General features: G+C 72.0%; 52 protein-coding genes, 2 tRNA genes, 1 pseudogene and 1 riboswitch (1 of these 56 cut by a window edge). Of the genes and pseudogenes, 29 read left to right on the forward strand and 26 right to left on the reverse strand.

Features of this window, described 5'->3' with window-relative positions:
• The 6 genes and pseudogenes from H4F90_RS15715 to H4F90_RS14910 form a co-directional block, all read right to left on the reverse strand.
• A pseudogene (locus tag H4F90_RS15715) lies at positions 1–569 on the reverse strand (transposase); the annotation flags it as partial.
• Between the two features lie 46 nt (positions 570–615).
• Positions 616–855 (reverse strand): hypothetical protein, encoded by a 240-nt coding sequence (locus H4F90_RS14890; protein ID WP_182666010.1) that lies wholly within the window; start codon positions 853–855, stop codon positions 616–618.
• Between the two features lie 354 nt (positions 856–1,209).
• The gene (locus H4F90_RS14895) at positions 1,210–1,398 is read right to left on the reverse strand and encodes a YgaP family membrane protein (protein ID WP_182666012.1); all 189 of its coding nucleotides are present in this window, start codon (positions 1,396–1,398) and stop codon (positions 1,210–1,212) included.
• A gap of 74 nt (positions 1,399–1,472) precedes the next feature.
• The gene (locus tag H4F90_RS14900; protein WP_182666015.1) at positions 1,473–2,147 is read right to left on the reverse strand and encodes a Crp/Fnr family transcriptional regulator; all 675 of its coding nucleotides are present in this window, start codon (positions 2,145–2,147) and stop codon (positions 1,473–1,475) included.
• A gap of 130 nt (positions 2,148–2,277) precedes the next feature.
• A complete protein-coding gene (locus tag H4F90_RS14905; RefSeq protein WP_182666017.1) occupies positions 2,278–2,802 on the reverse strand; it encodes a hypothetical protein in 525 nt (174 codons plus the stop codon).
• A complete protein-coding gene (locus H4F90_RS14910; RefSeq protein ID WP_182666019.1) occupies positions 2,799–3,626 on the reverse strand; it encodes a M15 family metallopeptidase in 828 nt (275 codons plus the stop codon). Before H4F90_RS14910 ends, H4F90_RS14905 begins: the two co-directional genes overlap by 4 nt.
• A 192-nt stretch (positions 3,627–3,818) precedes the next feature.
• Positions 3,819–3,916: riboswitch (cyclic di-GMP riboswitch) on the forward strand.
• 46 nt (positions 3,917–3,962) lie between these two features.
• Here H4F90_RS14910 and H4F90_RS14915 point away from each other — a divergent pair.
• Positions 3,963–5,537, forward strand: coding sequence for a S8 family peptidase (locus H4F90_RS14915; RefSeq protein ID WP_182666021.1), 1,575 nt, complete (start codon positions 3,963–3,965; stop codon positions 5,535–5,537).
• A 15-nt stretch (positions 5,538–5,552) separates the two neighbouring features.
• On the opposite strand, the gene H4F90_RS14920 is transcribed toward H4F90_RS14915, so the two are convergent.
• On the reverse strand, positions 5,553–6,152 hold the full coding sequence (locus tag H4F90_RS14920; RefSeq protein WP_182666023.1) for a LuxR C-terminal-related transcriptional regulator: 600 nt from the start codon (positions 6,150–6,152) through the stop codon (positions 5,553–5,555).
• A gap of 262 nt (positions 6,153–6,414) precedes the next feature.
• Here H4F90_RS14920 and H4F90_RS14925 point away from each other — a divergent pair, with 262 nt between their 5' ends.
• From H4F90_RS14925 to H4F90_RS14950, 6 genes are all read left to right on the forward strand, one after another.
• A complete protein-coding gene (locus tag H4F90_RS14925) occupies positions 6,415–8,673 on the forward strand; it encodes a CHASE domain-containing protein (protein WP_182666025.1) in 2,259 nt (752 codons plus the stop codon).
• 121 nt (positions 8,674–8,794) lie between these two features.
• Positions 8,795–9,787, forward strand: coding sequence for a glycosyltransferase family 2 protein (locus H4F90_RS14930; RefSeq protein WP_328700953.1), 993 nt, complete (start codon positions 8,795–8,797; stop codon positions 9,785–9,787).
• Positions 9,784–10,200 (forward strand): GtrA family protein, encoded by a 417-nt coding sequence (locus tag H4F90_RS14935; protein ID WP_182666027.1) that lies wholly within the window; start codon positions 9,784–9,786, stop codon positions 10,198–10,200. The genes H4F90_RS14930 and H4F90_RS14935 overlap by 4 nt, the downstream gene beginning before the upstream one ends.
• A complete protein-coding gene (locus tag H4F90_RS14940; RefSeq protein WP_182666028.1) occupies positions 10,197–11,009 on the forward strand; it encodes a ChbG/HpnK family deacetylase in 813 nt (270 codons plus the stop codon). Before H4F90_RS14935 ends, H4F90_RS14940 begins: the two co-directional genes overlap by 4 nt.
• Positions 11,010–11,044: 35 nt before the next feature.
• Entirely contained in the window at positions 11,045–12,673 is a 1,629-nt protein-coding gene (locus H4F90_RS14945) for a glycosyltransferase family protein (RefSeq protein ID WP_182666030.1), read from the forward strand.
• Between the two features lie 117 nt (positions 12,674–12,790).
• Positions 12,791–12,952: a hypothetical protein gene (locus H4F90_RS14950; protein WP_182666032.1), complete on the forward strand. Its 162-nt coding sequence runs from the start codon at positions 12,791–12,793 to the stop codon at positions 12,950–12,952.
• A 25-nt stretch (positions 12,953–12,977) separates the two neighbouring features.
• Here H4F90_RS14950 and H4F90_RS14955 read toward each other — a convergent pair whose 3' ends face one another.
• The 4 genes from H4F90_RS14955 to H4F90_RS14970 form a co-directional block, all read right to left on the reverse strand.
• Positions 12,978–14,015 carry a glycosyltransferase family 2 protein gene (locus H4F90_RS14955; protein WP_182666033.1) on the reverse strand — a complete coding sequence of 346 codons (1,038 nt, stop codon included), beginning with the start codon at positions 14,013–14,015 and terminating at the stop codon, positions 12,978–12,980.
• A complete protein-coding gene (locus H4F90_RS14960; RefSeq protein WP_182666035.1) occupies positions 14,012–15,469 on the reverse strand; it encodes an O-antigen ligase family protein in 1,458 nt (485 codons plus the stop codon). The genes H4F90_RS14955 and H4F90_RS14960 overlap by 4 nt, the downstream gene beginning before the upstream one ends.
• A gap of 75 nt (positions 15,470–15,544) precedes the next feature.
• Entirely contained in the window at positions 15,545–16,213 is a 669-nt protein-coding gene (locus tag H4F90_RS14965) for a P-loop NTPase family protein (RefSeq protein WP_182666038.1), read from the reverse strand.
• Positions 16,210–17,814, reverse strand: a complete 1,605-nt coding sequence (locus H4F90_RS14970) for a GumC family protein (RefSeq protein ID WP_182666040.1) — start codon at positions 17,812–17,814, stop codon at positions 16,210–16,212. Before H4F90_RS14970 ends, H4F90_RS14965 begins: the two co-directional genes overlap by 4 nt.
• 220 nt (positions 17,815–18,034) lie before the next feature.
• Here H4F90_RS14970 and H4F90_RS14975 point away from each other — a divergent pair, with 220 nt between their 5' ends.
• The 7 genes from H4F90_RS14975 to fcl are packed head-to-tail and all read left to right on the forward strand — an operon-like array spanning position 18,035 to position 25,768.
• Positions 18,035–19,180, forward strand: coding sequence for an acyltransferase family protein (locus tag H4F90_RS14975; RefSeq protein WP_182666042.1), 1,146 nt, complete (start codon positions 18,035–18,037; stop codon positions 19,178–19,180).
• A gap of 40 nt (positions 19,181–19,220) precedes the next feature.
• Entirely contained in the window at positions 19,221–20,459 is a 1,239-nt protein-coding gene (locus tag H4F90_RS14980) for a glycosyltransferase (RefSeq protein WP_182666045.1), read from the forward strand.
• 26 nt (positions 20,460–20,485) lie between these two features.
• Positions 20,486–21,457, forward strand: coding sequence for an NAD-dependent epimerase/dehydratase family protein (locus H4F90_RS14985; RefSeq protein WP_182666047.1), 972 nt, complete (start codon positions 20,486–20,488; stop codon positions 21,455–21,457).
• Positions 21,458–21,459: 2 nt separating this feature from the next.
• Positions 21,460–22,689, forward strand: coding sequence for a WcaI family glycosyltransferase (locus H4F90_RS14990; RefSeq protein ID WP_182666050.1), 1,230 nt, complete (start codon positions 21,460–21,462; stop codon positions 22,687–22,689).
• A gap of 29 nt (positions 22,690–22,718) precedes the next feature.
• Positions 22,719–23,660, forward strand: coding sequence for a methyltransferase domain-containing protein (locus H4F90_RS14995; protein ID WP_182666052.1), 942 nt, complete (start codon positions 22,719–22,721; stop codon positions 23,658–23,660).
• A 12-nt stretch (positions 23,661–23,672) separates the two neighbouring features.
• Positions 23,673–24,806 carry a GDP-mannose 4,6-dehydratase gene (gene gmd / locus H4F90_RS15000; protein WP_182666054.1) on the forward strand — a complete coding sequence of 378 codons (1,134 nt, stop codon included), beginning with the start codon at positions 23,673–23,675 and terminating at the stop codon, positions 24,804–24,806.
• A complete protein-coding gene (fcl, locus tag H4F90_RS15005; RefSeq protein ID WP_182666056.1) occupies positions 24,803–25,768 on the forward strand; it encodes a GDP-L-fucose synthase in 966 nt (321 codons plus the stop codon). The genes gmd and fcl overlap by 4 nt, the downstream gene beginning before the upstream one ends.
• Before the next feature lie 57 nt (positions 25,769–25,825).
• Here the strand turns inward: fcl and H4F90_RS15010 are convergent, their stop codons facing one another.
• The gene (locus tag H4F90_RS15010; protein WP_182666059.1) at positions 25,826–27,538 is read right to left on the reverse strand and encodes a tannase/feruloyl esterase family alpha/beta hydrolase; all 1,713 of its coding nucleotides are present in this window, start codon (positions 27,536–27,538) and stop codon (positions 25,826–25,828) included.
• A 472-nt stretch (positions 27,539–28,010) separates the two neighbouring features.
• Between H4F90_RS15010 and H4F90_RS15015 the strand changes: the two genes are divergently transcribed.
• The 4 genes from H4F90_RS15015 to H4F90_RS15030 all read left to right on the forward strand — a co-directional run bounded on the left by H4F90_RS15015 (position 28,011) and on the right by H4F90_RS15030 (position 32,925).
• Positions 28,011–29,105 carry a sugar transferase gene (locus H4F90_RS15015; RefSeq protein ID WP_182666061.1) on the forward strand — a complete coding sequence of 365 codons (1,095 nt, stop codon included), beginning with the start codon at positions 28,011–28,013 and terminating at the stop codon, positions 29,103–29,105.
• Positions 29,106–29,232: 127 nt separating this feature from the next.
• Positions 29,233–30,378 (forward strand): glycosyltransferase family 9 protein, encoded by a 1,146-nt coding sequence (locus H4F90_RS15020; RefSeq protein ID WP_182666063.1) that lies wholly within the window; start codon positions 29,233–29,235, stop codon positions 30,376–30,378.
• The gene (locus tag H4F90_RS15025; RefSeq protein WP_182666066.1) at positions 30,375–31,400 is read left to right on the forward strand and encodes a class I SAM-dependent methyltransferase; all 1,026 of its coding nucleotides are present in this window, start codon (positions 30,375–30,377) and stop codon (positions 31,398–31,400) included. The genes H4F90_RS15020 and H4F90_RS15025 overlap by 4 nt, the downstream gene beginning before the upstream one ends.
• A 22-nt stretch (positions 31,401–31,422) precedes the next feature.
• Entirely contained in the window at positions 31,423–32,925 is a 1,503-nt protein-coding gene (locus H4F90_RS15030; protein WP_182666068.1) for a hypothetical protein, read from the forward strand.
• A gap of 57 nt (positions 32,926–32,982) precedes the next feature.
• On the opposite strand, the gene H4F90_RS15035 is transcribed toward H4F90_RS15030, so the two are convergent.
• Genes H4F90_RS15035 through H4F90_RS15050 form a run of 4 tightly spaced genes read right to left on the reverse strand, consistent with a single transcriptional unit; the run spans position 32,983 to position 37,918 of the window.
• Positions 32,983–33,852: a polysaccharide biosynthesis/export family protein gene (locus H4F90_RS15035; RefSeq protein ID WP_182666070.1), complete on the reverse strand. Its 870-nt coding sequence runs from the start codon at positions 33,850–33,852 to the stop codon at positions 32,983–32,985.
• 44 nt (positions 33,853–33,896) lie between these two features.
• Complete coding sequence (locus H4F90_RS15040) at positions 33,897–34,862, reverse strand: NAD-dependent epimerase/dehydratase family protein (protein ID WP_182666072.1); 966 nt, start codon at positions 34,860–34,862, stop codon at positions 33,897–33,899.
• Positions 34,844–36,934: a glycoside hydrolase family protein gene (locus H4F90_RS15045; RefSeq protein ID WP_182666074.1), complete on the reverse strand. Its 2,091-nt coding sequence runs from the start codon at positions 36,932–36,934 to the stop codon at positions 34,844–34,846. The genes H4F90_RS15040 and H4F90_RS15045 overlap by 19 nt, the downstream gene beginning before the upstream one ends.
• 36 nt (positions 36,935–36,970) lie before the next feature.
• The gene (locus tag H4F90_RS15050; protein WP_182666075.1) at positions 36,971–37,918 is read right to left on the reverse strand and encodes an FkbM family methyltransferase; all 948 of its coding nucleotides are present in this window, start codon (positions 37,916–37,918) and stop codon (positions 36,971–36,973) included.
• 244 nt (positions 37,919–38,162) lie between these two features.
• On the opposite strand from H4F90_RS15050, the gene rfaE1 reads away from it, so the two are divergent.
• The gene (gene rfaE1, locus H4F90_RS15055; RefSeq protein ID WP_182666077.1) at positions 38,163–39,110 is read left to right on the forward strand and encodes a D-glycero-beta-D-manno-heptose-7-phosphate kinase; all 948 of its coding nucleotides are present in this window, start codon (positions 38,163–38,165) and stop codon (positions 39,108–39,110) included.
• 5 nt (positions 39,111–39,115) lie between these two features.
• Positions 39,116–40,123 (forward strand): ADP-glyceromanno-heptose 6-epimerase, encoded by a 1,008-nt coding sequence (rfaD, locus tag H4F90_RS15060; protein ID WP_182666079.1) that lies wholly within the window; start codon positions 39,116–39,118, stop codon positions 40,121–40,123.
• Here rfaD and gmhA read toward each other — a convergent pair.
• Positions 40,110–40,691, reverse strand: a complete 582-nt coding sequence (gene gmhA, locus H4F90_RS15065) for a D-sedoheptulose 7-phosphate isomerase (protein WP_182666081.1) — start codon at positions 40,689–40,691, stop codon at positions 40,110–40,112. The genes rfaD and gmhA overlap by 14 nt on opposite strands.
• A 120-nt stretch (positions 40,692–40,811) precedes the next feature.
• Between gmhA and H4F90_RS15070 the strand changes: the two genes are divergently transcribed.
• Positions 40,812–40,885 (forward strand) — tRNA-Gly (locus tag H4F90_RS15070).
• Positions 40,886–41,056: 171 nt separating this feature from the next.
• Here the strand turns inward: H4F90_RS15070 and H4F90_RS15075 are convergent.
• Positions 41,057–41,131: transfer RNA gene (locus H4F90_RS15075), tRNA-Arg, on the reverse strand.
• A gap of 168 nt (positions 41,132–41,299) precedes the next feature.
• On the opposite strand from H4F90_RS15075, the gene H4F90_RS15080 reads away from it, so the two are divergent.
• On the forward strand, positions 41,300–41,830 hold the full coding sequence (locus H4F90_RS15080; protein WP_182666083.1) for a c-type cytochrome: 531 nt from the start codon (positions 41,300–41,302) through the stop codon (positions 41,828–41,830).
• A gap of 95 nt (positions 41,831–41,925) precedes the next feature.
• Here the strand turns inward: H4F90_RS15080 and H4F90_RS15085 are convergent, their stop codons facing one another.
• Genes H4F90_RS15085 through H4F90_RS15095 form a run of 3 tightly spaced genes read right to left on the reverse strand, consistent with a single transcriptional unit; the run spans position 41,926 to position 43,950 of the window.
• Entirely contained in the window at positions 41,926–42,471 is a 546-nt protein-coding gene (locus H4F90_RS15085) for a DUF2946 family protein (RefSeq protein ID WP_182666086.1), read from the reverse strand.
• Between the two features lie 16 nt (positions 42,472–42,487).
• Positions 42,488–43,444: a YheT family hydrolase gene (locus H4F90_RS15090; RefSeq protein WP_182666088.1), complete on the reverse strand. Its 957-nt coding sequence runs from the start codon at positions 43,442–43,444 to the stop codon at positions 42,488–42,490.
• 50 nt (positions 43,445–43,494) lie between these two features.
• The gene (locus tag H4F90_RS15095) at positions 43,495–43,950 is read right to left on the reverse strand and encodes a YybH family protein (RefSeq protein WP_182666090.1); all 456 of its coding nucleotides are present in this window, start codon (positions 43,948–43,950) and stop codon (positions 43,495–43,497) included.
• A gap of 60 nt (positions 43,951–44,010) precedes the next feature.
• Between H4F90_RS15095 and H4F90_RS15100 the strand changes: the two genes are divergently transcribed.
• The 3 genes from H4F90_RS15100 to H4F90_RS15110 all read left to right on the forward strand — a co-directional run bounded on the left by H4F90_RS15100 (position 44,011) and on the right by H4F90_RS15110 (position 46,178).
• Positions 44,011–44,646, forward strand: coding sequence for a sigma-70 family RNA polymerase sigma factor (locus H4F90_RS15100; protein WP_182666092.1), 636 nt, complete (start codon positions 44,011–44,013; stop codon positions 44,644–44,646).
• A 7-nt stretch (positions 44,647–44,653) separates the two neighbouring features.
• The gene (locus H4F90_RS15105) at positions 44,654–45,436 is read left to right on the forward strand and encodes an anti-sigma factor (protein WP_182666094.1); all 783 of its coding nucleotides are present in this window, start codon (positions 44,654–44,656) and stop codon (positions 45,434–45,436) included.
• Between the two features lie 202 nt (positions 45,437–45,638).
• Positions 45,639–46,178 carry a DUF3455 domain-containing protein gene (locus H4F90_RS15110; RefSeq protein ID WP_182666096.1) on the forward strand — a complete coding sequence of 180 codons (540 nt, stop codon included), beginning with the start codon at positions 45,639–45,641 and terminating at the stop codon, positions 46,176–46,178.
• 123 nt (positions 46,179–46,301) lie between these two features.
• Here the strand turns inward: H4F90_RS15110 and sugE are convergent, their stop codons facing one another.
• Complete coding sequence (sugE, locus tag H4F90_RS15115; RefSeq protein ID WP_182666098.1) at positions 46,302–46,622, reverse strand: quaternary ammonium compound efflux SMR transporter SugE; 321 nt, start codon at positions 46,620–46,622, stop codon at positions 46,302–46,304.
• A gap of 88 nt (positions 46,623–46,710) precedes the next feature.
• Positions 46,711–46,944, reverse strand: coding sequence for a hypothetical protein (locus tag H4F90_RS15120; protein WP_182666100.1), 234 nt, complete (start codon positions 46,942–46,944; stop codon positions 46,711–46,713).
• A gap of 108 nt (positions 46,945–47,052) precedes the next feature.
• Here H4F90_RS15120 and H4F90_RS15125 point away from each other — a divergent pair, with 108 nt between their 5' ends.
• The gene (locus tag H4F90_RS15125) at positions 47,053–47,892 is read left to right on the forward strand and encodes a hydroxypyruvate isomerase family protein (RefSeq protein ID WP_182666102.1); all 840 of its coding nucleotides are present in this window, start codon (positions 47,053–47,055) and stop codon (positions 47,890–47,892) included.
• Positions 47,893–47,900: 8 nt separating this feature from the next.
• On the opposite strand, the gene H4F90_RS15130 is transcribed toward H4F90_RS15125, so the two are convergent.
• A complete protein-coding gene (locus tag H4F90_RS15130; RefSeq protein ID WP_182666104.1) occupies positions 47,901–48,857 on the reverse strand; it encodes a hypothetical protein in 957 nt (318 codons plus the stop codon).
• Positions 48,857–49,906, reverse strand: a complete 1,050-nt coding sequence (locus tag H4F90_RS15135) for an XdhC family protein (protein ID WP_182666106.1) — start codon at positions 49,904–49,906, stop codon at positions 48,857–48,859. Before H4F90_RS15135 ends, H4F90_RS15130 begins: the two co-directional genes overlap by 1 nt.
• Before the next feature lie 95 nt (positions 49,907–50,001).
• On the opposite strand from H4F90_RS15135, the gene H4F90_RS15140 reads away from it, so the two are divergent.
• Positions 50,002–50,385, forward strand: coding sequence for a cupin domain-containing protein (locus tag H4F90_RS15140; RefSeq protein ID WP_182666108.1), 384 nt, complete (start codon positions 50,002–50,004; stop codon positions 50,383–50,385).
• Between the two features lie 50 nt (positions 50,386–50,435).
• Here H4F90_RS15140 and pcaCD read toward each other — a convergent pair whose 3' ends face one another.
• On the reverse strand, positions 50,436–51,707 hold the full coding sequence (pcaCD, locus tag H4F90_RS15145) for a bifunctional 4-carboxymuconolactone decarboxylase/3-oxoadipate enol-lactonase PcaCD (RefSeq protein WP_182666110.1): 1,272 nt from the start codon (positions 51,705–51,707) through the stop codon (positions 50,436–50,438).
• A 76-nt stretch (positions 51,708–51,783) separates the two neighbouring features.
• Between pcaCD and H4F90_RS15150 the strand changes: the two genes are divergently transcribed.
• Together H4F90_RS15150 and H4F90_RS15155 are read left to right on the forward strand one after the other, a co-directional pair.
• Complete coding sequence (locus tag H4F90_RS15150) at positions 51,784–52,764, forward strand: septal ring lytic transglycosylase RlpA family protein (RefSeq protein ID WP_182666112.1); 981 nt, start codon at positions 51,784–51,786, stop codon at positions 52,762–52,764.
• A gap of 222 nt (positions 52,765–52,986) precedes the next feature.
• Positions 52,987–54,112, forward strand: the 5' portion of a protein-coding gene (locus H4F90_RS15155; protein ID WP_268911872.1) for a DUF1800 domain-containing protein. 476 nt of this gene lie beyond the right edge of the window; the window shows 1,126 of its 1,602 coding nt (coding positions 1–1,126); its start codon is at positions 52,987–52,989; its stop codon lies off the right edge, out of view.

Consider the following 54,112-nt stretch of genomic DNA (forward strand, 5'->3'; position numbering starts at 1 on the left):
GCGGCGCCGCACCTTGCGCTTGAGGTTCAGGCGCATCGCGCAGTACACCCGGTACACACGCTTGTGGTTCCAGCCGTGCCCGTCCTGACGCAGCCGGTCGAAGCACTTCCAGAACCCCCAGCGCGGGCGCTTCTCCAGCATGCCGTTGATCGCCTGGATGACCGGCGCATCCTTGGCCGCCTGGTCCGTCGTGGGCTTGTACAGCGCCGACCGCGGTAGACCCACGGCCTGGCAGGCGCGCACACGGGACAGATGGTGTTCGTCGACCATGACCTGCACCGCAGCTCGCCTGGCGATCGGCGTCACAATTTTCGCGACAGCACGTCCTTGATCGCTGCGTTCTCCAGCGCCAGATCGGCGTACATGCGCTTGAGTCGCGCGTTCTCCGCTTCGAGCTCCTTGACGCGCTTGAGCTCGTTGACGGACATGCCCGCGAACTTGCTCTTCCACTGGTAGTACGTCGCCGAGCTGATGCCGTGCTTGCGGCAGACCTCCGCCACGGCCAGCCCCGTCTCGCCCTCGCTCAGGATCGCCAGGATCTGGCTCTCTGTGAATCTCGACTTCCTCATCGCTCTTCCTCGAAGATGCGGAAGTCTCCACTTTCAGGTTGTCTACTCAGCGGGGGAGCTTACGGCGCCAGCGGGCGGTGACGGGGTTGTCCTCGGGCAGCTCGGCTGGGGCCAGGGCGACGAGGGCGGTCTCCAGCCGATCAACGGTCCAGCCTGGCTCGCCCCCCTCTTCCAGCAGCTGAAAGTGATGCTGGCGCAGCACGCGGCGCCAGAGGCGCTGCAGCGGGTCCCGTCCCCGAAGCACAGGTGGCGACCCCGCCCCGCACAGGCGGGCGGGCTGGACCATGGATTCGCGAGGAGGTCTCAAGGGCATCCCATACAGGGCGTGCGGATGCACGGACGCGACGACATCACGCCAGCGCGGGGCGGGTATCGGGGCAGGAGAAACGAGACCTGCGGCCAGTGGCCGACAGGCGAAATCGGTGGATTGGCCGCACCGACCTGGAACACGGGCTTTCGGCCCGCGTGCACCGAACTGAAGCCCCGGGGGCGGGTCGGCGTTACAGCGCGCCCGTCCCAGGCCTCATCGGCGAGCCCCGGGGCGTGATCCAGTATGCCGCGGGGCACCGCTTCGGTGCCCCGGGCGTGCCCGGCGGCGGGGGGCCGCTGCGGCCCGGGCCGGGGAAGGAAGGCGGGCGCCTCAGCGGCGCTTGCAGCTCGTCCAGCCCAGAGGCAGGTAGGCCGGGCACCAGCGGATCAGGCCGGTGGCCAGGGGCAGCACGCCGAGGTAGCCCCAGGCGCCGATCACGCCGCCCACGGCCAGGCCGATCAGCAGCAGGCCGACGAGGATGCGCAGCAGGCGGTCGATGCCGCCGACGTTGGAAGTCATGCAGGTTCTCCAGGGAAGGGCCCAGGGGGCCGGTGCCACGAGCATCGCCGCCGCGCCCGACGGCGTCGGTGACCTCAGTCCCCCAGCCCGCCGCCTGCCAGGGCGCGCAGCGCGGCCGGGTCGAGCACGGTGATGCGCTCGCGACCCAGGCTCAGCCAGCCCTGCTGCTCGAAGCGGCGAAGCAGGCGGCTGACGATTTCGCGCACCGTGCCGATCTCGTCCGCCAGGGCCTGGTGGGTCAGGCCCAGCACCGGGCCGCGGCCGAGCAGGGCGCCGGCCAGGCGCTGGTCCAGGCGCTGGAAGGCCACCGCCTCGACGAGCTGCATCAAGTCGGCCAGGCGGCCGGCCAGGGTGCCGATCAGGGTGCTGCGGAATCCGGGATGCGCCAGCCAGCGCTCCAGCCCGGCGCGCTGCAGCATCAGCAGCTCGCAGGGCTGGGTGCTGATGGCATGCGCGAACAGCGGCATCCCCTGCTGCAGGCAGGCCGTCGAGACCACGCAGAGGTCCCCGGGCCGCACGCGGTAAAGCTCGAGCGTGCGGCCCTGCGGCGAGCCCCGCGCCACGCGGATCTCACCGGCCAGCAGCAGCGGGAAACCGCCGCAGCGCCCGCCCTCCGCGAACAGCAGGGTGCCGGCCGGCACGGCCATGCGCTGGGCCTGCTCGGCCAGCACGGCGTCGCGCTCGACCGGATCGAGCTGGGCCAGGGCAGGATGCTGCCGCCAGGCTTCGGGGAGCAGGGGCGCGGGCATGGCCAATTATCACTGTGAGCTTATATTGAGGTTCGACCCGGCCCGGCGATCCGGCCGGCTTCCCGGCTGAGGGCCACGGCCAGGCTGCGCCGCCGGCTGCCGGCTGCTGGGCGCCGGCCCTCACGGGCCTTCAGTCGAGCTGCGCGTCCAGCACCCGCGCCTTGTGCCGGTAGTGGCGGGCCGAGGCCTTGCGGCCCGCCAGGCGATGCCCTTCGGCCTCGGCCCGCGCCGCGGCGGCGGCCTCGGCGAAGGCCTCGATCAGGGTGTTGCGCTCGACCGGCTCGACCCGCCGGCCCTGGTCGAAGCGGCCGGCCACCCAGCCTTCGTTCGGCCGCTCGATCACGCCCAGCACGGCCTGGCCTCCCGCCAGGCGGCCGAGGTAGAGGTGGACCGCACCGTCCGCCGCCTGCAGGCGCAGCACGCCCAGGCCTTCGGCCCGGCCGCCGGCACAGGGGCCCGACCAGCGCGGGCGTCCGCCATCGGGCAGCTCCTCGGGCAGCGTGAAGCGGCAGTGGGGCGGCCCGGCTTCGCGGGCCGGGCGGGGCGCGCCACCCTCGGCTGCGCCAGCTGCCGTCGCCGCCGCGATGAGCAGGGCCGCGAGGCCCCGCGCCGCCCGGCGGTCGCGCGTCTGCGGGGTCGCCGCTGCGCGGCTCACCGCAGGGTGGGCGCCCAGGCGCGCACCAGCGACTCGCTGGCCTCGAAGTGCATGCCGTCTTCCTTGCCGAAGCTCACGCCCCAGTACCAGCCGTGGCGGTTGAAGATCGGTGCGATCTGCGTCAGCCCGAACTGCACGCGGCCATCGCCGTAGACATCGAGCACGCCGTTGAGCGTCAGGTCGATGGCCGTGCCCCAGGCGTGGTTGGAGATGCTGCTGCTCGATCCGCGCACCAGCCGGCAGCACAGCATGCCGGCCGTGCCCAGGGCCTGGTGGACGGCGGGCTGCTCGGCCTGGATGTCGCGCATCACGGCCTTCAGGCTCAGCACGGCGGGCAGCAGGCCGGTGACGCGGAAGGGTCCGACGGTGTCGAGCACGATGTTGCGCCGCAGCTTGGGGTCGGTCGGCGGTTCGCACTGGCTGCTGTACTGGCCGCCGCGCGGGTCGCCCAACAGGCTCAGCATCAGCCCGTTGCGAACCGGCTTCAGCCCGGGGTTGACCGTGCTGGCCGCCGGGATCGGCACGGTGCGGGTGACCGAGCTCGCGCCGGTGGCCGGCGTGGGCGGCACGCTGGCCTGGCCGCTGTAGGTGCCCGACAGGTGGGCCCAGCTGCGGCCGCCCGGGTCGATGCGGCCGTCGGGGCTGCGCATGAAGCCGGACTGGAAGTCCTCGATGGCGGCGATCGTGTTCGGCCCGCAGCGCCCGTCGGCATCGCCGACACGGGCGAAGCCGCGGGCCAGCAGCAGGTGCTGCACGGCCAGCACATCGGCACGAAGGTTGGGGGCGCCGCGGCCCACGGGCTGGGACAGGAGGACGGTCGGCATGGTCGCGACTCCGCTGGAGGGGGTCGGGCCAATCTACGGCGGCCCGGGCCGCCTGCCAAGCCGTCTTGCGGGCGACTTGCCAGGCCCCGGGCGCAAGGCGGGGTGCACGCCGGCCAGGCTTCCGCGCATTCCTGCCGGATCCGCCCGCGGCCGTCGGCCGGCGGCCACCCGGCGGCCCCGCCGAGGGCCTAGAGTGGGGCCTGGCAAACCGGCGCGAAAGCCCGGGACGCAAAGCCTCCGGCCTGTCGTCCGTCCCCGAGGGGACGGGCCACGGTAGCGGGGTTGCCGGTCCGGGTCCGTCAAGCCCGGCCGGTCTCTTCCTTCAGGAGACCTGCGATGCAATCCATCCCCCGGGGCCGTACGCGGCCCCTTCTTCGCGTGGTCGCCGCGCTGCTGCTGGCCGCCGCGCCCGCCCTGCGCGCCGAGACGGCGGTGCTGATCCCGGAAGAAGTGGCGCGTGGCGAACTGCCGATGCCGCCGCGCGCTCCGGTCACGGCCGGGGCGGCGGCCTCCGGTCAGGCCCGCTACATCGTCACCCTGCGCCGCGGCAGCGCCGAGGCGCCGGCCGATTCGGAGCGCCTGGTGCGCGGCCAGGCCGGCCGCATTCGCCAGCACTTCGGCCGTGCCTTGCGGGGCTACAGCGCCGAGGTGCCGGTCGGCCGCTCGCAGGCCTTCATCGAAGCGCTGCGCCGCAACCCGGAGGTGCTGGCCGTCGAGCTCGACCAGCCCGTGCGGCTGCGCCAGACCATCCAGTCCGCCGCCCCCTGGGGCCTGGACCGTAGCGACCAGCGCACGCTGCCGCTGTCGGGCGCCTTCACCTACCTCCGCAGCGGCCAGGGCGTGCGGGCCTACATCGTCGACACCGGCATCCTTGCCAGCCACCAGGACTTCGGCGGCCGCGTCGCCGAGGGCTACAGCACGGTGGCCGATGCGAACGGCAGCAGCGATTGCAACGGCCACGGCACCCATGTGGCCGGCATCGTCGGCGGCACGACCTGGGGCGTGGCCAAGGCCGTCAGCCTGGTGCCGGTGCGGGTGCTGGACTGCAATGGCGCGGGCATGAGCAGCGGCGTGATCGCGGGCCTGGAATGGATCCTGGCGCATGGGGTCAAGCCGGCGGTGGTCAACCTCTCGCTCGGCGGGGGCGTGTCGCCCGCCATGGACGCCGCGGTGGCCCGTCTGGTCGCCGAGGGCTATGCCGTCGTCGTGGCCGCGGGCAACAGCGGGGCCGACGCCTGTGGCAGCTCGCCGGGCCGCGAGCCCTCGGTGCTGACGGTCGGCGCGAGCACCGCGAGCGATGAACGCGCCAGCTATTCGAACTTCGGCCGCTGCGTCGACCTGTTCGCGCCCGGCAGCAGCATCCGCTCCGCCTACGGCACCGGACCGACGGCCACCGCCACCATGAGCGGCACCTCGATGGCGGCCCCGCATGTGAGCGGTGCCCTGGCCCTGCTGCTGCAGCGCGCGCCCACGGCCACACCGGCCCAGCTCGCCACCACGCTCAAGGCGGAGGCCACCAGCGGCAAGCTCAAGACCGTCGGCACCGCATCGCCGAACCTGCTGCTGTTCAGCGCCATCGCCAGCTCGCCGATTCCGCGCAGCAGCGCGGTGGATGCGCTCAGCGGCAGCGCCGCGGCCTCGGGCTCGGCGGCCTGGCTCGCCACCGTCCAGGTGGTGGTGCGGGACCAGGACGGCGCCTACCTGCCGAAGGTCAGCGTCAAGGGCAGCTTCAGCAGCGGCGGCAGCGCGTCCTGCGTGACGGGCAGCACCGGCGTGTGCAGCCTGAAGTCCCCGAAGATCAAGAAGGCCGTGGCCTCGACGACCTTCCGCCTCGACGGCCTGAGCGGCGGCGGCGTGGTCTACGACGCGGCGCGCAACCGCAGCACCGAGCTCAGCCTGGCGCGACCCTGAGCCCGGGCGCACCGCCTAGGCCCAGCCCAGCGCCCGGGCGCGGGCCGCGGCCTCGGTTCGGTTGCCGGCCTCCAGGGCCAGCAGGATCGCGGCCACGTGCAGTTTGACGGTGCCCTCGCTGAGCCCGAGGCGCTGCGCGATCTGCTTGTTCGACGCGCCCTGCACCAGGTCCTGCAGCACCTCCTGCTGGCGCGGGGTCAGGTGCGGCTCGGGCCGCAGGCCGGCCGGCTCGGGGGCGATCTCGAGCTCTTCGCCGGCCAGCAGGCGCTGCAGGGCCTGCTGCATGGCATCCGGCGCGAGCGATTTGCGCAGGAAGCCCACCGCGCCGCGGGCCCGGGCCCGGGCGGCCTCCCCGGCCTGCTCGGAGCCCGAGATCACCACGATCGGCACCGCGGGGTGCGCCCGGTGCAGGGTCTCGACCGGGTCGCTGTCGAAGCAGCCCGGCATGCGCAGGTCGAGCAGCAGCAGCTCGCAGTCCGGATCGGCGGCCAGACAGGCGCGGATCTCGTCGAGCGAGCCGGCTTCCTCCACCCGCGCCTCGGCCACCAGGCTGCGCACCAGGCGGGCCAGGGCGTCGCGGAACAGGGCGTGGTCGTCGGCGATCAGGATGCGCATGCGCGCAGCCTAGCGCCCGGCCGAAGCGTCCGTCCCCGTCGGGGCGAAGCGGGGGCTGCCGCGGCGCTGCGTCCAGGCCCAGGCCAGGGCGGGCCACAGGGGCTGCGGGGCGGGCCGGGCCCTGGGCCGCGAGATCGTGCGAAAGTCCCCGGATGCTGGAGTCGAGCCTGTCGGAGGGGATCGGAATCGCCCGGGCCGCGGCGCGCCGGGGCGCTGCGCATGGTGCGGCGCCGGATCGACCGGCTGCAGGAGGCCCACGGACGTGGGCCTGGACATGGGCCTGATGGCCCCGCCGCCAGCCGCCGGCGGCCCGCAGCTCGCGGCTCGCGGGCCGCTGCTGCGGGCGGCCGGGGTCTTCCTTGTCGGCCTGCTGCTGACCGCGGCGGGCAGCCTGATGCTCTACGACGCGGCCCGTCAGCGCGAACGCCGCACCCTGGAGGACGAGGCGGGCGCCCGGGTGCGCCACGTCGAGCTGTCGATCGAGCTGGCGCTCGAATCGCTGCAGGCCCTGCGCGCGCTCTTCGAGGCCAGCCTGCCGGTGACGGCCGACGGCTTCGACCGCTTCGCCCGCGCGGAGGCGGCCCGCCACCGCGGCACCCTGGCGCTGGGCTGGGCACCGCGCGTCGACGCGGGTGCCCGGGCCGGTTTCGAGCGCGAGCTCGCGGCCCTGCAGGGCCGGCCCAGCGCCTTCATCTTCGAATCCACCGGCCATGGCATGCGACGCCCGGCCCAGCCGCGGCCCGAGCACTTCCCGCTGCTGCATCTGGCGGCGATCGAGGGCGGCGAGATCGAGCCCGGTCAGGACCTGCTGGCCCTGAGCGGCCGCCGCCAGGCCATCGAGATCGCGGTGCACAGCGGCCGCCCCGCGGCCACCAAGGTGCGCCGTGCCGATGCCTGGGGCGCCCCGGGCGAGCTGGTCATCCAGGTCTTCCTGCCCGTGCGCGATCCGGCCGCCGGGCCGCTGGCCCCGCCGCGCGGCGTGGTGATCGGCGTCTTCAGCGTCAGCGAGATCCTGGGTCGCGTCTTCGACCCGGTGGCCGAGCGGCTGCGGGTGGCGATCTTCGACCGCTCGGCCCCCGCCGCCGAGCAGGCGCTCTACACCCTGGGGCTGGACGAGGGCCTGCGCCACGAGGCCGAGCTGCGCGCGCAGCCCGGGGCCGACGACGGCGTCCTTCGCCCCTTTCAGTTCGCCGACCGCCGCTGGGTGGCCCATCTGCTGCCCCTGCCCGGGCGCAGCCCGCTCAGCACCCTGCTCTGGCCCATGGCCGGCCTCGGCGCCGGCCTGTTGCTGACCAGCCTGCTGGCGGCCTATCTCTTCGTTGCCATGGTGCGTGGCCGCCAGCTGTTCTGGCTGCACCGCCAGCTCGACGGCGTGCAGCAGCGCCTGATCGACGAGCAGGTGGCCGCCGAGGTGCAGCGCCGCCTGCGCGAACAGGCCCTGGCGGCGGCCCGTGCGCGCAGCAGCTTCCTGCAGGCCGCCAGCCACGACCTGCGCCAGCCCTTGCATGCGCTGTCGCTCTACCTGAACCTGCTCGGCGACGCCCCCGAGCGCGGCCGCGACCCAGTCTTCATGGCCCAGCTCCAGCACAGCGCCGCGGCGCTGCAGGGCCTGTTCGATGCGCTGCTCGACATCGGCCGCCTGGAAAGCGGCCAGATCGAGCCGGCGCCGCGCCCCTTCGCGCTGCGGCCGCTGCTGCTGGGCCTGATCGAGGAATCGCGCGGCCTGGCCCAGCGCAAGGGCCTGCGTCTGCTGGACCGGCTGGAGGCCGTCGGCACGGTCTCCGACCCGCTGCTGATCGAGCGCATCGTCCGCAACCTGCTCGTCAATGCGCTGCGCTACACGCCGCAGGGCTGGGTGGCGCTGCGCTGCCGGGTGCGTGGCGGCCGCCTGCGCCTGCAAGTCTTCGACAGCGGACCGGGCCTGGCGCCGGCCCAGCGCCGCCGCCTGCTCGACGAGGCGGCGGGCGCCCCGGCGGCGCGCGAGGGGGCGGGTCTGGGCCTGTCCATCGTGCAGGAGCTGGCGCGCAAGCTGGGCCACCCCTTGAGCCTGCGCAGCCGGCCAGGGCGCGGCAGCGTGCTGACGCTGGAGCTGCCCCTGGCCGATCCGGCGGCCGAGGGCGGCCCGCAGGCCGGCCCGGCGCCTGCGGCGGCGCCGTGGACGGCCGGCCATGTGCTGCTGGTCGATGACGATCCCGAGGTGCGCTCGGCCACCGCAGCCCGCCTGCGCGCCTGGGGCGCGACGGTGGCCGAGGCCGGCAGCCTGGCCGAGGCCCGCCTTGCCCTGGCGGACCCAGAGCGTCCGCCCGGCCTGGTGCTGCTGGACCTGCAGCTGTCCGACGGCCGCGGCTCCGAGCTGCTCCCGGCCCTGCGCGATGCGGCCGGCCGGCCGCTGCCGACCGTCTGGCTCAGTGCCGACCCCGCGGCCGCCGAGCTGCCCGGCGCCATCGTGCTGCGCAAGCCGGCCAGCGCGCTGAAGCTGCGCTCGGCGCTGGACGCGGCACAGCGCGCGGCCCGGCCCTGAGGCCGGCTCCCGGCGGCCGGCCGGCGCAGCGCGGGACTGCTTTTTGCTCCGGTCGGTCAACGCCCCTCCCCTGGCCGGCGTTGCCCCAGGGTCCGATCCGGACCGCCGTCTTCCCTGCACCGTGTCCCTGCCCGCCCGTTCGCCGCAGCCCCACCTGAGCATCGTCGTGCCGGCCTACAACGAGGCCGGCAACATCCGCGGCACGCTGCAGACCGTCGCCGAAGCCTGCGAAGCCCTCGGCCTGCCCTGGGACATCCTGGTGGTCGACGACGGCAGCGCCGATGCCACCGCGGCCGAGGTGGCCGCCGTGCCCCCGGCCTGGCGGGTCGGTCTGCTTCGGCTGTCGCGCAACTTCGGCAAGGAGGCGGCGCTGACCGCGGGCCTGGACCACGCCCAGGGCGAGGTGGTCGTCTGCATGGATGGCGACGGCCAGCATCCGGTCAGCCTGCTGCCGGCCCTGCTCGCGCACTGGCGCGAGGGCTACGACATGGTCTATGCCGTGCGCGAGGACCGCGACCGCGAATCTGCCTTCAAGCGCCTGGGCAGCCGCATCTTCTACGGCCTGATGAGTTCGACCGGCCAGATCGACATCCCCGCCAATGCGGGCGACTTCCGGCTCATGGACCGCCGCGTCGTCGAGGCCCTGCGGGCCCTGCCGGAGCGGCAGCGCTTCATGAAGGGCATCTATGCCTGGGTCGGTTTCCGCAGCCTCGGCCTGCCCTACACGCCCCTGGCCCGCGAGCATGGCCAGTCCAGCTTCTCGCGCCGCAAGCTGGCGCGGCTGGCCTGGACCGGCATCACCAGCTTCTCGGTGCTGCCGCTGCGGCTGGCCAGCCTGCTCGGCGTGATGTTGGCGCTGCCGGCCTTCGCCTACGGGCTCTACGAGCTGATCGAGAAGACGATCTACGGCAGCGACGTGCCCGGCTGGCCCACGGTGGTCGTCAGCATCATGTTCTTCTCGGGCGTGCAGCTGCTGTTCATCGGCGTGCTGGGCGAGTACCTGGCCCGGGTCTACGAGGAGGTCAAGGCGCGGCCGACCTACCTGATCGCCGAACGCCTGGCCCCGCCCCAGCCGGGCGCGGGGCCGGCCGAGGCCGGCCCCGCCGCGCGATGAGCGGCTTCGCCCCCGCCGGCCGCGCGCAGCCGGCCCCCTGGCGTCGCGCGGGCCTGGCCTTCGTCGCCGTGGGCGCCGCCGCCGCCGCGCTGCACTACCTGCTGACGCTGCTGCTGGCCGGCCCCTTCGGCCTGGCGCCGGCCGTGGCCAACACGGCCGGCTTTCTGGCGGCCTTCCCGCTGAGCTATCTCGGGCATCGCCACCTGAGCTTCGCCGACCGGCCCGCGCCGCACCGCCAGGCCCTGCCGCGGCTGCTGCTGGTCAGCCTGACGGCCTTCGCCAGCAACCAGCTGCTGCTCGACGCGCTGCTGCGCCTGACACCGCTGCCGCTGTGGCTGGCCCTGGGTCTGGTGCTGGTCGGGGTGGCGCTGGGCACCTTCCTGGCCGGCCGCTGCTGGGCCTTCGCGGCATGACGGTTGCGCTGATCGCCTGCGCGGACGACTACGCGCTGAACCCCGCCGTGGACGAGGCCATCCTGGCCCTGATCGACGCCGGCCGCCTCAGCGCCACCAGCTGCATGACCCTGTCGCCGCGCTGGCCCGAGGCGGCCCGCGCGCTGGGTCCGGCCCGGCGCGCGGCCGCCGACATCGGCCTGCACCTGGACCTCACCGCCTTCGACAGCCCCGAGCTGCCCGCCCGGCCGCTCGGCCGCGTGATCCTCCGCAGCCTGCTGCGCGCCTGGCCCCGCGAGCGGCTGATGCGCCACCTGCAGCGCCAGTTCGAGGCCTTCGAGGCGGCGCTGGGTGTTCCGCCCGACCATGTCGATGGCCACCAGCACATCCAGCAGCTGCCGCAGCTGCGCGAGCTGCTGGCCGAGCTGCTCGCGCGTCGCTATCCCGCCGGTGCCATGCCCTGGCTGCGGGTGAGCCGCATCGCTGCCAGCCCGGGCCTCAAGCCGCGGGTGATCAGCGCGCTCGGGGCCGGGCCCTTTGCGCGCGCGCAGCGCGGCCCGCTGAGCCGCCGCGTGCTGGGCAGCCACGGCTTCGACCTGGGCCCGGTGGACTACGCCCGCGCGATGGACCGCTGGCTGGCGGCAGCCCGGTCTGGCGATGTGCTGATGGTCCATCCCGCCACCCGGGCCGAACCCGGCGATTCGATCGGCCCGGCCCGGGTGATCGAGCACGCCCACCTGGCCGGCAGCTTCTTCCCCGCGGCCCTGCGCCGCCACGGTTGCGTGCTGGCCCGCGGGCACCTCGCGCTGGCCGCGGGCCGTTCCCGCTGAGCCCCGCCCCTGTCCTCCCCGCCCTCCCCGCGTCCGTGACCGAGCCTTCCCTCATGCGCCGCTGGCATGCACTGAGCCTGGCGCTGGCCGCCGCCCTGCTGCTCCACATCGCCTGCAGCCACGGGCTGCACGGCCTGTCCAACGACGAGGAGGTGCAGCATGTCTACGGCCGGCTGCTGCTGGACTTCTACGCCTCGGGCTTCGAGGACCGGGCGGCCTTCGCCTACCGCAATCTCTACCTCTACGGTGGCTTCTTCGACCTGATCGCCGCCGGGCTGGAGCGCCTGGGCTGGGCCGGCACGTCCGTCTGGGACCTGCGCCACCTGCTGTCGGCCGGCTTCGGCTTCGTCGGCATCGTCTACGCGGCCCTGCTGGCCCGGCGCATCGGCGGCCCACGCGCCGGCTTCCTGGCCGCCCTGCTGCTCAGCCTGACCGGCGCCTGGAGCGGCGCGATGTTCACCCACACCAAGGACGTGCCCTTCGGCGCCGCGATGGCTGCCGGCCTCTACCACGGCAGCGCCTGGCTGGCCGCGCTGCCCGCCCCGCCCTGGCGCCACCGCATCGGCCTGGGCCTGGCGCTGGGCGCGGCACTGGGCCTGCGCGTCGGCGGGGTCTTTCTCGGCTTCTACCTGGCGGCCGGTCTGCTGGCCCTGGCCTGGGCGGCCGAGGGCGGGCCCCGGGCCCGGTGGATCGTCCTGGGGCGCGGCCTGCTCGCCGGGCTGCCCAGCCTCGCGCTCGGGCTCGCCTTGATGGCGCTGGCCTGGCCCTGGTCGGTGATGGGCCCCGACCATGTGTTGCAGGCGGCGCGGGCGTTCTCGCACTTCGCCTTCGACCTGTGGACCGTGCTGGACGGCCAGGCCTACCGCATCGCCGAGGTGCCGCGCAGCTACCTGCTGCACTACCTGGCCGTCCGCCTGCCCGAGGGGCTGCTGCTCGGCCTGCTGGCGGCCCTGCTGCTCGGGGGCGCGGCCGGGCTGCGCGCGCTGCGTGCCGGCCCGGCCGGCCGGCGGCGGCTGGCGCTCGTCCTGCCCTTGATCCTGGCGGCGAGCTTTCCGCTGTTCTTCACCTTGTTCACCGCGCCACCGCTCTACAACGGCCTGCGCCATTTCACCTTCGTGCTGCCGCCGCTCGCGGTTTGCGCGGGGCTGGGCCTGGACGCGCTCGGGCGACGCATGGCGCCTGCCCCGAAGCTGCTGCGCGCGGGGTTCGGGCTGGCCCTGCTCCTGTTGCTGCTCGATCCGGCCTGGCAGCTGCTGCGGCTGCACCCCTACCAGTCGGTGGCCTACAACCACCTGATCGGCCCCCTGGCCGGTGCCGAGCGCCGCTGGGAGATGGACTACTGGGGCGACAGCCTGCGCGAGGCGGCCACGGCACTGAACGCGCGGCTGGCGGCCGAGGGGCCGCCGCCGGCCCAGCCGTACAAGGCGGCCGTCTGTGCCGAACTGATCCAGGGCGAGGCGGTGCTGGACCGGCGCTACTTCGTGGTGACCCGGGACTGGCTCTCCGCCGATTTCTTCCTGTCGCCCACCCAGACCGGCTGCGACGCCGCCCTTCAGGGCGAGGTGATCGAGCGCGTGCAGCGCCTGGGCGCCACCCTGGCCGTGGTCAAGGACCGGCGGGGCCTGCCCCCGTCGGCCCGGGCGCCCCGCCCCCCGCCGCCCTGAGGGCTTGTCTTACGCCAGCAGCGGTCGATTCCAACCCGGAGCGCAAAACTGATCGGACAGGCATCAGCTCGGCTGAAGGTTCACCATAGCGAACCTTATCAGTCAAGAGGAAACACCATGACCCGCAGCGCCCTGGCCGCCGTCCGCAAGGAACAGCATCTCTTCGAGCGCCGGCTGGCCCGCATGAGCCAGGCCGAGCCGCTGCTGCATCTGGACCGTCTGGTGCTGGCCAGCGCGGCGATCTGGACGGTGTTCGCGGTGGCCATGGTGGCCGGCTGATCCGCTCGGCCCCGGCCCCCGGGGCTTACTTGTATTCGATCAGCCGGGCGGCCTGACCCCGCCAGCGCCGCCAGGCGTAGGTGAGCACGCCGGCCGTCTCGGCCAGCTTGCCCAGCACGCTGAACGCAGCCCGCTGGCGTCGCCAGGCGGGCGTGTCGGGCAGGCCATTGACGCCGGCCGGCACCGGCCGGCGCGACAGGCGCAGCCACTGCGCCAGCAGCAGCGCCGCGGGCAGCAGGCCCGGCAGGCCGCCGCCCATGAGCGTGGCGAGCAGGCCCAGGCCCGCCAGCAGGGGCAGCAGCAGCCCCCACAGCAGCGCACGGCGCGTCTGCGCCACGCAGTGCCGCTCCGGCGGCGCGCCGTGCAGGGCCGCGCCCTCGGCATAGGCGTGGCCGGCGCGGCGGTTGCGCTGCCACCACTGGCCAAGGCGGTGCATCGCGGCGTCATGGCGGCTCATCTCGGCGTCCAGGCGCCAGATGCGCCCGCCGGCCGCGCGCAGCCGCACGCAGAGCTCGGGCTCCTCGCCGGCGATCAGGCTGTCGCGGTAGCCCCCCACGGCCTGCAGGGCCGCAGCGCGCATCAGCACGTCGCCGCCGCACGATCGGGCTTCGCCGATGGGCGTGGCCCATTCCTCGTCGCACATCCGGTTGTAGACCGAGGCTTCGGGAAAGCGCTCGCGGCGCCGGCCGCAGACGGCCACGACATCCGGTCGCCCGACCAGGAAGCGGGAGGCCTGAGGCAGCCAGTCGGTGTCGATTTCGCAGTCGCCGTCGATGAACTGCAGCGCTTCGGTGTCCGGCCAGCGGGCCAGGGCGTGGCGCCAGCCGGTGTTGCGGGCGCGGGCGGCGGTGAAGGGGCGGCTGAGGTCCAGGTCCAGCACCTCGGCGCCCAGCGCGCGGGCGGCTTCGGCCGAACCGTCGCTCGAGCCGGAGTCGACGTAGACCAGCCTTTCGCAGCCTGCGCGCAGCGAGCGCAGGCAGGCGATCAGGCGGGCGCCTTCGTTGCGGCCGATGACGACGGCCGCCACCCGCAGCGGCAGCGGGTGCGAGGCAGCTTCATTCATGTTCGGGGGACAGGGCTCGGGCCATGGCTCCAGAACACCCGCCGCAGCGCGGCGGCCAGGCCGGCCATGATCCAGAAGATCTTCAGCTCCTGCGAGTGGCCGCCGATCCCGCACAGGTAGAAGGACACCAGGCAGGCCAGCAGGCAGGCAGCGAGCTCGCCCTCGCGGCTGTCGGCGTCGGCCCGGGCGATCTGCAGCAGCTCGCGCAGGAGCAGCGCGTAGGCGAACATCAGGGGGATCAGGCCGATCAGGCCGTGCTGCACCCAGATGTCGAGGTAGAGGTTGTGGGCGCGCAGCAGGTGGGCGGGTTCGTCGCCGCTGATGTCGCGGCGCTCCCATTCGGCCCCGATCTCGCTGGTCGAGCGGGCGATGAACTGCGGGCCGTACTGCTGGTAGCCGTGGCCGAGCAGCGGCTTGTCCATCACCAGATCCAGCGCCATGTCGAAGATCTCGCGCCGCATCGGCGTGCTGCCCTCTTCGATGTACTGCTTGGAGGTGAAGCGTTCGATGAAGCCTTCGGGCAACCACAGCGGCGCGGTCGCGGCCGCCAGCACGGTGGCGGCGATCACCGGCCCCAGGGCAATGCGGCGCAGCCAGACCAGCAGCACGATGGCCCCGGCCAGGCCCACCATCGGCGTGCGGGTGTACGAGAAGATCAATCCGGCGAACTGCAGCAGCGCTGCGCCGGCCACGGCCGCGCGGATCCAGAAGCCCGGGTAGGCCCGCCACCAGTACAGGCACAGCGGCAGCGCGGTGGCCATGGTGTAGGAGAACCAGTTGGCGTCGCCGATGCCGCCGGTCACCCGCATGATGACCGTGCTCAGCGAGTTGTCGTCGACGTGCGCACCGAGGCCGATGCCGTCGAAGGCCAGCTGCACGCCGGGCAGGAAGCGCTCGACCATGGCAAGGCCCGCCGAGACCGTGGCAGTCAGCGTCAGCGAGGCGGCCGCGATCGTCAGTCCCCGTCGGCTGATCGCCAGGTTGGCGATCAGCAGGTAGGGCAGGAACATCACCGCGTACTTGCCGATGCCCGTGATCGAGTCGTCAAAGACCGGCGTCAACAGCGGGCCGAGCAGCACGACCAGCCCGAAGAGGCTGAGCGGCAGCATGTGTGGCGCATAGGTCGGCGGGATGTGCTCGCGCAGGGCGTGGACCAGCCAGACGCCCAGGGCCAGCAGCAGGGCCAGCTTGGACGGCGAGAGCATGGCCACGCCACCCGGCGCGTAGTTGCCGATCAGCCAGATGACCTGGGACAGCACGATCAGCGGCACGGTGACCATGGGGTCGTGCAGCGTCCACAGCAGGAACACCAGCACCACGCCGACCAGCAGCACCGGCATGCCGCCGCCGGCCACGGTCAGCAGGGCCGAAAGCGCGACCGCCACGATCGCCCAGACCAGCAGGCGACGGGTCGAATCCGGATCAGGCAGGGAATCGCTGGGCGTGCGCGACATCGGGACGCTTCGGGGCGGGTCGGGCGGCGATCCGGCAGATGCCGGACCGCCGCCCGCTGGGGAGGGTGGCCGGCCTCAGGCCGCGAGACGGCGGGTCGACCGCGGCCAGTAGCGGCCGCAACGGTTCAGCACGGCGCCCAGCAGGCGGGCATTGCGCCGGTCCAGCACGCCACGCAGGTACTCCAGCGCACCGACGCGGGTCTCGTCCATCTCGATGACGGCCAGGCCGCCGTCGCTGGCGGCGATCAGGTCGATGCCCTCGGCGTGCTGCAGCAGCGCCGGCACGTCCCAGATCGTGTAGGCGTAGTCCTCGCGATCGGCCTGCGTCAGCGCCGCCAGCAGGCGGTCCGAGGCCGAGGCCAGGCCCATGCGGTCGCTGGGCGGATTCCCCGGCCCGAGCAGGTGCAGGGCCGGCTGGCGCGAGAAGGGCTGCGAAGGCAGGGCACTGCTCATGTCCCAGCCCCAGAGCCCGGGACCTTCGAAGGGCAGGCCGTTGTCGTTGCGCTGGGCCCGCTTGTGCAGATTGGCCTGCACGAGCAGCACGCGGCCCCCTCCCGCAGCCTGGCCGCTGGCGAAGGCCATGGCCAGATGGGCGGCCACCGTGCTCGCGCCTTCCTTGCCGCTTGCGCCGAAGACGACGATGTGGCGCGGCCGGGGTTCGCGGGCTTCCAGCTCGCGGCGCAGCCGCGTGAACTCGTCGCCGAGGGTGTTGGCGCTGAGGAGGGACTTCAGGTTCACGCTCACGACCGGACCTCCGGCAGACGCACCAGCACCGGCACGCCAAGGACTTGGGCCACCCGATCCCGCGAGTGGACCGCGGGACGCAGCGCGTCACGCAGGATGAAGAAACCCAGGCTGGCCAGCAGGCCGGCGCCGAGCGAGGCAAGGAAGAGCAGCATCGCGCGCGGCCGCACCGGGGTCACGCTGGCGACCGGCTCGCCGATCATCGCGACGTTGGAGATCTCGGCGGCGTCCAGCGCCTCCTGGATGCGGGCCTCGTCGAGGCGTTGCACGAACAGGCGGTAGCTCTGCTCGGCGGCGGCGGCCTCGCGGTCGAGTCGGCGCGCTTCCTCGCCGAGCTTGGCGACGCGGTCGATCTCGCGCTCGACTTCCGCCAGCGCCTCGGCCTGGCGCGAGGCCAGTGCGTTGACCCCGGCCATGCGGGTGCGGCGGTCGGTCAGCGATCGCTCCAGATCGTTGCGGGCCGGGCTGACCTCGAAGGTCTGCTGCGCCACGAAGGACGACTGGGTGCGGGCCAGCAGGGCTTCCAGTTCCTTGATCTGGGCTTCCTCGTCGCGCACACGCTGGCTGTTGGTCGCGAAGTTCAGCCGCAGGGTCGAGAGCGCAGCCTTGCGTTCGAGGATGCGGCCCTGCAGGGTCTGCACGGCCGGACTGACCTGTTCCACGCGCTGCGTGAGCTTCTCGGTCGGGTGTTCCGCCAGGGCCTGCTCGCTGCTGGTGATCTCCGAGACCAGCTGGCTGCGCGACTCCTTGGTGCGTGTCAGGGCCTGCAGTGCGTCATGGCGGCGCACCAGCAGCTGCTTGTGCTGTTCCTGGTAGTCCCAGACCGCATCACGCTCGCCGAAGCTGCGGCGCTTGGCCTCGATGGCGGCCAGCTCCTCGCGCAGCTCGGCCACGCGGGCTTCGAGGAACTCGGTCGAGCCCGGCGTCTTGAAGACCTTGATGTGCTCGGCCTGGTAGAGCTCCAGCAGGCGCTTGAGCACATGCACGCCGGCCTCGGGATTGGCCGCGAACATCTTCACCGAGATCACGTCCGAGCGCTTGACCGACTCGGTGCTGATGGCGCCCTGCAGCGTGAGCACGACCCGCTCGAAGGGCGTCAGCCGCTTCTCCAGGCCGATCCAGATCAGGACCTCGGTCCAGGCCTCCCGGACGGCCCGGGTCACCGTCTTGAACTGGGCCTTGATCTTCTGGAGCAGGGTCTGCGGCGTCGGTTCGGTGAGGAAGTAGTCCACCCCGAGCTCCTTGACCACGCGCTCGACCAGGGCCGGGCTGCTGAGGATCTCGAGTTCCGACATCACATCCTCGGTGCGCTTGTAGGGCGTGGCCGAGATCTGCGCGGTGCCGGCGACCGGCGGCGGCGTCTGTTCCCGGCCCAGCTTGACGAGCAGGCTGGCCGAAACCTCGTAGCTGCTGGTCAGGAAGGGCAGGGCGATCAGCACCCCGAGGCCGAAGGCCAGGACAGTGGCGAGGACCCATTTCCAGTGGCGGATCACGACGACCATCAGGCCGTCGAGGCTCACCGTCGGGACGGTCACCCGGGGGGTCTCGCGAGGCTCGGCCTCGGGGCTCCGGGGGGTGGTTTGGCGGTAGGCGAAAGCCAAGGGACGGACTCCGTCAGTTCTGCGAAGACTGCTTCTACAGCACCTTCCGTGCTCAGTTACAAGCGCGCCCCCTTGAAACAGGGGGAGGCTTGCAGGAGCTTGAAAGGTGCTGTTTGAGACACTGCGCCGCGCATCGGTCGGTCAAGGCCTACCGGTGCTCCCGCAGGCACAAGGCCTGCATGAAACGTTGCGCTTCTTCACGCACTTCACCGGATCGACGATGAGCAAACCCAAAACGTCAGCGCCGCGACTGTATGGCATCCAGGGCCTTCGTGGCCTCGCGGTTCTGATGGTGTTCTCGGTTCATCTGTACGAAGTCGAAAGGAAGTACACCCATGGCCCCCGCGTCTTCGGCGACTGGATCCACCTGTCGAACTTCGGTCTCGACCTGTTCTTCGTCATCAGCGGCTTCGTGCTGACCTTCCTGGCCTTCGGCCATTTCGCCGAGCGCAGCTACCTGAAGTCCTACGCCTACAACCGGGTGACCCGGGTCTATCCGACCTACCTGCTCTACACCCTGCCGCTGGTGCCCATCTACCTGTTCAGGCCGACCCTCTTCAATGCGACCGATGGCCACCAGGTCGACCTGTTCCGAACGTTGCTGTTGCTTCCTGACGTAACGCTTCCGCTGATTCCTGTGGCCTGGACGCTGCATCACGAACTCGTCTTCTACGTGCTGTTCGGGGGCGTGCTGCTGTTCAGCGAGAAGCTGCTGCCGCGTTTCATCGCGCTGGGCTTCGCGGGCATGGCGGTGCTGGCCACTTTCGGCGCCCTGATCCCGCGGGCCGAGCAGAGCGCCTTCGCCCGCATCGTGCTGAACCCGATCAACTTCGACTTCCTGATGGGCATGGTCCTGGCCTGGCTGATCCACAAGGGCGAGCGTCGCGCCGCCCTGCCCTGCCTGCTGCTTGGCGTGGCCGCGGCCGTGGGCGGCTACTTCGGCTTCTATGCCTTGACCGGCGCCGACTGGATCGGCAACTACCACTCGCACCAGCTCCTCGGCCTGCCGGCGGGCTATCACGCGCTGTACGTGTTCGGTCTCCCGGCGGCGCTGGTGGTCTACGGCATCGTCGCGCTGGAGATGGAGAAGGGCTGGGTCTTCGGCCGGGCGATCGCGTGGATCGGCGATGCCTCCTACTCCATCTACCTGACCCATGTGATGGTGATCGTGCTGGCCGGCCGCATCTGGGGCAGCGTGGGCGTGCCGGGCTGGCCGGCGCACCTGGCCTTCCTCCTGGGCACCACGGCCATCGGCCTGGGCCTGGGCACCCTGGCCTACCACCTGTTCGAGAAGCGCATGACCGGCTTCTTCCGTCAGCACGACCCCGCCCGCCGCGCCAAGCTGCGCGCGGCGGCGCAGGCCTGATGCCGGGCCATCGCGGCCAGCGTCCGGCGGGGGCCGGCGCATGAAGGTCATCGTCGTCAATGACCACCTCGTCCCCGACGGCGGGGCGGATGTGGCCGCCCTCAACAGCGCCGAGGCCCTCGCGGCGGCCGGGGCCGAGGTCACCGTCTTCGCGGCCGACCGCCTGCCCGAGGCCGACACCCGGCCGCGGCCTTACCGCATCGTCAGCACCGGCCAGGACGACCTGGCCCGCGGCCACCCCATCGGTGCCGCGCTGCAGGGCCTGTGGAATCCCCAGGCCGCCCGGGCCCTGCGCGCTCTGCTGGCGGCCCACGATCCGGCCGACACCGTCGTGCATGTGCACAGCTGGACCAAGGCCCTGTCGAGCAGCATCTTCCCGGTCGCCCGGCGGGCCGGCTTCAAGCAGCTGCTGACCGTGCACGAGTACTTCTCGGTCTGTCCGAGCGGCATGCTCTTCAATTCGCAGACCCGCAGGATCTGCACGCTCAAACCCATGTCGGCGGCCTGTCTGGCCACGCACTGCGATGCGCGGCGCTACGCGCACAAGCTCTACCGCGTCGCCCGCCATGCCGTGCAGGACCACGTCGGCCGCCTGCCGCGGCAGGTCGACCGCTTCCTGACGATCTCCCGCCTCTCGCAGCAGCGGGTGGCCGAGCACCTGCCGCCGGGCGCGCGCTTCAGCCCTGTGCGCAACCCGATCGAGGTCGGCCCGCAGCTGCCGCCGGCCGATCCGGGTGCCGGCCGCGCCTTCGCGATGGTGGCGCGCATGTTCGCGCCCAAGGGCTGGGAGGTCTTCCTCGAGGCCTGCGAGCGTGCCGGCGTGCCGGCCCTGTGCATCGGCGAGGGCCCGGACCGCGCCGCGCTGCAGGCCCGCTTCCCGGCGGCGCAGTTCACCGGCCAGCTCGATCGCGCCGGCGTGGTGGCGGCGGTGCGCTCGGCGCGCGCGCTGGTGCTGCCCTCGCGCTGGGTCGAGACCCAGGGCATGGTGATTGCCGAGGCGGCAGCCCACGGCATCCCCGGCCTGGCCTCCGACGTCTGCGGCGGCGGCGAGGCCATCGAGCCCGGCGCCAACGGTTTCATCTTCCCGAACGGCGATGTCGCGACACTCGCGGCCCAGCTGCGCCGCCTGGCCGACGACGACGCGCTGGCCCGCCGCCTCGGGGCCGAGGCCTACCGCCGCTTCTGGGCCGATCCGCCCACCCATGCGCAGCACGCGCGCGAGCTGCTGCAGGTCTACCGCGAACTGCTCGACGAGCGGGCCGCGGCTCCCCTCTCCTGAACGCATCCCTCCCCGGACTCCCCACGATGACCCGAACCCTCGTCACAGGCGGCAGCGGCTTCATCGGCAGCAACCTGATCCGCCACCTCGGCGCCCAGGGCCATACGCTGCTGAACCTCGACCTCGCCGAGCCCATGGATGCCGAGGCTCGCGCGCTCTGGCGCCGCCAGGACATCCTTGACGCCGCGGGCCTGCGGGCGCAGGTCGAGGCCTTCGACCCCGACTTCATCGTTCACCTGGCCGCGCGCACCGACCTCGACGGCCGCAGCCTGGCCGACTATCCGGCCAACACCACGGGCGTGCAGAACCTGATCGATGCGGCGGCCGCCGCCCCCCGGCTGCGCAAGGTGATCTTCGCGTCCTCGCGCCTGGTCTGCCGCATCGGCTACCAGCCGACCGGCCCGCGCGACTACCAGGCCACCACGCCCTACGGCCAGAGCAAGGTCGAGGGCGAGAAGCTCGTCTATGCCGACCGCAGCCTGCGCGCCGAATGGGCCATCGTGCGGCCGACCTCCATCTGGGGCCCCTTCTTCCGCGTGCCCTACCGCAACTTCTTCGACGCGGTGCGGCGCGGCCACTACGTGCAGCCGCGCGGCGTGCGGGTGCACAAGTCCTTCGGCTTCGTGGGCAACACCGTCGTCCAGCTGCAGCGCCTGCTGGAGGCCGAGCCCGGTCGCATCCACGGCCAGATGTACTACCTGGCCGACTACGAACCGCTGGAGCTCCACGACTGGTCGGGCCGCGTGGCCCGCACCATGGGCGTGCGGGCGCCGCGCGAAATCCCCATGGCAGTGCTCCAGCTCATGGCCCGGACCGGCGACCTGCTGGCCGCCCTCGGCTGGCGCGGCGTGCCCCTGACCAGTTTCCGGCTCGACAACCTGATCACCCCCATGGTCCACGACCTGGAACCGCTGCGCGCCGTCTGCGGCCCGACGCCGCACAGCCTGGAGGACGGCGTGCGCGCGACCGTCGCCTGGATCCAGCAGGGCACGGCCTGACCATGCGCATCCTGCTGCATTCCACCTACTACGCGCCGGAGCTGACGGCGATCGCCAAGTACAACGCCGAGATGATGCGCTGGCTGCAGTCGCGCGGTCACGAGGTGCGTGTGCTGAGCACCGCCCCGCACTTCCCGGCCTGGAAGGTGCACGACGGCTACACCGCCGCCTGGTACAGCCACAGCGTCGAGGACGGTGTGCCGGTCTGGCGCTGCCCGGCCTTCATCCCGCGCCGGCCCTCAGGTCTGCAGCGCCTGGTGCAGATCGCCACCCTCACGCTCAGCAGCGTGCCGGCCATGATCCGCCAGGCCTTCTGGCGGCCGGACGTGGTCATCGGCGTCGAGCCGCCGCTGCTCTGCTTTGCCGCTGCCCGCCTGGGCGCGCTGCTGTGCGGCGCCAAGGTCTGGCTGCATGTGCAGGATCTGGAGGTCGACGCCGCCTTCGACCTCGGCATCCTGCGCGGCCGGCGTGCGCGCCAGCTCGCGCTGGGCGTCGAGCGCCTGCTGATGGCCGGCTGCGCGCGCGTCTCGACCATCTCGGGCCGCATGGCCGAACGCCTGCTCGCCAAGGGTGTGGCGCCCGAGCGGCTGTTCATGATGCCGAACTGGGTCAACCTCGCGGCCATGCCGGCCAGCGCCTCGGGTGCGGCCTTCCGCGCCGAGCTGGGCCTGCCGCCCGGCAGCAAGGTGGCGCTCTACGCCGGCAACATGGCGGCCAAGCAGGGCCTGGAGACCGTGGTCGAGGCCGCCCGCCTGCTGACCCGGCGCCAGGACCTGCACTTCGTGATGGTCGGCGACGGGGTCGGCCGGCCGCGCCTGGTCGAGCTGGCCCAGGGCCTGCCGCGCTTCCACTTCCTGCCCATCCAGCCGGCCGAGCGCCTGCCCGACCTGCTGGCCCTGGCCGATGTCCACCTGCTGCCGCAGCGCCGCGCGGCCGCCGACTTGGTGATGCCCTCCAAGCTGACCGGCATGCTGGCCAGCGGCCGGCCGACGGTGGCCGGTGCCGAGCCCGAGACCGAGCTGGGCCGCGTGGTCGAGGGCCGCGGCCTGCGCGTCACCCCCGAGGACCCGGCCGCGATGGCCGGCGCCCTCGAGCGCCTGATCGACGACCCGGCCCTGGCCGCCGAGCTGGGTGCCGCCGCGCGGCGCTACGCTGTCGAAACCCTGGACATGGAAGCCGTTTTGTTACGCCTGGAACAGGAACTGCAGACCCTGGTCCGGCCCGGCCGCTGACCTCCCGCCCCCTTCCCGCACGCCACCCCATGAACACCACCGCGACGACGATGACCGCCACCACCTCCGGGGCCGTGAGCTGCCGGGTCTGCGACAGCACCGAGACCCACTGGCTCTGCGACACCCACAACACCCACAGCAAGACGGTCACGCTCGACCACTACCGCTGCCGCAGCTGCGGCTCGGTCTTCGTCGGCAATCAGGTGGACCATGAGGAGCTGGCCGTGGCCTACGGCACGCTGGACTCCGACACCTACTACGCGGAGATCGGCGAGGAGAACACCCGCAAGATGCTCGACTCCATCGCCGACCTGAAGGCCCTGGGCCTGCAGAAGGCCAAGCTGATCGACATCGGCACCGGCGACGGCATGTTCGTGCCCCTGCTGCGCGACGCGGGCTTCGACGACATCAGCGTGCACGAGATCGAGGGCTGCGACCTCTCCAAGGTCAAGCCGCTGGTCAAGGCCGTCTACCAGGACCACGACTACTCGACCCTGCCCGATGCGAGCTTCGACGTCGTCACCCTGCTCGACGTGGCCGAGCACGTCATGAAGCCGCAGGTGCTGATCGACACCGCGCTGCGCGTGCTCAAGCCGGGCGGCGTGCTCTATCTGCACACCCCGGTCGTCACCCGCACCGACCGCTTCATGCACGTGCTGCAGCGCACCCCGGGCCTGGGCAAGATCGGCCGCATGTGGCAGTCGGGCCGCACCTCGATCTTCCACCTGCAGAACTACACCGCCGATTCGCTGGAGCTGGTGGCCCGCCGCGCCGGCTTCCCGGACGTGAAGGTCATCGTGAAGAACGAGCTGTCCTGGCCGGTGAGCCGCTACATCCAGGTCTACCTGCTCAAGCGCCTGCGTCTGCCCAAGCCCTTCGCGGTCTTCTTCCTGCCGATCTTCTACCCGCTGCTCGGCTCGAACTTCTTCAATGCCAACAAGGGCATCGTGACCGCCCGCAAGGCCGGCTGAGCAAGGATCGTCATGAGTCAAGTCAAGCGCGCCCTCATCACCGGCATCACCGGCCAGGACGGCAGCTACCTCGCCGAGTTCCTGCTGGCCAAGGGCTACGAGGTGCACGGCATCAAGCGCCGGGCCTCGCTGTTCAACACCCAGCGGGTGGACCACATCTACGAGGATCCGCACGTCGACAACCAGCGCTTCAAGCTGCACTACGGCGACCTGGCCGACAGCTCGAACCTGACCCGCATCCTGGCCGAGGTGCGGCCCGACGAGGTCTACAACCTCGGCGCGCAGAGCCATGTGGCCGTCAGCTTCGAGGCGCCGGAGTACACCGCCGACGTCGATGCCCTGGGCACGCTGCGCCTGCTGGAGGCCATCCGCTTCCTCGGCCTGGAGAAGACCACGCGCTTCTACCAGGCCAGCACCTCCGAGCTCTACGGCCTGGTGCAGGAGATCCCGCAGAAGGAGACCACGCCCTTCTACCCGCGCAGCCCCTACGCGGTCGCCAAGCTCTATGCCTACTGGATCACGGTCAACTACCGCGAGGCCTATGGCATGTACGCCTGCAACGGCATCCTCTTCAACCACGAGAGCCCGCGCCGCGGCGAGACCTTCGTCACCCGCAAGATCACCCGTGGCCTGGCCAACATCGCCCAGGGTCTGGAGCAGGGCCTGTTCATGGGCAACCTCGATGCGCTGCGCGACTGGGGCCACGCCAAAGACTATGTCCGCATGCAGTGGATGATGCTGCAGCAGGAAAAGCCGCAGGACTATGTGATCGCCACCGGCGTGCAGTACTCGGTGCGGCAGTTCATCCAGTGGTCGGCGCAGGAGCTGGGCATCACGCTGCGCTTCGAGGGCCAGGGGGTCGACGAGAAGGGCTATGTCGAGTCCATCGAGGGCGACAAGGCGCCGGCGCTGAAGCCGGGGGATTGCATCGTGCGCATCGATCCGCGCTACTTCCGCCCGGCCGAGGTCGAGACCCTGCTCGGCGATCCGAGCAAGGCCAAGACCCAGCTCGGCTGGGTGCCGGAGATCACCGTGCAGGACATGTGCGCCGAGATGGTCGCCGCTGACCTGCAGGCTGCGCAGCGCCTGGCGCTGCTGCGCAAGCACGGGCATGAGGTCTCGGTCTCGCGGGAGGCCGGCCAGTGAGCGAGCCCACCGTCTTCGTCGCGGGCCACCGCGGCATGGTGGGCTCGGCCATCGTCCGGCGCCTGCAGGCGCTGGGCGGCGTGCGCATCCTGACCGCCAGCCGGGCCGAGCTGGACCTGGGCTCGCAGGCGGCGGTGCAGGCCTTCTTCGCGGCCCAGCGCATCGACCACGTGGTGCTGGCGGCGGCCAAGGTGGGGGGCATCCATGCCAACAACACCTACCCGGCCGAGTTCATCTACGAGAACCTGATGATCCAGGCCAACGTCATCCACGCCGCGCACACGGCGGGGGTGCAGCGCCTGCTCTTCCTCGGTTCGTCCTGCATCTACCCGCGCATGGCGCCGCAGCCCATGCGCGAGGACGCGCTGCTGACCGGCACGCTCGAGTGCACCAACGAGCCCTATGCCATCGCCAAGATCGCCGGCATCAAGCTCTGCGAGAGCTACAACCGCCAGCACGGCCGCGACTACCGCAGCGTGATGCCGACCAACCTCTACGGGCCGGGCGACAACTTCCACCCCGACAACTCGCATGTCATCCCTGCGCTGATCCGTCGCTTCCACGAGGCGGCACGGGCCGAGGCGCCGGAGGTGGTCGTCTGGGGCAGCGGCACGCCGATGCGCGAGTTCCTGCATGTCGACGACATGGCCGCGGCCAGCGTGCACGTGATGAATCTGCCGGCGGCCGACTACCAGGCGCACACCCAGCCCATGCTCTCGCACATCAATGTCGGCACCGGTGTGGACTGCACGATCCGCGAGCTGGCCGAGACGGTGGCCCGGGTCACCGGCTTCCGCGGCGCGCTGCGTTTCGACGCGAGCAAGCCCGACGGCACGCCGCGCAAGCTGATGGATGTCTCGCGCCTGAAGGCCCTGGGCTGGGAAGCCCGCATCGGCCTGGAAGACGGGCTGCGCGACGCCTACCGCTGGTTCCTCGCGAACTACGCGGAAGCACGGCTCTGAGGCCTTGACGGACCCCGAGGCCGGCCTGGCCGGCCCCGCGATGCGCGGCCCCGCGGCTCAGCTGCCCGGCAGCGTGCAGCGGAAGCTGGCCGGGTCGTCGACGCTGCCGCTGCCGACATAGGTCGACACCTCGGGGTAGGGGCAGAGGTCCCGCTCGCGGCCCGGGAAGGCGCTGTTCCAGCGGCTGCGCGCGCGCAGCGTGTTCGGCACCTCGTTGTTCTCGACCCAGCGCACCAGTGCGTCCACCGCGTCGAAATCGTCCAGCGCGCGGCCGCCTTCGCAGTGCTGCATACCGGGCACGAGGAAGAGCCGGAAGAAGTCGCGCGTCTCGACGAAGCCGCCGCTGGCCGCGGCGACCTTGAGCTGGAAGTTGATCAGTTCGAGCGGGCTGATCAGCGCGTCGGCCCAGCCGCTGTACATCAGGATGCGCTTGCCGTTCGTGCGGAAGCTGCTGAAGTCGCTGCGCTGGATGTCGTAGAGCGCCGCGCCGCGGGCGACCAGGCTGGGATCGCCGATGGCATCGTGGGTGAACCAGCGACGGCTGGCGTCGTCGGTCTCGCTGCCGAGGAAGCGCACGTACTGGTCGAAGACCACGGCCCCGAAGCTGCGGCCCGTCGGCAGCGGCGCGGGGGCGGCCGGGTCGTCGAGGTAGCTGGTCGGGCCGCCCAGGAACCACCAGGGCCAGCCCTCGGCGAAGCGCTTGAAGCCATCGATGCCGCCGTCGCAGAAGCCGCCGCAGTCCTCGCTGCCGGTCAGCGGCAGGCCGGGCGCGACCGCTTCGTTCGCGCTGTTGCGCGGGCCGCTGTAGATCAGCGCGGCCGCCAGCTGCTCGTTCGTCGTCAGGCAGTCGGCCCGGTCGGTGCCGGCCGGGCAGGCCAGGGTGGTGATGTCGAAGTCGCAGCGCGAGGGGTCGCTGACGATGCCGTCGGTCGCGCCGTCCTTGGGGTCGCAGTGCTGCATCACGCCTGCACTGAGCACGCGCAGCTTGGGCAGGCTCAGCGGGTAGGCGGTGACGGCGCGCAGGTTCCACTGCACGCGCTGCATGTCGCGCGCCATGGCGAGGGTCGGGTCGCCGATCACGAAGCCGTCGAACAGGGTCTCGGCCCGCTCGGCCATCCGCATGCCCTGGCCGCCGGCACCCGAGCAGCCGACGTAGTAGGTGCGCAGCCGGCTGCGCCGGAACAGCTCGCGCAGCAGGGTTTGACCGGCCTGGGTGGCCGCGGCGGTGCCGCGGTCGGCGAAATCCTGCTCGGCCTGCGGATGGTTCAGGGCCCAGCTCGCGTCGAGCAGGGGCAGGAAATAGGTTTCGAAGTTCTGCGCCCCGGTGTGGCCGGTGTCGTTGCTCAGCACGGCATAGCCCTGGGCCAGCAGGCCCGGGCTCTCCGATGAGCGATAGAGACCGAAAGCCGGGTCGAGCTGGCCGGCGAAGGCGCCGGTGCCCTGCACGATCAGGCGGCCGTTCCAGCCGGTGCTCAAGGGGTTGCGCAGCTCGAAGCGCACGCGGCCGTCGAGCGTGGTGCCGCGGGTCAGGCAGTGCACGGGATAGCCCGAGGCCGCCTCCTGCACGCTGGCCTCGCTGATCAGCAGGCCCGTCAGGCTGGCGCTGGCCAAGGCACGGCAATCGGCCGCGGTGCCGGTGGGCAGCACCGTGACCGTGGTCTTGCTGCCCCCACCGCAGGCTGCCAGGGTCAGGCTGAGCCCCAGGGTGGCCGCGAGGCGGAGGGGGGGGCGACGCGGCGACAGAACGCGAGGGCGAAGGCGGAAGGGCATGGCGCGAAGGGGACCGAAGGCAAGCCTGCCCCGGGTCGGGGCGTCAGCCGCGAACATGCTGCAAGCGCAGGGCCCCGAGGCGTGCGATTCGTAAGAACTTGTTAGATCGCCACGATGAAGTCACCATGGACACTTCACAACAGTGCATCATCCCCTATGGCTCTTTTGGGGGTTCGCTGGAAAATGTTGCGTCCAGCGGCTCGGCTGTGGGGGTCGTGACGGGTGCAGGCGGGTCGGAGGAGGGCTGCCTGCAGGTCTTCGGAGCGCAAAGATTGCGACGGAATTGACGTCTCGCTTGCACTTCGATCCTGTCAGGAATCGGTGATTACACTCAGGCCTACCCTTTGCTACCGTCTCTCACTGGTGCTTCTGCCAAGCGTGAAAGAAGGGTTGCGAGGACAGCATGAGAGACAAGGGCTCCCAACCGCGAGAGCATTCAGACATGAGTTCGTCGGTGGTACGTGTTCCTCGCATGAAGCGCCTTTTCGACCTGCTGGTGACGCTGGTCATGGCGCCGTTCTGGGTTCCGGTCTGTCTGCTGGCCGCGTTCGCGCTGGTGCTCACCGCCGGCTGGCCTCCGATTTACGCGTCGAAGCGACGCGTTCATGGCCGTCAGGTCCGCACGGTCATCAAGTTCCGCACGATGGTGCGCAACGCCGACCGGGTGCTGAACCGCGACACCATCCCCGTCTCGGACACCGCCTTCCTGAACATTCCGGCCGATCACCCGGTCTACACCCCGGTCGGTCGTCGGATCGAGCGCTACGCGCTGACCGAGATCCCGCAGCTGCTGCAGGTTCTGGCAGGCAGCATGTCGCTGATCGGCAATCGGCCGCTGCCGGTGAATGTGGTCGAGGCGCTGCTCAAGCGCTTTCCCTATGCCGAAGACCGTTTCATCGCGCCCGGCGGCTTGACCGGCCCGGTGCAGCTCATCGGCCGTGAGGACATCTCCGACGAGGACCGCCTGGGCCTGGAGATCGACTACAGCCTGCTGACCACGCTCAGCTACTCCTACCGCATCGACCTGTTCATCCTGTGGAACACGGTGCTGGTCGCGCTGCATGCCCGCAAGTCCTTCTCCGTGGCCGAGGTTCGTGCGCTGATGATGCGTGCGGCGGCCCCGGTGGCCCTGCCGCCGCAGGATGTGCTGGAGCGTCGTACCTCCGGGGTCCGTTTCCCGGTCGCGCCGCGGAGCCTGACCCTGGTCGATGGTCGTCAGGTCGAGCTCTGCGAGGTCGGCTACCGCGGTCTGCGCATCGTCTCGGCCGAACCGATCGCGCCGGGCACCGAGCTGCGGATCCCCAGCACCGTGACGGTTGCCGGCCACCTGGCGGCGACGGTCTGCTGGAGCCGTCCGTCCGACGACGGCCGGGTGGCCATCGGTCTGTCGCTGCAGCCGGGGGCCGATACCGTCGTGGCCTTGCTGGAGCTGCTGCGCGGCGTGCCGGCGGTGGTGCGGGGCAAGGGCACGCCGCCCGCCGCGGCCCGAGCCGTGCTGCCGGTCAGCGTGCCGGTGGCCGACGTGGCCCGGGACGTGCACGGCGACGAGCAACCGCACGCCGCCTGAGCGTGCCTTGCGCCGGGTGCGGCGGATGCTTTTCCGCCGGACCCACCCTCTCTCCCGCGCACCCGATCGCTGAGTCTGGCCGGTCGGGTCGCCTCCTGGGTCGCTGCTTGTCCGGCCCCGATCCCGCATGAATGCCACCGAGGACCGACCCGCGCGCGTGCTGGTCTATCACATCGGCTCGCTCGGCGACACGCTGATGGTGCTGCCCGCGCTCTGGGCCTTGAAGGCCCACTGGCCGCAGGCCCGTTTCACCTTGCTCACCAAGCGAACACCTCTGAAACATGTGGTGGTTGCTGATGCGCTGATCCAGGACGCGGGCATCTTCGAAGATGTCATCGAGTATCCCGGCGCGCGCCACGGTGGTGACTCCCTGCGCCAGCGACTGCGCCAGATCGGCTTGCTGTTGAAGCTGCGGCTGCGCCGCTTCGACGCGATCGTCTACCTGGCGCCCTCCGAACGCCAGCCGGTCCAGGTGGCCCGCGACGCCGCGTTCTTCAAGCTCTCCGGCATCCCGCGCCGGCTGGGTTTCGACGGTTTCGGGCCTCTGCCCTCGCGCAGCACGGTGCCCTTGCCGACCCTGCCGATCGAGGCCGAGGCCCTGATGCAGCGCCTGCGCGCAGGGGGGCTGCCGCTGCCGCCGCTGGATGCGGCGCGCCGCGATTGCGGCGTGAACGCCCACGAGCTTGCCCGCGTGCGGGACTGGCTGGCCACGCAGTCCGGCACTGACGGAGGCCGGCCCTGGCTGGCCATCGGCCCCGGCTCGAACATGCCGGCCAAGATCTGGCCGCTGGACCGCTATGCCGAGGTGATCGCCACGCTGATGCGCGAGTTCGACCTCTGGCCCGTCGTCTTCGGGGGCCCGGAGGACAAGGTGGCCGGCCAGGCCCTGGTCGAGCGACTGGGCGCCGGCTACATCGCGGCCGGCCAGCTTTCGCTTCGCGAGGCCGCGGCCGGCATGCGCGGCTGCGTGCTCTACCTGGGCAACGACACCGGCACCATGCACCTGGCGGCCTCGGAGAACGTGCCCTGCGTCGTCCCCTTCTCGGCGCGCGACTTCCCCGGCAAGTGGCATCCGATGGGTCCCGACCATGCCGTGATCCGTCGCCGACCCGATTGCGAGGGGTGCATGCTGGAGCGCTGCGAGGCCCGGCGCATGCATTGCATGCTCGACATCGGCGTCGATGAAGTGCTGGACGCCGCCCGTGCGGTGCTGGCCCGCCGCAGTCCCTCTTCTTCTTCCCTGCCGCGCGGCCGCGCGGCCTTCACGGCATGAATTCCGCTCAGAAGCAGGTCGTCAACCTTCCCTGCGAAGTCTGCAGCGACGCGAAGCCCGCGTCCTGGCGCACCCTGCGCTACCCGCAGTACGGCTATCCGGGAGCCTTCGAGCTCTGCCGCTGCGGTGGCTGCGGCCTGGTCTTCAACAGCCCGCGCCTGGTGCCCGAGGCCCTGAGCCAGCTCTACGACCACAATTACTACATCTTCGCGGAGCCGGCCGAGGAGGCCTTCCAGCGCGTCGCCGGCCTCCACCACGCCACCGTGGCGCGTCTGGAGGCCGTGGCCCCCGCGCGCGGTCCGGTCCTGGAAGTCGGCAGTGCCAAGGGCTATATGCTCGGCCTGCTCAAGGATCGCGGCTGGGACGTGCAGGGGGTCGAGCTTTCCAGCCATGCCGCGGCCTACGCGCAGTCGGCCTTCGGCGTGCCGGTCTACAACGGCACGCTGGAGTCCTGGGTCGAACAGCCTGGCTTCGTGCCCCGACCGCTGGCCTACAGCACCGACGTGATCGAGCATGTGCCCTCGCCGCGCGACTTCCTGCGTGCGATGCACCGCGCGATCGCCGAGGATGGCCTGCTGCTGATCGGCACGCCCAACATCGCCTCCGACGGGGTCGAGGCCCACGGCGCCGACTGGCTGGGCTTCAACCCTTTCCACATCTGGCTGTTCTCGCGCGAGACCCTGTCGCGCCTGCTGGCGCAGAACGGCTTCGACGTGCTTGAGGCCTGGACCTTCGGCAATGCCGAGCTCGGCCGCTATCCGGCGATGTCGCCGGCCAAGCGCTGGCTGCGCGACACGGCGGCCCGCAGCGGCCTGCTGAACGGCCTGCGTCGCCTGCGCGGCGGCGAGGCCCCGCCGCCTTCGGCCGAGGCCCTGGCCGCCCTGCGCACCGAGACCGGCCGCCAGCTGGCCGCCGCGCCCGACTGGCGCGACAGCGAGGACGGCCGCCATCCGCGGGCTGCCGCCTGCCGGGGCGACAACCTGGTGATCCTGGCGCGCCGCCGTCCGGGCGCCCTGGCCTGATGCGGCGCGCAGCGTCCCGGTCATGAGCGGCAGCACCGCGCGCAACGCGCTCAGCGCGGCGGCGCAGACGGCCGTCACCACGGCGGCCGGCCTTTTCTACTTCGGCTTCCTGATGCGCAGCCTCGGCCCCGAGGTGCTCGGCGGCTGGCTGGCCTGGCTGGCGCTGGGCATGGTGGCCTGCCTGGCCGACCTGGGCCTGCGCGAATCGCTGGTGCGCCGTGCCGCGGTCGCGCGGGCGGAGAGCGACACGCCGCGACTGATCGCGCTGATCGACTCCACGGTCGTCAGCGTGGCCCTCAGCATGGGCCTGGCCCTGCTGCTCCTGATGGGCCTGGGCCCGCGGCTCGTGCACCTGGGTGCAGCGGCCGAGCAGACGCCGGGCTGGATCGTCGCCGGTGTTGCCGTGATGGTCTGGCTGCAGCGCGTGGCCGATGTGCATGCCGCCGCGCTGGAAGGCCTGCAGCGCTACGACCGCGTCGCGCGCAACAACGTGGTCGGCGCGCTGGCCGGCCTGGCCACCCTGCTGCTGACCGTGCCCGTCTGGGGCGTCGATGTCGCCAGCCTCGGCCTGATCGTGCAGTACCTCGTCAGCGGCCTGGCCCACCAGCGCACGCTGCGCGAGCTGCTGCCCGAGCGCGGCTGGCTGCCGCGCCATGCGCGCTATGCCCTGGCCCGCGAAGGCCTGGGCTACGGCCTGTCGGTGCAGACGGCCATCGGCAGCTTCCTGCTGATCGAATCCATCGCCAAGGTGCTGCTGGCCCGCGCCGATGCCCTGGCCCTGCTGTCCTACTTCGACCTGGCCTTCCGCATCGGCCGCGGCCTGCGCAACCTGCTGGTGGCCGGCAACCGGGTGCTGGTGCCGAAGCTGGCCGCCGCGCATGCCGATGCAGCGGGCGGGGACGCGCAGTCCTTCCACGCGATGTACCTGCGCTCCTGCCACCTGCTGTTCTTCCTGGTGCTGCCGGTCTTCTCGATCGCGCTTGGCGCGAGCAGCCTGATCGCGCTGGCCACCCGCGGCAGCGTCGAGCCGGATTTCATCCTTGCCTTCGTGCTGACCCTGCCGGTCTGGATGGTCTTCGGTGCGGTCGATCCGGTGATCAATGCCAGCATGGGTTCGGGCGCGATGCGCCTGGTCGTCGTCGCGCACAGCGCCATGCTCGGCCTGCTGCTGCTGCTGGTGGGCGCGGGCGCCCTGGCCCTTCCGCACTGGCCGGCGCTCGCGTCGCATGCCGGACCGGCCACCCTGCTGGCGGTGCTGGTCTCCGTCGGCCTGCCCTGCGTGCTCATGCTGGTCGTCCACCACCGGCGCCAGGGCCTGCCGCTGGCCCTGCTGTCGCCCGGGCGCAGCCTGGGGGTGGGTCTCGCCTGCTTCGCGCTGGGCGCCGGGGTGAATGCCCTGGGTGCTTCGCTCTGGGTGCAGCTGCCGGCCTGGATCGGCGCCTCGCTGCTCATCCTGCTGCTGCTGCGTGGCCTGCCGGCCTGGCCGGAGCTGCGTGCAGTGCTGAGGCGCAGGCTCGGTCGCTGAGCCTGCCTCGCCGGGGTCCGCCCGGGCGCCATCCCGGCGCCGGGCGGAGGGCCTCGATTAGGGCGTGGTCGTGGTGATGCTGGTGCGGTCGCGCGAGACCAGGTAGGTCAGCGACAGACCGAAGTTGCGCCACAGCGGCACGATCTGGTTGATGTAGCGCTCGAAGAACTGCGCCACGCCCGCGATGCGGGTCTTGGGCACGAAGACGACATCGAGCGGTTCCAGCACGAAGCCCTCGGGACGCAGCACCTTCATGCCATCGCAGGCCAGCGGATTCTCCGGGCTGCAGGGCTTCTTGCGGGCCTCGGCCAGACGGCTCTCGGCCGAGTTGCCGAAGTCCAGCAGGATGTACTCGGGCTCGGCCGCACCGTTCTGGCGGATCACGATGATGCTGTCGCGCCGCGCATCGGGTCCGAAGTCGCCGGCACGCACGATGGCCTGCAGGGCCGACAGCGAGCCGCTGAGCTGCAGTTCGCCCGGGCGGACCACTTCGCCACCGACATAGACCCGCGAGGGCTGGAAGCTCCGGACGATCACGTCGACCTTCGGATCGGTCAGCACCTCGGCGTAGCTCTTCTCGATCTGCGCGGCCAGCTCGGCAGGCGTCAGGCCGGCGGCCTGCACCTCACCGACCCAGCGCAGGGAGATCAGGCCATCCGGCCGCACATTGGCGATGTCATTGACCTCGTCCGTGCGGCGGAAGCGCAGGTCCAGGATGTCGCCCACCTGCAGCCGGTAGCGGGCCGGTGCCGCAGCCTTGGGCGAGGAGGCGACATAGGCCTCGTGCGACTGCGCCTTCGCACTTAGATCGTTCTGGCGTTCCACCGGGGTGGTCGTGCAGCCCGCCGCCAGCAGGGCGACCGCGAGACCGGTCAGGGCAGGACGCAGGCGCGTCGGGCGCGAAAGCTTCAAGGCGTGGAGGGACATGCGAATGCTCGGAGCCGGAACGGTGGCGGCAGTATAGGGACGACTTATCGCAATAACAGTGCCTGAACGGTGCGCGCGACCGCATCCTCCTGCGAGATCGGGGGGTGCCAGCCCGAAGCCTGACGCCAGGCCTTGTCGTCCACCGCCAGCGAGCCCAGCAGGCGGCGCGCCAGGCCGCCGGCACCGGCCAGGGTGGCCGCCGCGCGCAGCAGTCCGGGCGGGCAGGGCCAGAGCCGGCTGGGCTGCCCGGCGGCCTTCGCGATCTGGCGCAGCCACTCCGCCGTCGACCAGGCCGGACCCCCGGCCACGACGTGGCAGCGGCCCGTCGTCTGCGGCAGGCGCGCGGCACAAACCAGGGCATCGGCCAGCGCCTCGACATGGATCATGCTGCGGCGGTTGTCCACCGCGCCCAGCGGCAGCGGCCAGCCCGAGCTGCCCAGCCGCACCAGGCGCGCGAAGTTGCCGGCATCGCCGGGGCCGTAGACGATGGGCGGACGCAGCCCGATCCAGTCGCCGCCGTGGCGCGCGGCGGCCTCGGCGATGCGCTGCTCGCCTTCGAGCTTGCTGCGGCCGTAGGCATCGTCCGGGCGCATGGCGGTTTGCTCGTCGAGCACGCCTTCGGCCTGGTCGCCGTAGACCTTGATCGTGCTGGTGTGCACCAGGCGCAGGCCGCGCCGGAAGGCGGCTGCGGCCAGTGCGCCGGTGGCCTCGCGGTTGACCTGGTCGATGGCCGCGGCCCGCGGTGCATGGGCGATCGCGGCGAGGTGGAAGACGGTGTCGGGGCCGCCATCCAGCGCGCGATCCCAGTCGCAGCCGGCCGGATCGGCCAGGTCGCCGACGACCTGCCTCTCGCAGCCCGGGGGCACCGGGCTGTCGGCCGATCGCACCAGGGCGCGCAGCTGCACGCCCTGGGCGAGCAGCTGCCGGCACAGCGTGCGGCCGACGAAGCCGCCGGCCCCGGTGACCGCCGCGTGGCGCAGGCGCTCGCCGCTCACGGCTTCAGCGGCCACGGCGCTTCCGCGTAGCCGATGTCGATCGTGCGCTTCTTGCCGAAACCGTGGAACCACATCCGGGCGCGGTTGCCGTCGAAGACCACGGTCGGTGCGATCGGCCCGATCGCATCGAAGCCCTTGGCCGACTTGCGCAGGATGGGCTCGGGGTTGATCTCCCAGGGCCCGAAGGGCGAGGGCGCGCGCGCCTCGCCCACCTCGTGCCCCTTGTCGCCGTAGAGCAGGCTGTAGAAGAGGTAGTACTGACCGTCCGGGCCCTTGCGCACCTCGGCCTCGGCGATGCCTTCCTTCGCGTGCGGGAAGTCCTTCTTGGTCAGGATGGGCGTCGGGTGCTTGGTCCAGTTGCGGCCATCGGTCGAGGTGGCGGCCAGCAGCGTCACGCCGGCGCCGCCCGGCGGGCACTTGCTGAAGCAGTAGGCGCTGTAGAGCATGACCAGCTTGCCCTCGTGCTCGACGATGCTCGGGCTGCTGATCGAGTCGCCGTCGAAGCCGCCCGGCGTGGTCTTGAGCACCGGCTCGGTGTCGGGGCGCTCGAAGCGCACGCCGTCCTTCGACACGGCCAGGCCGACATGGGCCGGGAAGGACGCGAAGAAGCCCCCCTTGTCCTTGTATCCTATGAAGTACAGCAGGTACTCGCCACGCCACTTGAACATGAAGGGCGTTTCCTGCGCGTCGTCCCACTGCCCCGGGCGGGTCTTGATCAGCCGGCCCGGCAGCTTGTCGTCGCCGGTCGGCACGTCGGTCCAGCGCAGGCCGTCGCTGGAGCTGGCCAGGCAGATCGCACCGCGCTTGCGCTCGATGTCGAAGCAGTTGTAGACCATGCGCAGGCCGTCCCCCTCCTTCCAGACCGTCGGATCGCCGACGGCCGAGTAGGGGCCGCTGTGCACCGGCTCGACCCGCTTGGTCCATGGCGACCAGCCCGGGCTTTCGACCGTGACCGTGGCCGCGCCCTCGGCGGCCGGCGGGTTGTCCTTGCCAGCGGCTGCGCTGCCGCCGCCCTGCACCTTGAAGCCGGCCAGCCACAGCGCGTTGTCGCCGCGCTTGCTGAACAGGCCGGCGGCCTCGGTCAGCAGCAGCTGGCTGGCGCGGGCGGGCTCGGGCTTGTCGGCCGCGGTCCGGCTGTCGCCAGCCCGCTTGAAGTCGCCCAGGCGCAGCGTGTAGCTGCGCAGCTTCTCGCCGTCGGACAGCTTGAGCCGGGTCTCGAACTTGCCGCCATCGGCCTGTTCCAGCACGACATTCAGCTCGGCCTCCTCGCGCGAGGCGATCTCCAGCGTCAGCGCCTGCGCGCCGCGCAGCGCGCCGGCCGGCAGCGGGCGGATGAGGCTCATCGCCCGGCCCACCTTGCGCTCGTACTTCAGCTGCAGGCCGTCGTCGCGCAGCGGGCCGCGGCGGCCGAAGTCGACGTCGTCGGCCCCGAAGACCATCCACTGCGCCTGCGGGCCGCCCAGGCCATCCAGGCCCGGTGCCTTGCCGCCCGGCGGTTTGGCCAGGAAGGCCAGCTCGCGCAGCTCGATGCGGCGCTCGCCACGCTTGAGGCCGAAGAAGTCCAGTGCGGCCGCATTGCCGGCGGCCACGAAGCCGGCGGCGTCCAGCAGGGTCAGCGAGCGCACGCGGTCGAAGTCGAGTCGGCCGTTGCTGTCGGCCGGGGCATCGGCCTCGGTGGCCAGCACGAAGTCCTCGGGCCGCAGCACGACGGCGGTCCAGTCGCCCTTGGACAGCGTGAAGCTGCTGCTCCAGCGTCCGCCGCCCTGCTCCTCCAGCGTCACGACCACCGACAGGTTGATGCTCGTGCGCGCCTGGAAGCTCAGGCCCTGCGCGTCCGCCAGTCGGCCGGCGGGCACCGGCAGGTGCAGCATCTGGGGCTGGCCGGGGCCGATGCGGTAGCGGAAGTCGAGCCGGCCATCCTCGCGCTCGAGCTTGGCACCGTCGCCCAGCACGGTCCAGCGACCGGCCTCGCGCTTGAAGTCGAAACCACCGATCGCCTCCGGTGCGGCCGCGGCCGCGGTGGCGATCAGCAGGGCACCGGCGAACGAGACCGCGCGCAGGCGGCCACCGATCCGGGCATGGGGCATGGAAATCCTTTCGTGAAGCCGGGAGGGCGGAGATCCTCAGTGCCGCGGACGCAGCAGGAGGTTCACGTAGCCGCCCCGGGTCGGGACCGCCGACCAGTCCAGCCGGACCAGGCGGGTGCTCAGGGTGCTGAAGAAATAGCCGAAGGCGTGCGGCCGGACGATCTGCTCGACCGCGTAGTCCGGCGGCAGCATGGCCAGGAAGTCGTCGAAGCTGCCGATGGCCTGCCGTGCGGTGTCGCTGAGTTCGAGCATCAGCACCGGACGGTAGCGCCGCAGGCTCTGCTTGAGGCCGGCGAGCACGTGCATCTCGAAGCCTTCGACGTCGATCTTGATGAGGTCGACCCGGGGCAGGTTCAGGGCCTCCAGGTAGCGGTCGGCCTGACGCAGGCTCAGGGTGCAGGTCGGCTCGGCCTGCCCCGAGGGCGAGAGGGACTCGACGAAGGTGCCGTTGCCGACATTGCTGCCCACCGGTGCGAAGTAGGGCAGCTCGTCGTCGGCATCGCTCAGGCCGACGCGGTGCAGGCTGATCTTGGACAGGCCGTTGCGCTCGATCTTTTCCTGGATGCGGTCGCCGACCGGATCGAAGGGCTCGAAGGCATGCACCTGCGCACAGAAGGACGCCATATAGAGCGCGTGATGCCCCACATTGGCGCCGATGTCCAGGGCCACGCCGTCCGGCCGGTCGCGCATCACCCGTTCGAGCATCTCCAGCTCGTCGAGCTCGTAGCCGCCGAAGTAATAGACCAGCCAGTCGATCCAGCGGGACAGCTTGCCGGTGTAGACGTAGCCGGCGAAGGGGGCCTCGAAGTCGTGATCGGGCAGCCGGGCCGGGTCGCACCAGCGCCGGATCAGTCGATCCCGCAGGCCGTAGCGGATCCAGCGCTGCCGACCCAGCCAGCGCAGCCCGGCGTCGACCCACGGGCTTCCGTAGGCTTTCGTCGGCGGCCACACCATGGGCTTGGGGGATACTGAATTCACGCTCATTGAGAAAACCCTCCGTCGTTTGTTCTGGATGCGGCACGAAGCAAGGGCCGATCCTGCGGCGCTGACATCAAGCCGGGTCCCTGCGCCCGGCAAACTGATGCGCCTTGCAGTGCGCGGTGCGGTTTGTACACGCTGAGTCTTGCGACTCGGCGCCAGCCCAGCGTCAGGCCGTTGCAACGCCGGCACGAAGGATGCGTCGACCGCATGGTTTCGTAACAACCCCTCAAGAAGGATGCCCTCGCCGATGCTGATCAGCCAGGAAAGATTGCGTGCCACACGGGTTCTGATCGTGGGTGACTCGATGCTCGACCGCTACTGGTTCGGCTCGGTCGACCGCATCTCGCCCGAAGCGCCGGTGCCCGTGGTGCGCATCGGTCGCGAGGAGCTTCGGGCCGGCGGCGCCGCCAACGTGGCGCTCAATGCCCGGGCCCTCGGCGCCCAGGTCACGCTGCTGGGCCTGGTCGGTGACGACGAGCCGGCCCGCCAGCTCTCGGGCCTGATGGAGAAGGTCGGCGTGGCCTCGCGCATGCGCGCCCACCCCTCCTTCCAGACCATCGTCAAGCTGCGGGTGATCGGCCGCGCGCAGCAGCTGATCCGCCTGGACTTCGAGAACCATCCCGAGCCGCAGGCCCTGCGCGAATTGCTCGACGATTTCGAAGCCGCGCTGCCGCAGCACGACGCCGTGATCTTCTCGGACTACGGCAAGGGCAGCCTGAGCCATGTCGGGGAAATGATCCGGCGCGCCCGCGCGGCCGGCAAACCGTGTTTCGTGGACCCCAAGGGCGGCGATTACAGTCCTTACACAGGTGCAACAGCGATCACGCCCAACCGGGCCGAGCTGCAGGCCGTCGTCGGCTTCTGGTCCAGCGAGGCCGAGCTCCACCGACGCGCCCGCCAGCTGCGCGAGCAACTGGCCCTGCAGGCCCTGGTGCTGACCCGCTCGGAGGAAGGCATGTCGGTCTTCGACGACGCGGGCGTGCTCGACGTGCCGGCCCAGGCCCGCGAAGTCTTCGACGTGACCGGGGCCGGTGACACCGTCATCGCGACCCTCGGCGTCCTGGTCGGCGCCGGCCTGCCGCTGCGCGAGGCCGTGCCCCTGGCCAACCGCGCCGGCGGCATCGTGGTCGGCAAATTTGGCACCGCCAGCGCAAGCTGGGATGAACTGATGGCTCTGGAGGGGCCTGCGACGTGAAGCACATGAAGCGAGTGGTGGTGACCGGCGCAGCCGGCTTCATCGGCAGCAACCTGGTCCACCGGCTGAACACGGCCGGCGTCGACGACGTGATCGCCGTCGACGACCTGAGCGACGGCCCCAAGTTCGTCAACCTCGTCGGTGCGCAGCTCAGCGACTACGTCGACTACCGGGAGTTCTACGATCGCTTCGCCGCCGGCCACTACGGCCGCGTCGACGCGGTGCTGCATCAGGGCGCCTGCTCCGACACCATGCAGCACGACGGCCGTTACATGATGGACGTCAACTACCGCTGCTCGAAGCAGCTGCTCGAAGCCTGCGCGGCCCAGGGCGTGCGGCTGATCTATGCCTCGTCGGCAGCGGTCTACGGCGGGGGCTCGGTCTTCCGCGAGGAGCGGCCCTTCGAACGCCCGCTGAACGTCTACGGCTACTCCAAGTGGCTGTTCGACGAGATCGTGCGCCGCCACCTGCCGCAGTCGCGCAACCAGGTCGTCGGCCTGCGCTACTTCAACGTCTACGGCCCGCGCGAGCAGCACAAGGGCCGCATGGCCTCGGTGGCCTTCCACCACTTCAACCAGTACCGCGAGCACGGCGTCGTCAAGCTCTTCGGCGAGTACGGCGGCTATGGACCGGGCCAGCAGCAGCGCGACTTCATCTATGTGGACGACCTCTGCGCGGTCGTCAGCTGGTTCCTCGACCACCCCGAGGCCAGCGGCATCTTCAACCTCGGCAGCGGCCGGGCCCAGCCCTTCAACGACGTGGCCGCAGCGGTCGTCAACGGCCTCGCCCGCCAGGCCGGCGGGGCCGGCGACCAGCCGCTGTCGGCCCTGGTCGAGGCGGGCAAGGTGGCCTACATCCCCTTCCCCGAGGCCCTGGTCGGCCGCTACCAGTGCCACACCGAGGGCGATCTGTCGGCCCTGCGCGCGATCGGCTGCGACCACGTCTTCGCCGACGTGACGACCGGCGTCGGCCGCTACGTCGACTGGCTCAGCGCCCAGCTCAAGCAGGGCTGAGGCCGACGCCGAGCAGCTCTTCGATCAGGCCGCACAGGGTGTGGCCGATCAGGATGTGCGCTTCCTGGATGCGCGCGGTCGTCGGCGAGGGCACGACGATCGCGACATCGCTCAAGGCCTTGAGCGTGCCGCCGTCGCGGCCCAGCAGACCGATCACCTGCATGTCGCGACCGCGCGCGGCCTCCACGGCCTTGATGACGTTGGCCGAGCGGCCCGAGGTCGAGATCCCGACCAGCACGTCGCCGGCCTGGCCCAGGCCTTCGACCTGACGCGAGAAGACGTCGGCGAAGCTGTAGTCGTTGCCGATGCAGGTCAGCGCCGAGCTGTCCGTCGACAGCGCCATGGCCGCCAGCGGCTTGCGGTCGTGGATGAAGCGGCCCGTCAGCTCGGCGGCAAGATGCTGGCTGTCGGCAGCCGAGCCGCCGTTGCCGCAGAACATGATCTTGCGGCCGCGCCGCAGGGCGTCGGCCATCAGCTGGCCGGCGGCCCGCACCTCGGGCGCCAGCGCGTCCAGGCGGGCGAAGAGTTCGCGGTGCTCGTCGAGGTTGCGGATCAGCAGGTCGGTCATGGCAGGCGGTGGCGGATCGGTCGGAAGCTGGGGATTCTCCCCTTCGGACTTGACGGGGACCTGCGCCGCCACGCAAGCCGCGCGCCCGCGTGTCGCCCGGGCGGCTAAACTGCGCGTGCTGCGGGTGTAGTTCAATGGCAGAACGGCAGCTTCCCAAGCTTCATACGAGGGTTCGATTCCCTTCACCCGCTCCAACCCCTCTCCCGGTCAGCGCGTCCCTTGGGCGGACGGCACATGGCCAAGACCGGCACGGCTTGCCGCTGCGGCAAGCGCACAGAATCTGTCGGTCTGGGTTGGGAGGACCGCGAAACATCCCGTTCCGCCTGAGCCCTCGGAGCCCCCTTGGGGCAAGCACTCTGAATCCTTGGTGCGACCGGCAGGAATCGAACCTGCGCCACAGCCTTCGGAGGGCTGGATGATATCCACTTCACCACGGTCGCTTCCGTGAGCTGCGCAGTGTAGCCGCCCGCTGGCCCCTGCCGTCAGCCCCACCCGACAGCGACCTGGCCCCCTCGCCCCGCTGCCTATAATTCGCGCGCTTTTTTGGCGGGCGCCAGACCGCTCCCAAGATCCCCCATTCCCTCCTTCAACCTGAGCAGCAAGCCCCCATGAGCGCAGCGCCCCACGACGACTCCACCCCCCACGAGGGCCCGATCCGCACGCCGAAGCAACTGGTGGTGGCCGTGGTGCTCGCCTTCGTGGTGCCCATCGCGGTCATCGTGCTGCTGGCCAACTACGTGTCGACGGCGACCAAGCCGGGCGCGGGCACCGACGTGCTGGCCGAAGACGCGGTCGCCAAGCGCCTGGAGCCGGTCGGCAAGGTCGTCGTGAAGGACGCCAGCGACGTCAGCGCGCTCAAGACGGGCGAGCAGGTCTACACCGCGGTCTGCGCGGCCTGCCACGCGGCCGGCGTCGCCAACTCGCCGAAGTTCGGCGACAGCGCCGCCTGGGCCCCGCGCATCAAGACCGGCTACGACGCCCTGCTGAACTCGGCCCTCAAGGGCAAGGGCGCGATGGCGGCCCAGGGCGGCGGCGACTACAGCGATGTCGAGATCGGTCGCGCCGTCGTGCACATGGCCAACAACGCAGGGGGCAGCTTCCCGGTGCCGGCCCCCGCCGCCGCCGCTTCGGCGCCCTGAAGCTCCGGCCTGGCGCGGGCCCTGCGCCGCGGCTGCCGCAGCCGGCCTTCGGGCCGGCTTTTTTTTCGTCCGTGTGCGGCCCGCGGCCCGCGGGCTCAAGCGCCGGACGCTGCGGCCTGTGGGCTCAGGCAGAGGCCGTGGGCTTGCAGCAGGGCGGCGTGGCGGATCTCGGCCAGCGGCCAGCGGCCGGCCTCGAGCGCATCCGCGGCGGCGTGCATGTCGGCCGATCGGACCAGGCCCAGGCCCAGGGGCGTGTCGAGGAAGAGCCGGCCCTGCTCGTCGCTCCAGGCCTGGCGCACCGGGCCGGCGTCCAGGCCGGTGTGGGTCTGCACGATCCAGCCCCCGTCGGGGCCGGCCTGCACCCCGAGGACCCAGGGCGCGGCTTCGAGCTCGACATAGACCCGCTGCGGCCCGTTCTGGAAGAACCAGGCGCCGTCTGCATCGACCGCGTAGTTGCGGCCGATGAAGGCGATCAGGCCCGCATGTTCCAGCCGACTGCCCTTGGGCTGCGGGAAACGGCCCGCGGCCTGGCAGGCGTCGTCGCGCAGGTACCAGTCGCCGCGCGCGTCCAGGCCCAGCCAGCCGCGACAGGCGGGCACCGAGGGCCATTTGCGCAGGGCGGCTTCGACGCTGGCGTCCATGGTCTTGTCTTCCAGCTCAGCGGCCGGCACCGGCCTCGAGCATCCAGGCCATCACGGCCTCGGGCAGGCCCAGCACATGGCCGGGGAAACGGCCGGCCGGAAAGCCGACGTGGCCGCCGGTCGGCGGTTGCCACAGGGTGACCCAGGGCCCGACCTCGTGCCGGCCCGGCAGGCTGTCGCCGGGCACGAAGGGGTCGTTGCGCGCATTCAGCACCAGGGCGGGCAGGCGGATCTGCGCCAGCCGCGGCTGCGAGGATGCACGCGCCCAGTAGTCCTCCGTGTCGCGGAAGCCGTGCAGCGGCGCGGTGAACACATTGTCGAAATCGTAGAGGTCGCGCGCGGCCAGCAGCCGCTCGCGGTCGAACAGGCCGGGATGCTGGGCCAGCTTGGCCAGGGCCTTGGGCTTCATCGTGCGCAGGAACATGCGCGTGTAGACCAGCCGGTTGAAGCCGCGGCCGATGGCATGGCCGCCGGCGGCCAGGTCGATCGGCGAGGACAGCGCGGCCACCGCAGCCGCCGTGGCCCGTGCGCTGTCGCCAGCCTCCTGGGCCCAGCGCAGCACGGCATTGCCGCCGAGCGAGACGCCGACCACCGCCAGCGGCGCCGCACTGCGCGCGCGCAGCCGCGCCAGCACCCAGCCGACCTCGGCATGGTCGCCCGAGTGGTAGGCCCGCGGTGCCAGGTTCAGCTCGCCCGAGCAGCCGCGAAAGTGCGGCACCACGTAATGCCAGCCGCGCGCCCGCGCCCAGTGCGCGAACGCCAGGGCATAGTGGCTGCGCGAGGACCCCTCCAGGCCGTGGAAAAGCACCAGCCAGGGCGCGTCCGGCGCGGTGCCCGGTGCCTCGCCGAAATCCAGGTCGATGAAGTCGCCGTCGGGCGTGGTCCAGCGTTCGCGGCGGTAGCTTGGCGGGGGGCCCAGGTAGGCCCGCGAGCCGAGTGCCGGCCAGATCGTCTGCAGGTTGCCCCCCAGCATGCCGCGACCGGCGAGCCAGCGCGGGGCGTGCGGGGTCGCGCCGGCGCCCTTCAATGCAGCACCACCGGACGGTGGTCCGACCCGGCAGGCATGCCGAGCGCAGCCGCAGCCGCCGGCGCCGGACTGGCGTGATGCAGCACCATGCGCCAGCCCTGCGGGGTCAGCAGGTAGACATTGCTGGCCAGGGCCTGGACCGACCGTGCCTCGCTGCCGCTGCCCAGGCGCACCGCTTCCACCACCTGGTGCACGGCCGTCTCCTCGCCGCGCAGACGCCGCACGGCCACCGGCTGCAGGTCGACGGGGCCCCGCGCGAAGATCTCGGCAAAGGAGCTGCGGATCGCTTCGGCGCCATGCAGCGCCGGGCCGCCCGGGTGGATGCAGCAGATCGCCTCGTCCTCGGCCCACACGGCCATCAGCTTCTCGAGGTCGCCGGTCTGCATGGCGTCATAGAAGCTGGCCTCGACATCGTCGGGCAGCAGGGGTAGGACCGGGGGCGGGACAGGCATGGCAGAGCGCGATTGTAGGAAGCCCGTCCCGGGCGGGCCCGCTCCCTAGAATCGCCGCCCATGCAAGCCCTGCCCCCCAGCGACTGGAGCGAACGCAGCCATGCCCTGGCCGCGCTGCTCGCCCGGGTCGGGCTGGGTGACCGAGCGGCTTTCCAGGCGCTCTACCGCCAGACCGCGCCGCATCTTTTTGCCGTCGTGCTGCGTATCCAGGGCAACCGAAGCCTCGCCGAGGATGTTTTGCAGGACGTGTACGTCAACGTCTGGCGCGCCGCCCAGACCTTCGATGCCCAGCGCAGCCAGCCCCTGACCTGGCTGGGCAGCATCGCGCGCCACCGGGCCATCGACAGCCTGCGCCGCCAGCAGGCCCAGCCGGACACCGTGCCGCTCGACGGCACCGCGCATGGCGACGCCGGCGGCGACGAGGACCGTGCCCCGAGCCCCGAGCTGCCCAGCCCCGAGCCCGGCCCGATGGAGCTGCTCGAACGCGCGGCCTCGGCCCGCGCCCTGAACGACTGCATGGCCGGCCTGCGCCCGGAGCAGCAACAGGGCCTGGCCCTGGCCTTCTACCAGGGCCTCTCGCACAGCGAGGTGGCCGACCACCTCGGCCAGCCCCTGGGCACCGTCAAGAGCTGGTTGCGCCGGGGCCTGCTGGCCCTGCGCAGCTGCCTCGACCGCGCCGCCGAGCGCGAGCACTGAACCGGCCATGGACTACGGACGCCCCCTCCTTGCCGACCGCCTGGCGGCCGAGTACGTGCTTGGCACGCTGCGCGGCCCGGCCCGGCGTCGCTTCCAGACCCTGATGACGGCCCATCCCGCCCTGCGCACCGCGGTGCGCAGCTGGGAGGCGCGCCTGCTGCCGCTCGGCGTCAGCATCCCGCCGGTCGAGCCGCCGCAGCATCTGTGGGCGGCCATCGAGCAGCGGGCCTTCCCGGCCGCCCGACCCGCCGCCGCGCCGCCGCGCGGGTGGCGACGCCTGGGCCTGTGGCAGGGCCTGAGCGCGGCCGGCTTCGCGGCCGTCGTGTGGCTTCTCCTGGCGCGCGGCCCCCTGGGGCCCGAGCCACCGGCCCCGCTGGCCGCGCTGCCCCCGCCTCCGCCTCCGCGGCTGGCCGAACCACCCGCCCCGCCGCCGCCGGCCACGCCGCCCCTGCTGCTGGTGCTGGATCCCCAGGCCGCGCCGGCCGGCCGACGCCTGCCCGTGCTGCGCTTCGCCGCGGCCCTGAGCGCCGACGGGCGTGCGCTGGTGCTGCGCCCGCTGAGCGAGGCGCGCCTGGCCTCCAACCGTGCGCTGGAGCTGTGGGCCGTGCCTGCCGCCGGCGCGCCGCGCTCGCTGGGTCTGGTGTCGGCGGACGAGGGCACCACGGTCCTGCAGGCGCTGCAGGTCGAGGGCACGAGCGCCCTGGCGATCAGCCTGGAGCCGGCCGGCGGCTCGCCGACCGGCGCCCCCACCGGCCCGGTGCTGGCCGTCGGCGCGCTGCCGCCGCGCTGAGGCCCGCCCGGCCTCGTCTCGCGGGGGGCATCCGGCACACGCCGGCGTGATCCATGCCACGCCGGCCTGGCCGGCTTGCAAGTGCTTGCATCCGGCCTGCATCCGGGATGGGGGGGGTGTCGTAGTCCCCGTGTCAGGGCATGAGCCTGTGCCCGACGCCTCATCCGACACCCTGCCTGACCTCCCGGAGTCTCCGCAAGCCATGAGCAAGTTCCTCGTCCTCCCGGTGGCCGCTGCCGCCCTGCTGTCCGCCTGTGCCGCCCTGACCGGCCCCGCCCCCGTGGACAACGCCGCCCTGCCCGAGGCCGTCCGCGCCCCGGCGGGTAGCAAGCAGCTCGCGGTCCACATCGTCGACGACGGCAAGATCACCTACGAATGCCGCGAGAAGGCCGACGCCAAGGGCAGCTACGCCTGGGTCTTCGTCGGCCCCGATGCCGCGCTGAAGGTGGGTGGCAAGTCCGTCGGCAAGTACTACGGCCCGCCGGCCACCTGGCTGTCGGACGATGGGTCCAAGGTCACCGGCAAGCAGCTTGCCGTCGCGTCCAACGGTGCGGCCAACATCCCGCTGCAGCTGGTGGAAGCCACTTCGGTCGGCGGCGACGGCCTGCTCAAGCCCGTCAGCCACATCCAGCGCCTGAACACCGTGGGGGGCATCGCCCCGGCCAAGACCTGCGACGCCGCCAGCAAGGGCGCCAAGGAAGTGGTCGGCTACAAGGCCGACTACGTCTACTACACGCGCTGAGCCCGCACCGGGCCGTCTGCCGGCCCCGGGCGCTGCTTCCCTGCACACGCTGTGGGGCAGCCGATCCCATGATGCACGCCGCCTCCGGGCGGCGTGTTCCCTTCCGGCTTCGGCCTACGGGCCTCAGGCGGGCGAGCTCAGCTTGAGGCCGACGATGCCGGCCACGATCAGGCCCAGGCTGATCAGGCGCCCGGCCGTCGCCGGTTCGCCGAACAGCAGCATGCCGAGCAGGGCCGTGCCGACCGCGCCGATGCCGACCCAGATCGCATAGGCGGTGCCGACGGGCAGCGACTTCATCGCCAGGCCCAGCAGCAGGACGCTGCCGACCATCGCCCCCAGCGTCAGCACGCTGGGCAGCCAGCGGCTGAAGCCCTCGGTGTACTTCAGGCCGATGGCCCAGCCCATTTCGAGCAGACCGGCGATCAGGAGGAGGAACCAGGCCATGGGGTGTCCGGTGAGCAGGGCAGACGGCGCCCGGTGAGGGCGCCGATGCAGGCTTCGCGCCAGCCCGGGCGGCGGGGCGCGTCGGGCCTCAGCAGCGGCCGGAGCGGCGGCTGCGCGGCTGGAGCTTGTCGAGCTCGGCCAGGCGTTCCTTGAGCAGCAGCATCAGGGTACGGGCATGCTCCACGGGCAGGCGCAGCGTGCTGTCGGCGCTGTCCTCGCCGGCCTTGCGCGGCAGCACCAGGGCCTGCAGGCCGATGTCGATCGCGCCCTTGTCATGGCGGGCGGAGACGAGGCGCTGCACCTCGATGTCATAGGTCTTCACGGACGGGCTCGGTGGCTGGAATGAGGCCGATTGTCGGAGCCCGCGGGCGGGGCCGGCCGCGGCTTTGGGCATGATCCCGGCCTGCCTGCTCCTTTCGCCCGCGCTGCCATGCCCCGCTTTGCCGCCAACCTGTCGATGCTCTACACCGAGTGGCCGCTGCTGCAGCGCCCGCAGGCGGCGGCCGAGGACGGCTTCGAAGGCCTGGAGATCCAGTTTCCCTATACCGAGCCGGTGGCCGCCTGGCAGGACGCCCTGGCGGCCGCCGGCCGGCCGCTGGTCTTGATGAATGCGCCGGTGGCCGGTCGCACGCCGGCCGAGGCGGCGGCGGCCTGGACCGCCGGCGAGCGCGGCGTGGCGGCGCTGCCGGGCCGCGAGGACGAGTTCCGCGCCGGCTTCGACCTGGCCTGCCAGTACGCCCTGGCCCTGGGCGTGCCGCGCCTGCACGTGCTGGCCGGTTGCCTGCCGCCCGGTGCGCAGCGCAGCGAGCTGCAACCCACCTACCTCGCCAATCTGCGCTGGGCGGCCGAGCGCCTGCGCGGCAGCGGCCTGACGCTGCTGATCGAGCCGATCAATCTGCGCGACATGCCCGGCTACTTCCTGAACCGCCAGGACCATGGCCACGAGATCCTCGACCTGCTTGAAGCCGGCGGCCTCCAGCCCGAGGCCGACGGCCGCCGCCTGGTGCAGGTGCAGATGGACCTCTACCACGCCCAGGTCGTCGAGGGGGACATCAGCCGCAAGCTGGAACGCTGGCTGGGAAGCGGCCGCGTCGGCCACCTGCAGATCGCCGCGGTGCCCGACCGCGGCGAGCCCGATGCCGGCGAGCTGCACCATCCGCACCTCTTCCGTCTGATCGACGCCCTGGGCTGGACGGGCTGGGTGGGCGCCGAATACCGGCCGCGCGCCGGCACGCGGGCCGGGCTGGGCTGGCGCCACGCGGCGGGCTGAGCCCGGGCTCAGGGCCGGTCCGGGGCCTGCAGCGCCTCGGTCGCGCCGGGCGGGGCAGGCTGCGTGTCGAGATGGCAATCCCGCTGGGCCCGGTCGGCCGCGATGGCCGCTTCCAGCGTGTCCTGCAGGCTGTGCAGGCTGAGGAAGACCGCGCGCGGGCCGCCCGGCGCCTCGCGGCGCGAGACCACCATGCCGCCGATCCGCCACTGCGCCGGGTCGTCCGGATCGGCGGCCGGGCCGTCGGCTGCCTGCGCCTGCCGCAGCGGCCCGTAGAGCAGCGGCCCGCCCGACTGGCCGGCCGCGCCGCGGCAGCTGGAGCGCCAGCCGCCGAAGGGTGCGTCGTGCTCGCCGGTGGCGCAGGGTGCTTCCAGCACCGCGCGCGGTTCGGGCCCGGGCTTGGCGACGTCGGCCGGCAGGCCCAGCAGGCGCAGCGGCTGGCCCTTGCGCGGCGCCTGGCCGGCCAGGCGTTCGGGGGGCAGCGCGCGGCCGGGCTGGGCGGTGTCCAGGCGCAGCAGGGCCCAGTCCTGGTGGCTGCCCATGATCTGACCGACGGCGATCACCTCGGCCTCGCCCCGCGCCGGGAGCTGGCCCTCGCGCCGGGCCATCTGCCAGCGCACGCGGGCGCCGAGCGGGCTGTCGAAGCTGAAGACCGGGTCGCCGCCCGCGCCCGGCGTGGCGGCATTCACGCCGTGCCGCACCGTCAGGCCGTAGCGGCCGGGGCAATCGGCCTGCGGCCACAGGAAGCCGGTGCTGAGCAGCTCGTTGATGGGTCGCCCGTCCAGCCAGGCACCCTGCACCTGGAAGAGTGCGGCCACCGCTTCGCGCACGGCCGGCAGCACCGGATCGGGCGTGGCGGCGGGCTGGGCCTGTGCGGCGCCGGCACCCAGCAGCAGGCCCAGCAGGGCCGCCGCCAGGCCGGCGCTGCCCGATGCCGGCGGGGGCCTGCGGGCCGGGCGTGCCGCCATCAGGCGTCCAGGCCCTGGCAGGCCGCTGGCAGGCCCTGGCCCAGCCGCAGCGCGTCGCGGCCCTGCAGGCCGGCCGGCAGTTCGGCGCCGTAGCGCACAGCCGTCATCTCGGCCAGGATGGCCACGGCGATCTCGGGCGGCGTGCGCGCGCCCAGGCGCAGGCCGATCGGCCCGTGCAGGCGCGCGAGCTGCGCCGCGCTCAGGCCGAAGTGCTCGGCCAGCCGCGCCTGCCGCTTGCGCTGGTTCAGGGCCGAGCCGAGCGCGCCGACGTAGAAGGCCGGCGAGGCCAGGGCCTCCATCAGCGCGAGGTCGTCGAGCTTGGGGTCGTGCGTCAGCGCGACGATGGCGGTGTGCGCATCGGGCTTCATCGCGAGCACCACGTCGTCCGGCATGCCCGGCACGAGGGGCGCATTCACCACCGGCCAGCCGCCGGCATGCTCCTCGCGCGGATCGCAGACGCTGACCGCGTAGCCGAGCGCGACGGCCATCTCCGCCAGGTAGCGGCCGAGCTGACCGGCACCGATGATCAGCAGCCGCCAGGACGGGCCGTGGGTGCTGACCAGGCTGCCGCGCCCGTCCTCGGCGGTCTCGTCCAGCCAGGTGCCGTCGGGCGCCTCGCCGGCCAGGGCCTGGAGCTGCACCCGGCCGTCGGCCAGGCTCAGGCGGCGCTGCATGCGCTCGCCGGCGGCCAGGCGCGCGAGCAGCTCGTCGAGCGCCGACTGCAGCCCCAGCGGCTCCATCACCAGCGCCACCGTGCCGCCGCAGGGCAGGCCGAAACGCGCCGCCTCCTCGCCGCTCACGCCGTAGCGCAGGCGCTCGGGTCCCCGGGCCGCCAGGCGGCCTTCGCGCATGCGCAGTACCAGGTCGTCCTCGATGCAGCCGCCGGAGACCGAGCCCGCCAGGCGGCCGTCGTCGCGCAGCGCCAGCAGCGCCCCGACCGGCCGCGGCGCCGAGCCCCAGGTCCGCACCACGGTGCCGAGCACCACCCGGTGGCCCTGCGCCATCCAGGCCTGCGCCTCGCGCAGCACCTCAAGGTCCATGTTGTCCATGGCGGGATCATGCCGCGCGCCCGCCCGTCCGTGCCGCGCTGCGGGTATGCGCGGCACACTGCGGCGCCCTTGTCTGCCGTCCCAGGCCCGCCGCCATGCCCCTCATCAAGTTCGGCGCCACGCCGCCCGCCACCGCCCCGGACATCGACCATCCGCGCCCGGAGCGCCTGCTGCAAGGCCGTCCGCGCCGCGAGACCTGGAACCTGGCCAGCCCGGCCGTGGCCGGCGCGCAGATGGATGCCGGCCTGTGGCGCTGCGAGCCCGGCCACTGGCGCATCGCCCTGGACGCCGACTGCAGCGAGCTCTTCACCGTGCTGGCCGGCCGCTGCCGCGTGCACGACGAGGCCGGTGGCTTCGAGGAGGTCGGCCCGGGCGAGGCCCTGATCCTGCCGCCCGGCTTCCGCGGCAGCTTCGAGGTGCTGGAGACGCTGACCAAGAGCTACGCCATCCTCTCGGCCGCGTCGACGCCGGCGGCCTGAACGGCCCGCGGCCATCGGTTGTCAGGCCGCCGGGCGACGGGCCCGGCCGGTCAGTCCCGCGCGTCCAGCCAGCCTTGAACGGCCTGGGCGAAGGCCTGGGGCTGCTCGATCACGCCCAGGTGCGCCGCCTCGGCCAGCACCTGGAGCTGCGCGCCCGGGATGGCGGCGGCCAGGGCCTGGTGGCCGGCCACGGACAGGCTCGGATCCTCGGCGCCTGCGATCACCAGGGTGGGCATGGCGATCTGCGGCAGGCGCGCGGCGGTGTCGTGGCCGGCCACCGCGCGCAGGGCGGCCAGGTAGCCGCTGCAGTCGGTGCGCGCCAGGCGGCGCTGCCAGCGGGCCACGGTGGCCGGGTTGCGTTCGCGGAAGCCGGGGGTGAACCAGCGCTGCATCGCGGCTTCGGCCGTCGCCTCCAGGTGGCCGGCGGCCTCGATGGCGGCGGCGCGCTCGGCCCAGCTGGCCGCCTGCGCGGGGTCGCCCGCGCTGGTGTGGGCCAGCACCAGGCCCTTGAGCAGCTCGGGCCGGCGCAGGGCCAGCTCCTGCCCCACCATGCCGCCCAGCGAGAGGCCGACGAAGACCACCGGGCCGCAGCCGAACTCGGCCTGCAGCTCCTCGATCAGGCGGCTCGCGTCATCGGCCAGTGCGGCCATGCTGAGCGCCGGGCCAGCCGGCAGCTCGCTGCCGCCGTGGCCGCGGTGGTCGTAGCAGACGACGCGGCAATCGCTGGCCAGGCGGTTGGCCAGGCCGTCCCACAGGCTGCTGTCGGCACCGAGCGCATGGGCCATCACCACGGTGTGGCGGGGGGTGTCGACATCGCGCGCCTCGCGCACCGTGTAGTGCAGCGCCGGCCTGCCCGCCGTGCGGCGTTGCGCGCCGACGCCGGGGTGCACGGTGTCGGCGGCCGAGCGTGGCGGCAGCTCGTGGCCCAGCTCGCGCAGCAGCTTGACCGTGGTGGCCATGGCCGTGTTGGCCGCCGGCACGCCGGCGTAGATGGCGACCTGCATCAGCACCTCCTTGACCTCCTCGGGGCTCAGGCGGGTGGCCGGATCGCCCATGCCCAGCGAGGCGCGGGTGTGCAGGGTGAACTCGTCCCAGCGGCCCAGGGCGCTGGTCACGGCCAGCACGATCACGCGGCGGGTCTTGGGGTCCAGGCCGGGACGGCCCCAGATCTCGTGCCAGGCGTAGCGGGTGATGAAGTTCTGGAAATCGGCGTTGAAGGCGTTGGCATTCGGCACCGAGGCGTCGACCCAGGCGTCACCCAGGATCTGCCGGCGGTTGCGCATGCCGCGTTCGATGTCGTGGTCGTAGGGATCGTGGCTCATGGGGTCCGGCGGGCGGGGGCAGGGAAGGACGAAGGGCTGCATTTTCGCGGCCTGCCCGCTGCGCTAAGGTGGCGGCATGCCCTGCCGTGTCCGCCCCGCCGTTCAGCCCGCCCTTCCCGCCTGGGCCCCGGGCCTGATGGCCCTGCTGCTGGCGGCCTGCGCCAGCAGCCCCGAGCCCGCCCGGTCCGGTCGCGACGGTCCCGGCGAGCGCAGCGCCGCCGAGCTGGCCGACCTGCCCGATGCGGTGCCGCGGGTCGAGCGCCTGCGCGTCGGCGGGCCGAACAAGCCCTACACCGTGCTCGGCCAGAGCTACACGCCGGAGACCGAGGACGTGCCGCTGGTCGAGCGTGGCCTGGCCTCCTGGTACGGCCGCAAGTTCCATGGCCTGCCGACCGCCAGCGGCGAGATCTTCGACATGCATGCGATGAGCGCCGCCCACCGCACCATGCCCCTGCCGAGCTACGCCCGCGTGCGCAACCCGCGCAACGGCCGCGAGATCATCGTCCGCGTCAACGACCGCGGGCCCTTCCATCCGGACCGCATCATCGACCTGAGCTATGCGGCCGCCGTCAAGCTGGGCGTGCAGCGGGGCGTCGCGCTGGTCGAGGTCGAGCGGCTCACCCACGAAGTCATCCGCAGCGGCAGCTGGCGGCGTGATGCCACGCCACCCGCCGAGCCCCCCACGCTGAGCGCGGCTGCCGCGCCGCCCCCTGAGCGGCTGCAGGGCCTGCCCGCGGAATCGGCTCCGGAACCAGCCGCTCCCGCGCCCCCGTCCCGGCCGGCCGAAGCGGCCCTGGCGGTTGAAGCCTCACCGGGCAGCGCGCTGCGCCTGTGGCTGCAGTTCGGTGCCTTCCGGGAGCGGGCCGGTGCCGAAGGCTTCAGCCAGCAGCTGCAAAGCCTGCTGCTGGAGCTCGCGGCCCCGCTGGTCATCCGCAGCGCCGATGGCTGGCACCGCGTGCTGGCCGGGCCCTATCCCAGCCGCGAGCTGGCCCTGCGTGACCAGCGCGGCAGTGCCAGCCGACTGTCCAGTCCGCCGCGGCTGGTCGAGCGGCCCTGAGGCTTGGTGTGGCTCTCCTACAGGCGGCACTTGAGCCGATAGGGAACCTCTGAGCCGTGCAATACTCGATGACAGATGAGCTCGCAGTCATCCACCTGCTTACCCGCAAGGTCTGTACGCTGTTCGGCCCGGGGCCGCCGGAGATGCATTAAGCGTTTGATGGCGCTCGCCCTCGGTGGCAGCCTGGCGGACAGGGCGGGAGCGGCTGGTCGCTCAGGGGCAATGCGACCGAGCACCGCCCTCCCGCACGCATCCGTTCAACGTCAGAGAGCGGCGCGCTGGTTGAGTTTCTGCACTTTCGGGCCGACCTCCGCAGACTTGGACGCGGTTGAAGCGCATGGCCCTGCAGCATGGCTTGAGCTTCAGCTGAATGCACCGCCCAGCCTATCCGTCACGGACTGGATCGAACGCAAGGGCCCGCCCGGATTCGAGGAGCCGCAGGTTCCGGTCTTTATCTCGACGCGGGTCCGCGCCATCGACTGGAAGTGCATTTGGGCACCTGACATGGTGCGGCAGCGAGTGAGCTACGCCCTGTCCCAGATCCTCGTCGTGTCCGAACTGGGGACAAACCGAACGGTGCCCTTCGCGCTGGCTAATTTCTGGGACATCCTGAATCGGGGTGCGACCGGCAACTTCCGCGATCTGCTGCGTGAAGTCAGCCAGAGCCTGGACATGGCCTCGTATCTCACCTATCTCAACAATCGCAAGGCCGATCTGCGGACTGGGCGGCAGCCTGACGAGAACTACGCACGCGAGCTGATGCAGCTCTTCACCCTTGGTCTCTGGGAACTCAACGAAGACGGTAGCCTGCGCAGGGACGCGGCGGGCCGGCTCATTCCCACCTATGACCAAGACGACGTGATCCAGCTCGCGCGGGTCTTCACAGGTTGGTATTCCCCAGGCCCTGACCAGCAAGGCCGAACCCTGGGCTTCGGGGTGGACAACACGTCAAGTTACGAGTCCAAAGCATGGGCTCGGCCGCTGGTCGTGGACAGCCGAGAGCACTCGCCCGAGGCCGTTCATGGACTGGGCGGCAAGCTGCGGCTGCCTGCCGGGACCGGCGGTATCCAAGCACTGGATGCCGCGCTCGATGTCCTGTTTGAGCACCCGAACTGCCCCCCGTTCATCGCCCTGAACCTGATCCGTCGTCTGACCACCAGCAACCCGTCTGCTGCCTACGTGAGTCGTGTCAGCAAGGCTTTCAAAGATGACGGTCAAGGCCGCCGCGGGGAGATGAAAGCCGTGCTGCGCGCGGTCTTCCTTGACCCAGAGGTCCTGCACCCCGATCGGCCTGAGTTCGGTCGGGTTATCGAGCCCTATGTTCAGGTGATTGGCTTGGCTCGCCTGC

The organism is Aquariibacter albus (assembly GCF_014145335.1).
In the GTDB taxonomy this organism is placed as follows: Bacteria; Pseudomonadota; Gammaproteobacteria; order Burkholderiales; family Burkholderiaceae_C; genus Aquariibacter; species Aquariibacter albus.

Excerpts from the sequence above, each read along its gene's own strand:
- H4F90_RS14890 (WP_182666010.1), bottom strand. The coding sequence starts at position 855 with ATGGTCCAGCCCGCCCGCCTGTGCGGGGCGGGGTCGCCACCTGTGCTT.
- H4F90_RS14895 (WP_182666012.1), bottom strand. The coding sequence starts at position 1,398 with ATGACTTCCAACGTCGGCGGCATCGACCGCCTGCTGCGCATCCTCGTC.
- H4F90_RS14900 (WP_182666015.1), bottom strand. The coding sequence starts at position 2,147 with ATGCCCGCGCCCCTGCTCCCCGAAGCCTGGCGGCAGCATCCTGCCCTG.
- H4F90_RS14910 (WP_182666019.1), bottom strand. The coding sequence starts at position 3,626 with ATGCCGACCGTCCTCCTGTCCCAGCCCGTGGGCCGCGGCGCCCCCAAC.
- H4F90_RS14915 (WP_182666021.1), top strand. The coding sequence starts at position 3,963 with ATGCAATCCATCCCCCGGGGCCGTACGCGGCCCCTTCTTCGCGTGGTC.
- H4F90_RS14920 (WP_182666023.1), bottom strand. The coding sequence starts at position 6,152 with ATGCGCATCCTGATCGCCGACGACCACGCCCTGTTCCGCGACGCCCTG.
- H4F90_RS14935 (WP_182666027.1), top strand. The coding sequence starts at position 9,784 with ATGAGCGGCTTCGCCCCCGCCGGCCGCGCGCAGCCGGCCCCCTGGCGT.
- H4F90_RS14940 (WP_182666028.1), top strand. The coding sequence starts at position 10,197 with ATGACGGTTGCGCTGATCGCCTGCGCGGACGACTACGCGCTGAACCCC.
- H4F90_RS14950 (WP_182666032.1), top strand. The coding sequence starts at position 12,791 with ATGACCCGCAGCGCCCTGGCCGCCGTCCGCAAGGAACAGCATCTCTTC.
- H4F90_RS14955 (WP_182666033.1), bottom strand. The coding sequence starts at position 14,015 with ATGAATGAAGCTGCCTCGCACCCGCTGCCGCTGCGGGTGGCGGCCGTC.
- H4F90_RS14960 (WP_182666035.1), bottom strand. The coding sequence starts at position 15,469 with ATGTCGCGCACGCCCAGCGATTCCCTGCCTGATCCGGATTCGACCCGT.
- H4F90_RS14975 (WP_182666042.1), top strand. The coding sequence starts at position 18,035 with ATGAGCAAACCCAAAACGTCAGCGCCGCGACTGTATGGCATCCAGGGC.
- H4F90_RS14980 (WP_182666045.1), top strand. The coding sequence starts at position 19,221 with ATGAAGGTCATCGTCGTCAATGACCACCTCGTCCCCGACGGCGGGGCG.
- H4F90_RS14985 (WP_182666047.1), top strand. The coding sequence starts at position 20,486 with ATGACCCGAACCCTCGTCACAGGCGGCAGCGGCTTCATCGGCAGCAAC.
- H4F90_RS14990 (WP_182666050.1), top strand. The coding sequence starts at position 21,460 with ATGCGCATCCTGCTGCATTCCACCTACTACGCGCCGGAGCTGACGGCG.
- H4F90_RS14995 (WP_182666052.1), top strand. The coding sequence starts at position 22,719 with ATGAACACCACCGCGACGACGATGACCGCCACCACCTCCGGGGCCGTG.
- gmd (WP_182666054.1), top strand. The coding sequence starts at position 23,673 with ATGAGTCAAGTCAAGCGCGCCCTCATCACCGGCATCACCGGCCAGGAC.
- H4F90_RS15010 (WP_182666059.1), bottom strand. The coding sequence starts at position 27,538 with ATGCCCTTCCGCCTTCGCCCTCGCGTTCTGTCGCCGCGTCGCCCCCCC.
- H4F90_RS15015 (WP_182666061.1), top strand. The coding sequence starts at position 28,011 with ATGAAGCGCCTTTTCGACCTGCTGGTGACGCTGGTCATGGCGCCGTTC.
- H4F90_RS15020 (WP_182666063.1), top strand. The coding sequence starts at position 29,233 with ATGAATGCCACCGAGGACCGACCCGCGCGCGTGCTGGTCTATCACATC.
- H4F90_RS15025 (WP_182666066.1), top strand. The coding sequence starts at position 30,375 with ATGAATTCCGCTCAGAAGCAGGTCGTCAACCTTCCCTGCGAAGTCTGC.
- H4F90_RS15030 (WP_182666068.1), top strand. The coding sequence starts at position 31,423 with ATGAGCGGCAGCACCGCGCGCAACGCGCTCAGCGCGGCGGCGCAGACG.
- H4F90_RS15035 (WP_182666070.1), bottom strand. The coding sequence starts at position 33,852 with ATGTCCCTCCACGCCTTGAAGCTTTCGCGCCCGACGCGCCTGCGTCCT.
- H4F90_RS15045 (WP_182666074.1), bottom strand. The coding sequence starts at position 36,934 with ATGCCCCATGCCCGGATCGGTGGCCGCCTGCGCGCGGTCTCGTTCGCC.
- H4F90_RS15050 (WP_182666075.1), bottom strand. The coding sequence starts at position 37,918 with ATGAGCGTGAATTCAGTATCCCCCAAGCCCATGGTGTGGCCGCCGACG.
- rfaE1 (WP_182666077.1), top strand. The coding sequence starts at position 38,163 with ATGCTGATCAGCCAGGAAAGATTGCGTGCCACACGGGTTCTGATCGTG.
- rfaD (WP_182666079.1), top strand. The coding sequence starts at position 39,116 with ATGAAGCGAGTGGTGGTGACCGGCGCAGCCGGCTTCATCGGCAGCAAC.
- gmhA (WP_182666081.1), bottom strand. The coding sequence starts at position 40,691 with ATGACCGACCTGCTGATCCGCAACCTCGACGAGCACCGCGAACTCTTC.
- H4F90_RS15080 (WP_182666083.1), top strand. The coding sequence starts at position 41,300 with ATGAGCGCAGCGCCCCACGACGACTCCACCCCCCACGAGGGCCCGATC.
- H4F90_RS15085 (WP_182666086.1), bottom strand. The coding sequence starts at position 42,471 with ATGGACGCCAGCGTCGAAGCCGCCCTGCGCAAATGGCCCTCGGTGCCC.
- H4F90_RS15090 (WP_182666088.1), bottom strand. The coding sequence starts at position 43,444 with ATGCTGGGGGGCAACCTGCAGACGATCTGGCCGGCACTCGGCTCGCGG.
- H4F90_RS15095 (WP_182666090.1), bottom strand. The coding sequence starts at position 43,950 with ATGCCTGTCCCGCCCCCGGTCCTACCCCTGCTGCCCGACGATGTCGAG.
- H4F90_RS15100 (WP_182666092.1), top strand. The coding sequence starts at position 44,011 with ATGCAAGCCCTGCCCCCCAGCGACTGGAGCGAACGCAGCCATGCCCTG.
- H4F90_RS15105 (WP_182666094.1), top strand. The coding sequence starts at position 44,654 with ATGGACTACGGACGCCCCCTCCTTGCCGACCGCCTGGCGGCCGAGTAC.
- H4F90_RS15110 (WP_182666096.1), top strand. The coding sequence starts at position 45,639 with ATGAGCAAGTTCCTCGTCCTCCCGGTGGCCGCTGCCGCCCTGCTGTCC.
- sugE (WP_182666098.1), bottom strand. The coding sequence starts at position 46,622 with ATGGCCTGGTTCCTCCTCCTGATCGCCGGTCTGCTCGAAATGGGCTGG.
- H4F90_RS15125 (WP_182666102.1), top strand. The coding sequence starts at position 47,053 with ATGCCCCGCTTTGCCGCCAACCTGTCGATGCTCTACACCGAGTGGCCG.
- H4F90_RS15130 (WP_182666104.1), bottom strand. The coding sequence starts at position 48,857 with ATGGCGGCACGCCCGGCCCGCAGGCCCCCGCCGGCATCGGGCAGCGCC.
- H4F90_RS15135 (WP_182666106.1), bottom strand. The coding sequence starts at position 49,906 with ATGGACAACATGGACCTTGAGGTGCTGCGCGAGGCGCAGGCCTGGATG.
- H4F90_RS15140 (WP_182666108.1), top strand. The coding sequence starts at position 50,002 with ATGCCCCTCATCAAGTTCGGCGCCACGCCGCCCGCCACCGCCCCGGAC.
- pcaCD (WP_182666110.1), bottom strand. The coding sequence starts at position 51,707 with ATGAGCCACGATCCCTACGACCACGACATCGAACGCGGCATGCGCAAC.
- H4F90_RS15150 (WP_182666112.1), top strand. The coding sequence starts at position 51,784 with ATGCCCTGCCGTGTCCGCCCCGCCGTTCAGCCCGCCCTTCCCGCCTGG.